This is a genomic window from Mesorhizobium waitakense, assembly GCF_056431085.1.
In genome coordinates this window covers 114,413-172,083 of the sequence record NZ_JBWKME010000016.1, presented here as the reverse complement: position 1 = coordinate 172,083, position 57,671 = coordinate 114,413, and the positions used below count along the sequence as shown (strand labels likewise).

The window sequence follows — 57,671 nt, the reverse complement described above, 5'->3', positions numbered from 1 at the left end:
CTTCGCAAATTTGGAGATCCGCGGTGGCCTTCACCGAATATTTACGCTGATCGGTAACCATAACAGAGAGTAAAACTGTAACGCGTGCCTCGGGTGTCAGAATGTCTGCCGTGCGTCTTCTCGACGAGCTATCCCACGCCCCCCAGCAATCCGAATGGCTGGACACGATCCTCAAGGGTGACTGCGTTGCCGCGCTCGATCGGCTGCCGGAAAAGTCGATCGACGTCATTTTCGCCGATCCGCCCTACAATCTTCAGCTCGATGGTGACCTGCACCGGCCCGACCAGTCGAAGGTCGATGCCGTCGACGACGATTGGGACCAGTTCGAGAGCTTCGAGGCCTACGACGCCTTCACCCGCGCCTGGCTGCTGGCGGCGCGGCGGGTGCTGAAGCCCAATGGCACCATCTGGGTCATCGGCTCCTATCACAACATCTTCCGGGTCGGCGCCAAGATGCAGGACCTGGGCTTCTGGATCCTCAACGACGTCGTCTGGCGCAAGACCAATCCGATGCCGAATTTCCGTGGCCGCCGTTTCCAGAATGCGCATGAGACGATGATCTGGGCGTCGCGTGACCAGAAGGGCAAGGGCTACACCTTCAACTACGAAGCCATGAAGGCCTCGAACGACGACATCCAGATGCGCTCTGACTGGCTGTTTCCGATCTGCACCGGCGGCGAGCGGCTGAAGAACGACAATGGCGACAAGCTGCATCCGACGCAGAAGCCGGAAGCGCTGCTCGCGCGCATCATGATGGCCTCGACCAAACCCGGCGACATCGTGCTCGACCCCTTCTTTGGCTCAGGCACCACCGGCGCAGTGGCCAAAAGGCTTGGCCGCCATTTCGTCGGCATCGAGCGGGAGCAGGCCTATATCGATGCCGCCAACGAGCGCATCGACGCGGTGCGGCCGCTGGACGGCGCCGACCTGACCGTGCTCACCGGCAAGCGCGCCGAGCCGCGCGTTGCCTTCGTCAGCCTCATCGACACCGGGCTGGTGACTCCAGGTGCCACGCTCTACGACGCCAAGAAGCGCTGGGCGGCCAAGGTGCGCGCCGACGGCACCGTGGCGATCGGCGACAGCGCCGGCTCGATCCACAAGATCGGCGCCGAAGTGCAGGGCCTGGATGCCTGCAACGGCTGGACCTTCTGGCACTATGAGCGCAGCGGCGGCCTGACCCCGATCGACGAGCTTCGCCGCATTGCCCGGCTCGGCATGGAGCGGGCAGGGGCCTGAACCCCTGCCAATTGCCACCATTGTCGCTGACTCAAGGTATCAACGGATCGCCGGAAGCGATTCAAATCACGCCATGATTCCGAGGCGTTCAAGGTCTGCCTGAAGCGTCTTGGCATCGGTGAACAGCACCGCTTGCCAGCCGGCCGCCTTGGCGCCGTCGACGTTCTTCTGGCTGTCGTCGATGAACAGCGTGGCCGATGGCTCGAGCCCGAACGCGGTGACGTGATGATCGTAGATGCCGCGATCCGGCTTGATCATCCCGACTTCGCCGGAGATGGTGACGCCGCGCGGCCGTTCGAGAAAATCGAAGCGTTTGCGCGCCTCGGTCAGTGTGTCGGTGGCGAAATTGGTCAGCATGGTCACGTCGTGGCCGCTCTCGATCAGGCCGACCATGATGGCGACGCTGTCGTCATAGGCGTGCGGCACCATATCGTGCCAGTGACGGCGGAAATTGCGGATGTTTTCCGCGTGATCGGGATGCTCCGCGATCAGCAGCGCCTCGGCCTCTTGCCATGTCCGGCCGCGATCCTGCTCGATGTTCCAGTCATGCGTGCAGACATTGTCGAAGAACCACTTTCTCTCTTCGGCATCCGGAATGAGGCGGCTGAACGGGATATTCGGATCGTAGTGGATCAGCACTCTGCCGATGTCGAAAACGATGTGGCGGATTTCAGTCATGGGGCCTCTTTGCACTGGGTGGCGACGGTTTTTTCGTCGCGCCGGGTATCGCAGCCTCGATTGCCTTTTTCATGACAGTGGGCAGCGCTTCGCCTGAAATGTCTGATGGCAGCGACCAGAAATGGCCGGCCGGCGTCTCGCCGTTCGTGTGGGCGAGGAACACGTCGAGCTCGAGCGCGAAATGGGTGAAGACATGGGCGATCCGTCTCGTGGGCTTCCAGTTGCCGGGAAAGGGTGCGGCCGCTTGCGTGGTGGCGCCATCGAACCGCGCTGTCCAGGCGGTCGTCGGCACTTCGGTCATGCCGCCAAGGAGGCCTTTCTCCGCCCGTTTGCGCAACAGAATGGCACCGTCGCCGCGCACGGCGACGAAGGCCGCGCCGCGCCGCAGCGGCTTGTCGGCCTTGGGCAGCCGCACCGGGAAATGTTCGGGGTCACCTGAACCGACCGCGCTGCAATCTTCGCGCAGCGGGCACAGCATGCAGCGCGGCCGGCGTGGCGTGCAGATCGTGGCGCCGAGATCCATCATCGCCTGGGCGAAGTCGCCCGGCCTTGTCCCTGGCACCATGCGCTCGACATGGGCGCGTATCTCGGCCTTGGCTTCGCTCAGCGGCGTCGTGATCGAAAACAGCCGGGAGATGACGCGTTCGACGTTGCCGTCGACAACGGCGGCGGGGCGATCGAAGGCGATCGCCATGATCGCCGCCGATGTGTAGGCGCCGATGCCGGGCAGTTGCCTAAGGCCGGCTTCCGTGTCGGGAAACCGGCCGCCGCGCTGGGCCACCAGGTCGGCACAGGCCTTGAGATTGCGCGCGCGCGAATAGTAGCCGAGCCCGGCCCAGGCCTTCATCACGTCCTCGGTCGGTGTGGCGGCAAGCGCCTCGACATCAGGCCACTTCTCGACGAATACGCGAAAATAGGCCTTCACCGCTTCAACGGTGGTTTGTTGCAGCATGACTTCGGACAGCCAGATGCGGTAGGGCTCAGGCCGTATTCCGCGCGCGTGCTCACGCGGCGTGATGCGCCACGGCAACTCGCGATGATGCACATCGTACCAGCCGAGCAGGCGGGACGCGATGTCGTCACCAACTCTGGATGCGGTCTTGCGGGTCAGGTCTGCTGGTGCCATTGATCGAGAATTGGCCTTGGCCGATGCTGGGGAGGCTGGAGAACGTACATGGCAGGGAGAACGCCTTACAGCAATCCCGTCCCGGTCAGCGATCTTGCGACCAAAATCCTCGACCCGGTACTGCGCAAGCGGGCCGGCATTTCGATCGGCCTCGTCCAGTCGTGGGAAGAGATCGCCGGGCCACGCCTTGCCAGCCGCTCGCGTCCCGAAAAAATCCAGTGGCCGCGCCGCGTGCATGAAGACGATCCGTTCGAACCGGCGGTGCTGGTCATCGCCTGCGAAGGCATGGCGGCGCTGCATCTGCAGCACGAGACCGGCGAGATCATCAACCGGGTCAACGCCTTCCTCGGTTTCACCGCCATCAGCCGGATCAGGATCCTGCAGAAGCCGGTGACAGCGGACCAAGGAAAGCGCAAACCGACCTTCAGGCCTCTGACCGCGGCCGAGAAGACGAAACTGTCCTCGACCGTCGGCCTGGTCGACGATGATGGGCTGCGCGCCTCGCTGGAAAGGCTCGGCGCCACCATTCTGGGCGAAAGGAAGTCATAGATTTGTCGTCAATATCTCGCATTCGTGATCGCCCCTGTCAGGTTTGGCGATTGGATTGGGGATGGAGATGCCTTAATTCGCGCCAACTCTCGCCTTTTCGTGCCTTTGCATTGCAAAATCCAACTCTTGTCAGGTGATTCGTATGAACCGTCCCCCGTTTGGCCAAAGCTTGTCTCGCAGAAACGTCCTGACTTCGCTGGCCGCCATTCCGGCGGTCGCCCTGCTCGCCGCCTGCAGCGACTCTGACGAGCAAGCCAAGGCGGCGGATGTAAAGCCCGCGGACCCGGCCGCGCCTGCGAAGCCGGCCACGCCGGCCGCCGCGACTGCACCGGAAGCCCAGGGCACCGTGGATATGGCGGAACTGCTGAAGCCGGGTGCGCTGCCCGACAAGCAGCTTGGCAAGGACGACGCCAAGGTCACCATCGTCGAATACGCCTCGATGACTTGCCCGCATTGCGCGCATTTCGCCGAGACCACTTTTCCGGACCTGAAGACCAAGTACATCGACACCGGCAAGGCCCGCTACATCCTGCGCGAATTCCCGTTCGATCCAAGCGCTGAAGCCGGATTCATGCTGGCGCGTTGCGCCAAGGATAACTATTTCCCGATGGTGGACGTGCTGTTCAGGCAGCAGGCGAACTGGGTTGGAGTGCCCAATACCAAGGATGCGCTGCTGCAGATATCCAAGCTGGCCGGTTTTACACAGGAGTCCTTCGAGGCGTGCTTGACGGACCAGAAACTTCTGGACGATGTGAGATCGGTCCAAAAGCGCGGCGCCAATGAATTCAAGGTCGACTCGACACCGACCTTCTTCATCAACGGTAAGACCTACAAGGGGGCGATGTCGATTGCGGAAATGTCGGCCATCATCGACCCTCTGCTCTGACGCTCAGGCAGCGTCGAAGCGGCCGCGCCCGGCGCTGGTTGCCCATTTGCCTTGCCGTGGATTCTCCTCGCAAAACCGCGGCACATCTTTGCTGGATCCGCTTAGTGGGCGGCGCGAATGAAGTTTTCGCGCCTTCGCCTCCTTGGTTTCAAGTCCTTCGTCGAGCCCGGCGAGTTCGTCATCGAGCGCGGCCTGACGGGCATTGTCGGGCCGAATGGCTGCGGCAAGTCGAACCTGGTCGAGGCGCTGCGCTGGGTGATGGGCGAAAGCTCCTACAAGAACATGCGCGCGTCCGGCATGGACGACGTCATCTTTTCCGGCTCGGGCACGCGCCCTGCACGCAACACCGCCGAAGTCACGCTTTTCCTCGACAACAGCGACCGCAGTGCGCCTGCGGCCTTCAACGATGCCGATGAGTTGCAGGTGTCGCGCCGCATCGAGCGCGAGGCGGGCTCGCTCTATCGCATCAACGGCAAGGAAGCGCGCGCAAAAGATGTGCAGCTTCTGTTCGCCGACCAGTCGACCGGCGCGCGCTCGCCGTCGATGGTCGGACAGGGCCGTATCGGCGAACTGATCCAGGCCAAGCCGCAGGCGCGCCGCGCCTTGCTGGAAGAGGCAGCCGGCATTTCCGGCCTGCACACCCGTCGCCACGAGGCCGAGTTGCGGCTGAAGGCGGCCGAGCAGAACCTGGAGCGCCTGGACGACGTCGTCGGCGAGCTGGAAAGCCAGATCGAAAGCCTGAAGCGCCAGGCGCGCCAGGCGTCGCGCTTCAAGAACCTGTCGGCCGATATCCGCAAGGCCGAAGCGACGCTGCTGCATCTGCGCTGGACACTGGCCAAGACACAGGAAGGCGAGGCGCGCTCGGCGCTGGCTGTTGCCACCGCATTGGTCGGTGACCGCGCCGCAGCCCAGATGGCCGCCGCGAGGGAGCAAGGCATTGGCGCCCACCGCTTGCCGGAGCTGCGCGACGCGGAAGCCGCCGCTGCCGCCGCCTTCCAGCGCCTGTCGATCGCCAGGTCGCAGATCGAGGAGGAAGCCGGCCGCATCCGCGCCCGCCAGACCGAACTCGAGCGCCGGCTGCAGCAGCTCGACGGCGACATTGCGCGCGAGGAGCGCATGGTCCGCGACAATGCGGATATTCTTGAGCGACTTCGCACCGAAGAAGCCGCGCTCAATTCCGAAAATGCCGGTGCCGCCGAGCGCGAAGCCAGCACCCGCGCGGCTTTCGAACAGGCAGCATCGACGCTTTCGGCAAGCGAAGCCAAACTCGCCGCGCTGACCGCCGAGCGGGCCGAGGCTGCCGCCTCGCGCAACCAGATCGAACGGACGCTGCGCGACACCGCCGAGCGCCGCGACCGTTTCGGCCGTCAGCTTGCCGATGTCGACCGGGAACTGTCTGATATCCTCTCCAAGGTCGCCGGCCTGCCGGATCCGGCCGAGAAGCGCATGCTGGTCGAACAGGCGATGGCGCTGCTGGATGAGGCCGAGGCTGCCGTGGCGCAGGCCGAGCAATCGGTCATCGATGCCCGCGCCAGCGAAAGCGCTGCCCGGCCGCCGCTGCAGGATGCCAGAGCCGAGTTGGCACGCATCGAGACCGAAGCGCGCACGCTGGCCAAGATCCTGAATGCCGCCAGCGGCGATCTCTTCCCGGCCGTGCTGGAGCAGATCAGCGTCGAGCGTGGCTTCGAGACGGCGCTGGGTGCGGCCCTTGGCGAAGATCTCGACGTGCCGCTCGACCGCAGCGCATCGGTGCATTGGGGCGAAAGCGAGATCCAGCCCGGCGACGCGGCTCTGCCTGAAGGCGTCAGGAGCCTTGCCAGCGTCGTTCACGCGCCGGCACAGCTTGCCCGCCGCCTGGCGCAGATCGGTATCGTTGTATCCGGCGATGGCCGCCGGTTGCAGGCGCTTCTTGCTCCCGGCCAGCGGCTGGTCAGCCGCGAGGGCGCGCTTTGGCGCTGGGACGGCTTTACCGCCAGTGCCGACGCGCCGACCGCCGCCGCGCAACGGCTGGCGCAGAAGAACCGGCTGGCCGAACTCGATGCCGAAGCGGTGCAGGCGACGCTCGTCCTGCGTCAGGCCGAGGAGGCACTGGCCCAGGCCGAACAGGCGCTTCGCCTGGCGAGCGAGACCGAGCGCAACGCGCGCCAGGCTGGGCGTGACGCCCAGCATCGGCTGGACGCCGCCCGCAACGCGCTGGCCGAGGCTGAAAAGGCCGGCGGCGAATTGGCGAGCCGGCGCGCGGCCCTGGATGAGGCGCGCGCCCGTATCGTCGACAGCCATGAGGAGACTTCGGCGGCCTTCGCGGAGGCCGAAATGCTGCTGCAGGACGCGCCCGATCTCGGTGATTTGCAATTGCAGCTCGAACAGTCCGCGGCCAATGTCGCCCGCGATCGTGCCACGCTTGCCGATGCGCGTGCCGTGCATGAGGGACTGCGCCGCGAAGCCGAGGCGCGCACGCGCCGGCTCGATGCCATTGGCGCCGAGCGCAGCAACTGGCTGGAGCGGGCCGAGAACGCCTCGACGCAGATCGCATCGCTTGGCGAACGCAAGGCCGAGGCCGAGGCCGAACGCGAGCGGCTGGCCGATGCGCCCGATGAAATCGACGCCAAGCGGCGCGCCTTGCTGTCACAGCTGACGGAGGCCGAGACCTTGCGCAAGGCCGCCGCCGACCGTCTGCAGGAAGCGGAAAACCGGCAATCCGAAATGGACAAGGCGGCCACCGGCGCGATCCAGTCGCTGGCCGAGGCACGCGAGACCCGCGTCCGCGCCGAAGAGCGGCTGACCGCGGCCGACGAACGCCGGCTGGAGGTCGAGGCGCGCATCCAGGAAACGCTGAACACGCCGCCGCATCTGGTCATCCGCCATACCGGTCTGGAGGCCGACAGCCCGATGCCGGAGATGGCCGAGATCGAGCGCCAGCTCGACCGGCTGAAGATCGAGCGCGAACGGCTCGGCGCCGTCAATCTTCGTGCCGAGGAAGAGCAGAAGGAGCTTTCCGACCGGCTGGAGACGATCGTGTCGGAACGCGAGGACATCATCGAGGCGATCCGCAAGCTCAGGCAAGCGATCCAGAGCCTGAACCGCGAAGGCCGCGAGCGGTTGCTTGCCGCCTTCGACGTGGTCAACAGCCACTTCCAGCGGCTGTTCTCGCATCTGTTCGGCGGCGGCACGGCGGAATTGCAGCTGATCGAATCCGACGATCCGCTCGAGGCCGGGCTTGAAATCCTGGCCCGCCCGCCCGGCAAGAAGCCGCAGACCATGACGCTGCTGTCCGGTGGCGAGCAGGCGTTGACGGCGATGTCGCTGATCTTTGCCGTGTTTCTGACCAATCCGGCGCCGATCTGCGTGCTCGACGAAGTCGACGCACCGCTCGACGATCACAATGTCGAGCGTTTCTGCAATCTGATGGACGAGATGGCCGCTACCACCGAGACGCGTTTCGTCATCATCACCCACAACCCGATCACCATGGCGCGCATGAACCGGCTGTTCGGCGTCACGATGGCCGAGCAGGGCGTCAGCCAGCTCGTGTCGGTCGACCTGCAGGCCGCCGAAGCGATGCGCGAAGCAAGCTGAGCCGCCGCGCGACGCGCCGGCGATCTAAAGCGCGTCGCGTTGAAACGGATTCAGGCGCCGCGCTTCAAGTCTTTGTTTTTATGCATGTCGTTGCCCCAAGCTCGGGGCCGCTTTTGGGCGACATGCATCAAAAATAGGTTCTCGGCTCGACAAGGTTCTTCTGCTGGCGAAGATAGAAACAATAGAAGCCGAATGCGGCAGCGAGCCACATGAAGGCCTCGCCGATCGCCAGCCGGTTGTTCGAATTGCTGAGAACGGTGAGGGCGAAGAAGACCAGCGTTGAGATGTAGCAGGACCATACGGCCGGAGCGACAAGCTTGGCCCGCATGGCCAGAAGGACCTGCCTGGATGACCAGGTGTAGAGTAGGCCGAAGAACGCCAGTCCGACCACGCCATAGCGCACGGCTATCTCCAGATAGCCGTTGTGGAAGACGTTGAAGATCATGGGATGATAGGTTCTGTTCTGCCATTCGGTGAGCCAGCTGGAACTGGCTCCGAAGATCGGGTGGCGTTTCCAGACCTCGATCGCATCGGCCCACAGCATCAGCCGTTCCCTGGCCGCTAAGGGAACCGTATTGCTGGCGATGGCGCGGTCGAAGGCCGGGAGGACGCCATGGCTCAGGGCATCCGAAACCAGGTTCTTGACGAAGATCATGGTGTCGCCGGCGGTGGACCAGAAGATATTGTGCATGGCGAGAACGCTGGCAGCAACGATTGCCAGCACGCCGCCTCCGATCATCAGCTCGCGGCGATGGCCTCTCGCCAGCGTCATGACCGCCAGCAGGAGCAGGACGAGCGCGAGCGCAAGCCAGACGCCTTTCGACCGCAGCGCAATGATGTTGGCGAAGGCAAACAGCAGGACGGCGGTCGACAGTGCCCAGTGCAGGCTCCTGGTTACCTTGTTCAGGTCCGTTCTTTGGGCCGTGTATGCCATGAATTGCAGCGTGCAAAGGAAGATGAAACCAGCCGCCACCGACGCGTGAATGGGATTGTTGAAAAGCCACGGCTCCGGTCTGGTTCCGTGAAGGATGTCCGAATAGCCGGTGTCCGCCGCGAGGAAGACAAGACTGAGGATCATGAACCAGAGGACGAGCTGCCCAGGCTGCCTGACAAACAGCAAGAGGGCGAAGCCGGTCGTCGCATAAAACAGCGGAAACAGGTAGATGCCTTCGGCGGCACCCAGCTGGTGGGTGCCGAAATAGACGATCGCCAGCCTTATGAGGACATAAAGTGTCCAACCCAGGCAGAGACCGCCGGCCCATCCGATCAGTGGCTTGCTGTAGGTCCAAAGATCCCGTCTGAACCAGCGGATGACTGCGACAGCGGCGAGTGCCATCCCCGCGAAGCGGTAAGTGTCAGCCTCGCGCCAGACCGCGGAGGCCATCGCGAGAATGGCGAATGTCGCAAAGACCAGAAGCACGCTGTAGCGCGGCGCGTCGTCTCTGGCGTAGTCCGGGGTTTCCAGCGGCAGGGGTGGACGCAACAGGACGTGATGCAGGCGGCTTAGCAACTCCTTGGCCCGGAACGCCCCGGCGCTCAGCCGGCGCGGCCAGGGCAACCGCGCGAATTTGTAGCTGCCCGATGGGCCGGCTATGCCGGAGATCGCGCTGCTCCTGGCGAAGCCAAGCACGTTCTTGCGGACCGTATAGACCTTCAGGCCGGTATCCCAAAATCGTTCGATGGCGACGTCCCACGGCATTTTCATCACCGCGAGCGCCGACAACAACCCCTGCGCGCCCTCCCGCGTCACCAGATAGGCGGCGGCGGAGCCTTGCGGGCCATGCAGCGCGCGACCGATCTCGTCGCCCTCCGTCGTCTCGACGGCGCGCAGGAACAGGCTGATACGGTGGTTGGCCAGCTTGATGACGTCGAAATCCGGCACCGCGGCGATGATGGCCTCGATGCGCTTTGTGGTGTCTTCGCTGAAGAGGATGTCGTCCTCGACAATCAGGCCATAGGCGCCGCCACCGGCCAGGAACGTTTCCAGCGCGTGGATATGGCTGCGGTAACAGGCATATTCGCCGGGCAGAATGTCGCGCCCGCTCAACTTGCGCGCGGTTGGAAGATCGATCTCCGTCCAGTCCGCCCTGGCAAGCGCGCGGCCGTCGATGGCCGCAACGCGCTGCAAGGTCAGGCCGGCCGCTTCAGCGCTGGCGCGCAGTTCGCTCCAGCGACCGGTCTCGCGATCGAGGTTGATGGCGAAGATGGGAAGGTTCATTGAAGTTCCATTTTGACCGCCACCCGTCTTGGTGGAATCTTCGATGACCTTGTATGGAAAAGAGAGAGATGTTCAAGGCTATACTGTTGAGGCTATGTGCATGCTTTCGGACGGCCAGCTTGAAGAGATCGTCCGAGTTCGCGCGATCTTGGCCATTGGCCAATCGCTGCTGCCCTATCCGAGAGGGGGTGATGTTCCAGGATGGACCAGTATGGCTGGGGCGCCAGGATTCGAACCTGGGAATGTCGGTACCAAAAACCGATGCCTTACCACTTGGCGACGCCCCAATTGCCGTCAGAGTCGCTTGTGCGGCGCGTTCTTAGCAGAGCAGCCGAAAAGCACAATCCTTATGAGCGACGATCAGAACGCCCAAAATGGGCAGGCAACGCGGTTCTGCCAGATGACATGCGGTGGCTATTCAGACCACACCGCCATCTCGTTTCCGGCCGGATCGACAAAGTGGAAGCGCCGGCCGCCGGGGAACGGGAAGATCGGCTTGACGATCGTGCCGCCGGCGCTTTCGACAGCGTCGAGGGTCGCTTCCAGATCCCTGCTGTAGAGCACCGGCAACGGCTTGGCGGGCGCTTCCGCCGCGTCGGCCTGGAAGCCCCCGTCCAGCCCCTCGGCAAAGGCCGAATAGGTCGGTCCATAGTCGGTGAACGACCAGGCAAAGGCAGCGCTGTAGAAGGCCTTCAGCCGGTCCAGCGTTCCGCCGGTCGCCGGCATTTCCAGATAGTCGAGTTTTCCGGGCAGTTTCATGGAAGCACCTTTGTTCCTGTTATGTTCTACCCCAAAAGCCTCGGAATGGCAAGTCTTTTTGCCGCATCCTTGGACAGAGCTTTTGCTTAATCGATTGTAGCGGCCGGACAACTTTGCCGACGCCTTGCCTTTCGCACTGCAGCATCATATCGCTCCACAGTCGGACACGGTGGAACTTTCCGTTTCGCCAATCTTTCCAATCTCCTGCAACCGGAGAGCAAAGCATGACCAAATGGGTTTTCACCTTTGGCGATGGTGCGGCGGAAGGCCGTGCCGGCGACAGGAATCTGCTGGGTGGCAAGGGCGCCAATCTGGCCGAGATGTGCAGTCTGGGCCTCCCGGTGCCGCCGGGCTTCACCATCACCACCGAGGTCTGCAACGCTTACTACGCCAATGGCCGCACCTATCCGGCAGGGTTGGAAACGGATGTCGCGGTCGCGCTCGATCACATCGGACGGCTGACCGGCCGCCGGTTCGGCGATCCGTCAAAACTGCTGCTGGTCTCGGTGCGTTCCGGTGCCCGCGCCTCGATGCCCGGCATGATGGATACCGTGCTCAATCTCGGGCTGAACGACGAGACGGTCGAGGCGCTGGCCGCCGATTCGGGCGATGCGCGCTTTGCCTATGACAGCTACCGCCGCTTCATCCAGATGTATTCAGATGTCGTGATGGGCCTTGACCATGAGGTGTTCGAGGAAATCCTCGAGGACCAGAAGGGCGGGCTCGGCTATGAGCTCGACACCGAACTGACGGCTCTCGAATGGCAAGGCGTCATCGCGCTCTATAAGGCCAAGGTCGAGGAAGAACTCGGCAAGCCGTTTCCGCAGGATCCGCATGAGCAGCTCTGGGGCGCCATCGGCGCGGTGTTTTCGAGCTGGATGAACAACCGCGCCATCACTTACCGGCGCCTGCACGACATCCCCGAAAGCTGGGGCACGGCGGTCAACGTCCAGGCCATGGTGTTCGGCAATATGGGCGAAACCTCGGCCACCGGCGTTGCCTTCACCCGCAATCCTTCGACCGGCGAAAAGATGCTCTATGGCGAGTTCCTGGTCAACGCGCAGGGCGAGGACGTCGTTGCCGGCATCCGCACGCCGCAGAACATCACCGAGGCGGCGCGCATTGCCGCCGGATCGGATAAGCCGTCCTTGCAGAAGCTGATGCCGGACGCGTTCCAATCCTTCGTCACCATCTCCGATAGTCTGGAGAAGCACTACCGCGACATGCAGGACCTCGAATTCACCATCGAGCGCGGCAAATTGTGGATGCTGCAGACCCGCTCCGGCAAGCGCACCGCCAAGGCGGCGTTGAAGATCGCCGTCGAAATGGCAAGGGACAAGCTGATTACCAAGGAAGAGGCGGTCGCCCGCATCGATCCGGCCTCGCTAGACCAGCTGCTGCACCCGACCATCGATCCCAAGGCAGCGCGCGACGTCATCGGCGTCGGGCTGCCTGCCTCTCCCGGTGCTGCCACCGGCGAGATCGTCTTCTCCTCTGCTGACGCCGAGGAGCTGAAGACGCAAGGCCGCAAGGCGATCCTGGTGCGCATCGAAACCAGTCCTGAAGACATTCACGGCATGCATGCGGCCGAAGGCATCCTGACCACGCGCGGCGGCATGACCAGCCACGCCGCGGTCGTCGCCCGCGGCATGGGCAAACCCTGTGTGTCTGGCGCAGGCTCACTGCGCGTCGACTACAAGGCCGGCACGCTGATGGCGATGGGGGCGACCTTTCGCAAGGGCGACATCGTCACTATCGACGGCGGCAATGGCCAGGTGCTGAAGGGTGCCGTGCCGATGCTGCAGCCGGAACTGTCCGGCGATTTCGCCGCCATCATGGAGTGGGCGGACGCCGTTCGCCGCATGAAGGTGCGCACCAATGCCGAAACGCCGCTCGATGCGCGCATGGCGCGCTCCTTCGGCGCCGAAGGCATTGGGCTTTGCCGTACCGAGCACATGTTCTTCGATGGCGACCGCATTGTTGCCATGCGCGAGATGATCCTGGCCGACACCGAGAAGGACCGGCGCACGGCACTCGCCAAGCTGCTGCCGATGCAGCGCTCGGATTTCCTCGAACTGTTCGAGATCATGGCCGGCCTGCCGGTGACGATCCGCCTGCTCGATCCGCCGCTGCACGAATTCCTGCCGAAGACCGAGGAGGAGGTGGCCGAGGTTGCCGCCGCCATGAAGGTGTCGCCCGACAAGCTCCGCCAGCGCACTGATGCGCTGCATGAATTCAACCCGATGCTCGGCCATCGCGGCTGCCGGCTTGCGGTTTCGTACCCTGAGATCGCCGAGATGCAGGCGCGCGCCATTTTCGAGGCCGCCGTCGAGGCCGGCAAGAAGGCCGGCGCACTTGTCGTTCCCGAAATCATGGTGCCGTTGGTCGGCCTGGTCAAGGAACTCGACTACGTCAAGGCGCGTATCGATGCCGTCGCCAAAAGCGTCATGCAGGAAACCGGCGTCAAGATCGACTATCTGACTGGAACCATGATTGAACTCCCCCGCGCGGCGATCCGCGCCCATGTCATCGCCGCAACGGCCGAATTCTTCTCCTTCGGCACCAATGACCTGACCCAGACCACATTCGGCATCTCGCGCGACGATGCGGCCTCGTTCCTGGAGACCTACCGCCAGAAAGGCATCATCGATCAGGATCCGTTCGTCTCCCTCGACATCGACGGGGTTGGCGAACTGGTGCGCATGGCCGCCGAAAAGGGCAGGGCGACACGGCCCGACATCAAGCTCGGCATCTGTGGTGAACATGGCGGCGATCCGGCCTCGATTCGGTTTTGCGAAGAGGTCGGCCTCGACTACGTGTCCTGCTCGCCCTATCGCGTGCCGATTGCGAGGTTAGCGGCCGCGCAGGCGGCGGTGCTGGTTGCGAAAGCAATTCCCGGAAAAGTGTGAAGCAGTTTCCGTCCCGAATTGCGTCAAAGCAAAGAGCTGGAGCAATTCCAGGAAAAGTGTGATACGCTTTTGCTTCCGGAATTGCGTCAAAGCAAAGGGTTAGAGATTCGCCGTTTCCGTGAGCGGTGAATTGCTCTAAGGCCGGCCGCGGATAGGATCCATCCGGTCGAGCTTACCGTTTTGTAAAGCAATTCACACGAACGTGCTGACGGCATTGCGTAATCATTGCGTAATTTCGACATCCCGCCAATTGTCCTGGGAAACAGATGTTGCAGACTGCACCCGCGCCGATTCGCTCGATCCTGGTCATTCAAACGAAGTACATTGGAGATCTCGTTCTCGCCTCGGTGCTCTCAGAAAACCTGCGGCTCGAATTCCCCGATGCCAGGCTGGTGTTTCTGTGCGACGCTCGCTTCGCGAGCTTCGTAGTCGCCCATGACATTGCCTCCGAGGTGGTCACGTTCAAGCGTGCCCACCTGCGCGGCACCCCCCTGCAGCGCGGCAAAGAGCTTTACGCCGTCGTGCGGGCGCTGCGCCGTTTCCATTTCGACCTGACGATCGACCTGACCGATTCAAAGACGTCACGCATGCTCACCGGGCTGGTCAATGCAAAGACCCGTGTCGGCTACAATCCCACCGAGAGGCCATTGCGTCTGCTGGAGCGGCAGCCCGCCAACGTGTTTGCCAAGCCATTTGGCTTTGGTGGAGAACATTTCGTCTACCGCTATCTTTCGCCGCTCCAGGCGCTTGGCGTCGGTCTCCATGTGACGGTTCCAAATCTCCAACCGCTCCCGCCCGAGACGTCAAATGCGTTGGCGCTGCTGGGCAAGCATCATCTTCATCCAAACCCTTTCATCGCCGTGCACGCCGGCGCAAGCTTCGAAGGGCGACGTTGGCAGCCGGAGCGGTTTGCTGAGGCGATTGGCGAGATTGCCGGCGAAACCGGTTTGGACGTCGTTCTGGTGGGCGGCCCGGACGAGCGGGAGATTGCCGAACGCATCGTCGCCAGGACAGCGTCGCCCGTCGTCAATCTCGTTGGAGCGCTGTCGCTTGAGACGTTGCTGGCGGTGCTGAAACAGGCCCGGCTGTTTCTCGGCAATGAGAGCGGCCCGATGCACATGGCGGCTGCAGCCGGAATCCCGGTTGTCGGGCTGTTCGGCTTGACGCCGCCGTCGCAATGGGGTCCCGTTGGCGTGCCCAATATCGCGCTTCAACCGCCGATGCCTTGCGACTGCGTGGCCAGCGACCGTTGTGGCCGGCCGGATTTCGGCAGGGCCTACTGCGTCTGGCGACTGGAGGTCAAACCAGTCGTCGATGCGGTGCGCGAACTCCTTTCGCGCACCGACGTGAAGCTCGAACGCGCCATCTGAGTTCATGCGTCGCGCGGACAACGGCCATCGCTGGTCGCGGAACAAGCCGCTCACACCACGGACAGTCAAATTGTCGCGCCGGGCGCTTTTCTGCTATGCACCATCCCGATTTTCGCCTTCATGCGGGTCTTGGGATGCCTGCTTGAAAGCACCGGTCGGGAATTCGGTTTGATGCGCCTGCTGCAAAAAAATCTCTGCATGATCGCCATGTCGTTGGCCGTGGTGTCCAGCGGCCATGCCGCGCCGCTCGTCGAGCCGACATTGCACATCAGGCCGGAGGCAAGCGGAGCCGGCCGCGTTGCGCTCACGCTCGATGCCTGCGGTGGACAGACCGACAACCGGATCCTTTCGGCGCTGGTCGAAAACAAGATACCCGCCACCATTTTCGTGACCGGCATCTGGCTGAAGCGAAACGCTGCCGCGGTCGAGATCATGCGGGCGCATCCCGACCTGTTCGAGCTGGAGAATCACGGCGGCCGTCATATCCCTGCCGTCGACACGCCGCAAAAGATCTACGGCATCCGCAGCGCCGGCAGCGCTGACGCGGTGCTGGCCGAGGTCCAATCGGGTGCCGCCGCCCTTGCCAAGACCGGCGAGCCGGCGCCGAAATGGTTTCGTGGTGCGACCGCCGAATACAGCCCGTCGGCGATCGCCATGATCCGCAAGCTTGGCTTCAAGATCGCGGGATTCTCCATAAACGGCGATGGTGGCTCATTGCTCGGCGCCAGGGAAACCGCGCGGCGCATCGCGGCGGCCAAGGACGGCGACGTCATTATCTCGCACATCAACCAGCCGACCCATGCGGCCGGCGATGGCGTGGTGCAGGGGCTTCTGGCGCTCAAGGCCAGGGGCCTGACCTTCGTGCGGCTCGACGATGCCGACGGCTTCGGCAATCACGGCACCACGGACTAGGTGCGTTGATATCCGGGTGATGTCGGCCCGACCTGACTCTCGATGGACCTGAGAGACAAGTCGAAGTGCTCAGCCCGCTTTTGCTTCGATGCTGACCTTGCTGGCGTAGAATGCGCCGTGGTCGCGGATTTCAGCCATTTCGTCGAAAGGCTGCTCGTAAGCCCACATCGCGTTCTGGCCGGTCTCGCCCGCAGGCAGCACGCTCCAATAACTGGCATCGCCCTTGTAGGGACAATGGGTCGAATGTTCCGTGCTGCTGAGCTTACCGAAATCGATGTCGGCGAACGGAATGTAGAAGGCTGCGGGATAGGGAGGCTCGGTCAGCACCTTGGCCTTCGTCGATGACGCTATCACCGTGTCTCCGACACGCACCGTAACGGTGCCGACATAAGGCTCGATGGTGATGACCTTGTCGGGATTGCGTTGGAACCCGGGTGCCGGGTTGACGATCTGATCCATGCGGGTTCTCCTTGCCTCGGCTTTAAGGTGTGTCGCGCAAACGCCTTGCGCAAGGCCTGCTGCCGCCACGCAACACGCAAACCATTAGCCCAGGCCGGGTGCAGGCCCGATCACGGTTTCGAAGATTGCCTGTCGATAGTCAGGCGGCGGTCTTGAACGCATCCATCAGCCCGGCATAGGCGGCTGCGATACCGGCCACCGGGTTGCTGCTTCTCGATGTGGTCTCGACCTTCAGGGGGCCACCACCGGTGGGCAAGGTGAGCAGCAGCAACTGACGATTGCCACCGTCGCCGATGGATGCGGCTGCGACGTGCTGGCCTTCGCCTTCGTTCTGGACGCACATCTTGAACAGCAGTGTGCCGCCGACCGCTTCCAGCGCGCCGCCGACAACTTCAACAAATTCATCTTCGGAAACAGTCTTTGTATCAGGGCCCAGATCGGCCAGACTTTCGGCAAGCGTATTCTCAAGGGACTTGTCGTCGAGCTGCGCGTCCATGCGAACCTCTTTCAGTCGCCAATCGCCCCTTGCCCGTTAACGAACCTTAACGCCGACGATGGCCGGATTGTGGCGGTCTTGTCCGTCATGCCGATCAATGCTGGGCTTGCCGGTGCTGGTGGCTGGACAATCCGCCGGTTCGCTCCACAATGGCACGAAAAGCACGACGCAAAGCGCAGGGGAGGAACGAATGCTGGGACTGATGCAGGAATGGCCGCTGCTTTGCCATAAGCTCATCGACAATGCCGAGCGGCAGCATGGCGTGCGCGAGATCGTGTCGCGCTCGATCGAGGGGCCGATCGTGCGCACCAGCTATGCGGACATCCATCGCCGCGCCCTGAAGGTCGCCCAGCGGCTGGAACGCGACGGCTATCGCCTGGGCGACCGCATCGCCACACTCGCGTGGAACACGGCGCGCCACATCGAGGCCTGGTACGGCATCATGGGCATCGGCGCCATCTACCATACGCTCAATCCGCGCCTGTTTCCCGAGCAGATCGTCTGGATCATGAACAATGCCGAGGACAAGGCTGTCTTCGTCGACCTGACCTTCGTGCCGTTGCTCGAAAAGATCGCCGGCGCCGTCAAGTCGCTGAAACAGGTGATCGTGCTGACCGACAAGGCGCACATGCCACAGACGACCCTGCCGAATGTGGCTGCCTATGAAGAATGGCTTGATGGGGCGGATGGCGACTTCGCCTGGAAGACCTTCGACGAAGGCACGGCTGCCGGCATGTGCTACACGTCGGGGACCACGGGCGATCCGAAGGGCGTCGTCTACAGCCACCGCTCGAACGTGCTGCACGCCATGATCGCCGCCATGCCTGACGCCATGGGGCTGTCGGCACGCGATACGATCTTGCCGGTCGTGCCGATGTTCCACGCCAATGCCTGGGGCCTTGGCCAGAGCGGGCCGATGATCGGCGCCAAGCTGGTCATGCCCGGCTGCAAGATGGACGGCGCCTCGATCTATGAATTGCTCGACACCGAGAAGGTGACCTTCAGCGCTGCCGTGCCGACCGTCTGGATGATGCTGCTGCAGTATCTGGAGGAGACCGGCAAGAAGCTTCCGTACCTGAACAAGGTCGTCATCGGCGGCTCGTCCTGCCCGCGCGCGATCATGACCAAATTTCAGAAGAACTACGATGTCCAGGTCATCCACGCCTGGGGCATGACCGAAATGTCGCCGCTCGGCACACTGTGCACCTTGAAGCCGGACTATGCCGGTCTCCAGGGCGAAGCCCGGCTCGATGTCCAGCAGAAACAGGGCTATCCACCCTTCGGCGTCGAAATGAAGGTGACCGACGACGACGACAACGCGCAGCCCTGGGATGGCAAGACATTTGGCCGCTTGAAGGTGCGTGGACCTGCCGTTGCCCGCGCCTACTATGGCGGTGTTGGCTCGGAGCAGTTCGACGAGGACGGCTGGTTCGACACCGGCGACGTCGCTCACATCGACGCCGGCGGCTATATGCAGATCACCGATCGCGCCAAGGACGTCATCAAGTCCGGCGGTGAATGGATTTCGACCATCGATCTCGAGAACCTGGCTGTCGGTCATCCCGATGTCGCCGAGGCAGCAGCCATTGGCGTCCATCATTCGAAGTGGGGCGAGCGGCCGTTGCTGGTCGTTGTTCGCAAGCCGGGCATGGAACCGACCAAGGCTGACATTCTCGACTTCATGGATGGCAAGGTCGCCAAATGGTGGATGCCGGACGATGTCGCCTTCGTCGGCGAAATACCGCACACCGCCACCGGCAAGATCCAGAAGATCACCTTGCGTCAGCAATTCCGGGACTATCGCTTGCCGACGGATTGACGGGAATGTTGCGTCTTTCGGCTTCAAGCCGCCAGCAAAAGGTTCTAGAGCAATTCCGGGAATTGCGTCAAAACAAAGAGATAGAGCGGTTTGTCGTTTCCGTGAAACGACAAACCGCTCTAAGTCTCCGTTCGGGTTGGGGTGGTGCGGCAATCGATGGCAAGTATTCCTGAACGGCAGACCTCGAAGGCGGCCGGATGGTCGCGACGCACGGCCGCCTTTTCGGCGGTGCTGCTGCTGACCGCTTTCGTCGGCCATCGCTTCGACCTCGTCGAAACGCCTGTCTTCCTGTGGGTGATGGGTATTGTGGCGCTGCTGGCGGCCCTGGCGCTGTTGTTTGCCGGGTTTGCCTTTTCGCGGCTGTGGAACTTCGGCGACCTTGGCGGTCGTGACCTGACAGTCGGCGCCTTGCTGGCGCTGCTGGTGCTCGCACCCTATGGCGTTGCCGCCTACTGGGCGACGATCTATCCGCCGCTCAGGGATATCTCGACGGATTTCGACAATCCGCCCGCGCTCGACGTGAGCGACCGGACCAAAGACATGAATGTGCTCTCCCCATCCACGCCTGGCGAACAGCGGCTGCAGACCGAGAGCTATCCGCTGGTCAGCGCACGCAGCTACGACCTGCCGTTCGACACCGTCGTGGATGCCGTCGAGACCGTGCTCGACCGGCGCGATTGGGACCTTTCCGAACCCTATCCAGACCTCAGGGGGCAAACCGAGGTGACGATTACCGCGGTGGCCAAGGGCTTTGTCGTAGGTCTTCCCGCCGACGTCGCGATCCGCGTGACCGATGACGGGGACACGATCATCGTCGACATGCGGTCGGCCTCTCGCTACGGCCGCTACGATCTCGGCGACAATGCCGCGCATATCGTCGATTTCCTCGCTGAACTCGACCAGGAAGTCGCCGGTCAGGTTGGCGCGGCTCCGGCCGAATGAGCTTGGCGGCCTATCTGGCCGGCGTGAAATTGCCGTCAATGGCTGGTGCGGCGTCTGTCACGACCAGGCCGCGTTCCACCAGGTCCTCGAGATGGGCAAGCACCGACAATCCGGCAGCGCCATGCAGCCGCGGGTCGGTATCGCGATAGATCGCCTTGACCATGTCCACGATCGTCCGATCGCCGGCTCTGACCCGCTCCAGGATGGCGCGCTCGCGCATCTTGCGATGCGTCTTCAACCCGCGCATGAAACGGCGCGGTGCGGTCACCGGCCCGCCATGTCCCGGCAGCAGCAGGCGATCCCCGCGTTCGATCAGCCGGTCCAGCGAGGCCATATAGTCGGCCATCGCCCCATCCGGCGGCGCGACGATCGACGTCGCCCATGCCATGACATGATCGGCCGAAAACAGGATCCCGGTTCCTTCGAGCGCGAATGTCGCATGATTGGCGGTGTGGCCTGGGGTCAAAACCGTTCTGATCGACCAGCCGTCGCCGTCGACCACATTGTCGTCGGGCAATGCGATATCGGGAACGAAAGCAGTGTCGGCACTGGCGTCGAGCGCGTTGATCTCGCCGATATGCAGGGGTCTTGCAGGGCGATGCGGTCCTTCCGCCAGCACGGCGGCGCCGGTGCGCTCTTTCAGCCGGGCCGCCAGCGGGGAATGGTCGCGGTGCGTGTGGCTGACGAAGATATGGCTGACCGGCCGGCCTGCGATCTCATCGAGCAGGGTTTGCAGATGCGCCTCGTCGTCCGGCCCAGGATCGATCACCGCCAGCGTATCGCGGCCAACGATGTAGCTGTTGGTGCCGTGAAAGGTGAAGGGGCTTGGATTGCGGGCCGTGATGCGCTGGATATCAGGCGCGACGCTCACTGCCTTGCCATAGGCGGGATCGAAGCCGGTTTCGAATTTGAGAGCCATGGCAGGTGCATCGGTGCCTTGTTCGAGGAGACGGCAAAACCGATTGCCGCATAACACACAAGCCAATATAGGAGAACGCGAGGCCGCGAACATGAGATAGCGGCAATCGGATTGGGGAAATACGATGGCAATTGCAACAACGATGCGTCCGCTTGTGTCTCTGGCTTTGCCGCAAGAGGGCGCGGCGCGGCTGGCAACGCAGCTTTTCCTGGCGATCGCCGGAACGCTGCTGCTGACCCTGTCGGCCAAGACCAAGGTGATGCTCGGGCCGGTCGACATTTCGATGCAGACGCTGGCCGTGTTGCTGATCGCCGCCGCCTTCGGCATGCGTCTGGGCGTCGCCACCTTGCTGCTCTACATGGCAGAGGGCGCAATGGGCTTTCCGGTCTTCCAGAGCACCCCGGAAAAGGGTATCGGCATTGCTTACATGCTCGGCTCGACCGGCGGCTATCTCTTTGGTTTCGTGGCCATGGCGGCGATTGTCGGTTGGGCCGCCGATCGGGGCTGGGACCGTCATCCGGTCAAGCTTTTCAGCGCGATGCTGGTTGCCGAAGTCGTCATGATGGCGATGGGCTTTGCCTGGCTGGCGCTGCTGATCGGTCCCGAAAAGTCGTGGCAGTTCGGCGTCGTGCCATTCATCGTCGGCGATCTGATCAAGGTTGCCCTGGCGGCAAGCCTGGTGCCGGCCGTGTGGTCGCTGCTGAAGCGCTCCTGAACCCCGGGAGAGATCGAGGACTGGACGGGCGCTTCTGATGAAGGTCCTGGTCACCGGCGCCGCCGGCTTTATCGGCTGTCACGTATCGAAGCGCCTGCTGGAGCGCGGCGACGAGGTTGTCGGCATCGACAGCGTCAACAGCTACTATGATCCGCAGATCAAGGAGGCGAGGCTGCGGCTGCTGGAGGAAGCCAGCCGCAAGACCAATGCGAGCTATCATTTCATCCGCGGCAATCTCGCCGACAAAGGCGTGGTCGATGGTTGCTTTGCCAACCACACGTTTGACCGGGTGATCCATCTCGCCGCCCAGCCAGGGGTTCGCTACAGCCTGGAAAACCCGCATGCCTATGTCGAAAGCAACATCATCGCCTACACCAACATGCTCGAGGCCTGCCGCAGCAGCGCCGTTGCGCATTTGACCTATGCCAGCACCTCGAGTGTCTACGGCGCCAACACCGACATGCCGTTTTCCGAGCATCGGCCGGCCGATCATCCGCTGCAGTTCTACGCCGCGACCAAGCGCGCCAATGAGCTGATGGCGCATAGCTACAGCCATTTGTTCGGGCTGCCGACCACCGGGCTTCGCTTCTTTACGGTGTATGGTCCGTGGGGGCGTCCGGACATGGCGCTTTTCCTGTTCACCAGAAGCATTCTTGCCGGCGAGCCGATCAAGCTGTTCAACAACGGCAACCACACGCGCGACTTCACCTATGTCGATGACATCGCCGAAGGCGTCGTCCGGGCCAGCGATAGCCCGGCTGTCGGCAATGCAGCCTGGGACTCCAGCCGTCCGGATCCGGCCACCAGCAGCGCCCCCTGGCGCATCTTCAACATCGGCAACAGCAAACCGGTGAAGCTCACCGCCTATGTCGAGGCGCTGGAAAGCGCACTTGGCAGGAAAGCCATCATCGAACTGCTGCCGCTGCAGGCCGGCGACGTGCCCGATACCTTTGCCGACACATCGGCGCTGGAGCAGGCGGTCGGCTACCGCCCGGTGACGACGGTTGCCGACGGGGTCGGGCGGTTTGTGGACTGGTACCGGGCGTATTTTGGACTGACCTAGCGGAGGGCGCGCCTGGCGCGCCAATAGTCCGGCTGTTTGTCGATCGCCGAGATTGACAAGCCATTGCATGGAACCTAAGCACGAGCGCGGTTTATGTCAGGGCTGGGGGTTTAGGCATGTCAAGGAGAACTTCTTGAAAGGAATTATCCTTGCTGGAGGCAGCGGAACGCGGCTCTATCCGCTAACGTTGGCAGTCTCCAAGCAAATCCTCCCGATATACGACAAGCCGATGATCTATTATCCGCTGAGCGTTTTGATGCTCGCGGGTATCCGCGAGATCCTAGTGATTTCAACGCCGCGTGATCTGCCGGTTTTCCGCGAGTTGCTTGGCGACGGATCGGAGTTCGGGCTGGAGCTGTCCTACGCCGAGCAACCGCAACCCAACGGACTTGCGGAAGCCTTCATCATCGGCCGGAATTTCATCGGCAAGGACAGCGTGTCGATGATCCTCGGCGACAACATCTATTTCGGCGAAGGCCTGTCGCAGCTCTGCCGTGCAGCGGCATCGCGCGAGAGGGGGGCTTCCGTGTTCGCCTATCATGTCGAAGATCCCGAGCGTTACGGTGTCGTTTCCTTCGACAAGGTGACCGGAACCGCGCTGACGATCGAGGAAAAGCCAGACCATCCGAAATCCAACTGGGCCGTCACCGGCCTCTATTTCTATGACAACGATGTCGTTGACATAGCCCCGGCGATCCGGCCTTCGGCGCGTGGCGAACTTGAGATCACGGCGGTCAACAATGTCTATCTCGAGCGAGGCCAGTTGCATGTGCATCGATTGGGGCGTGGTTATGCCTGGCTCGACACCGGCACGCATGACAGCTTGCACGAAGCGTCTTCGTTCGTACGCACGATCGAACATCGCCAGGGCATAAAGGTTGCCTGCCCGGAGGAAATCGCCTTCGAACAGGGCTGGCTGGCGGCGGACGATGTCCTCCAGCGCGCCACACGCCTGGGAAAAAACGAGTATGCCGCTTATCTGCGCCGGCGCGTCGTCGAGCGGTTGGAGGAGTAAATGCTGGAGGTCAGGTCCCTTGGCATCGAAGGCGTGCTGGAAATCATTCCGAAACGACATGGCGATGCGCGTGGTTTCTTCGTCGAAACATATCATGCCGAGCGCTTTTCGCAGGCCGGCATAGGCTTGAGTTTCGTCCAGGACAATCAGTCCTGTTCCGCCGCGGCAGGCGTTCTGCGCGGGCTGCACTACCAGCTTGCGCCGCGAGCCCAGGACAAGCTGCTGCGTGTCGTCCGGGGTGCGCTGCTGGACGTGGCGGTCGACATTCGTCGCAGCTCGCCAACGTTCGGAAAATGGGTTGCGCTCGAAATTACCGCCGAAAAGGGCAACCAGATTTTGGTGCCGAAGGGCTTTGCGCATGGCTTCGTGACGCTCGTGCCGGATACCGAAGTCTTGTACAAGGTGACCGATACCTATTCGCCCGAGCACGACCGCTCGATCCGTTTCGACGATCCTGCCATCGGCATTGAATGGCCGTCATTGGCTGGCGGATTCCAGCTTTCGGACAAGGACCTCAAGGCGCCGGTGTTGGCCGCCGCCGAAGTGTTCTCCTGATGGGTTGCATGAGGACAGCAACATGAATTTTCTAGTGACAGGCGGTGCCGGCTTCATCGGTTCTGCGGTGTGCCGGCATCTGTGCGCCAACCCGGCCTATCGCGTGATCAATCTCGACAAGCTTACCTACGCGGGCAATCTGGCTTCGCTGCGGCCGATTGAGAATGCCCACAACTACCGCTTCGCTCATGCCGATATCTGTGACGAGAGGGCGGTGCTGGACATTCTGCATCGGGACGAAATCGACATCGTCATGAACCTTGCTGCCGAAAGCCATGTCGACCGATCGATCGACGGACCCGGCGCCTTCATCGAGACCAACATCGTCGGCACCTACAAGGTGCTGAATGCCACGCTGGAATATTGGCGCGGCCTTCCTGACGATAGGAAAAGCCGCTTCCGCTTCCATCATGTCTCGACCGACGAAGTGTTCGGCGATCTTCCCTTTGACGGCGGTCTATTCGTCGAGGAAACGCCCTATGCGCCGTCTTCGCCCTATTCCGCTTCGAAGGCGGCGTCGGACCATCTGGTGCGGGCCTGGCACGAAACCTATGGCCTGCCGGTCGTGCTTTCCAATTGTTCGAACAATTACGGACCCTACCACTTTCCCGAGAAGCTGATCCCGCTGGTCATCCTCAATGCGCTCGACGAAAAAACGCTGCCGGTCTATGGCGCCGGCGCCAATGTGCGCGACTGGCTGTTCGTCGAGGACCACGCTCGTGCGCTGGAGCTGGTTGCCACCAAGGGCACGCCAGGCGAGAGCTACAATGTCGGTGGCAATTCGGAGCGGACCAACCTGGGCGTCGTCGAGGCGATCTGCGATCTGCTCGACATCAGGCGTCCTCGGGCCGGCGGCAAGAGCTATCGCGATCTGATCTCTTTCGTCACCGATCGTCCGGGCCATGACCGCCGCTATGCCATCGATGCCTCCAAGATCGGTCGCGAGCTTGGCTGGGTGCCGAAGGAGAATTTCGACAGTGGCCTGGCGAGAACCGTGGACTGGTTTCTCGAAAACAAATGGTGGTGGGGGCCGATCCGCGAAGAGCGCTATGCCGGTGAGCGATTGGGCGAAGCGCGCAAGGGGGCCGCGTGAGGCTCGTTGTCACCGGGCGCGAAGGCCAGGTCGCGTTAAGCCTTCTGGAGGCCGGCCAGAGGCACGCCGGCGTGGAAGTCATCGCAATTGGCCGCCCGGAGCTCGACCTGGCAAAGCCCGACCCCGTCATCGACACCATTGCGGCCGCGAAGCCGGATATCATCGTTTCGGCTGCCGCATACACCGCCGTGGATCAGGCCGAGGATGAGCCCGATCTGGCATTTGCGGTGAACGCTGTCGGCGCCGGCAAGGTGGCCGAAGCCGCAGCGCAGCTTGGCATTCCCGTCATTCATCTTTCGACCGACTATGTCTTCGATGGCAGCGCTTCCGGTGCCTATGTCGAAACCGACGCAACCGCACCGCGCAGCGTCTATGGTGCCTCCAAGCTCGCCGGCGAACAGGCGGTGGCAGCCGCCAATCCGCGCCATCTGATCCTGCGCACGGCTTGGGTCTACAGCCCGTTCGGCAAGAATTTCGTCAAGACCATGCTGCGGCTTGCCGCCGACCGGGATGAGATCTCGGTGGTCGCCGATCAGTGGGGAAATCCCACCTCCGCGCTCGATATCGCCGACGCAGTCCTGCATGCGGCGGCGACGCTGCATGGCAACAAGAGCTTCGCTGCGTTCGGTGTTTATCATCTGGCCGGCACGGGCGAGGCCAACTGGAGCGGCTTTGCCCGCCATATCCTGGACACAAGCCGAGTGTCTGGTGGCCCTTGGGCGCGGGTACGGGACATTGCTACGAAGGACTACCCGACCAAGGCGCGACGCCCCGCCAATTCCCGGCTATCAAGCGCGAAATTCGCCTCCGTCTTCGGATGGAATGCGCCTGACTGGCGGCAATCGACTGAAGCGGTGGCGCGTCGTGTCCTGGTCTGAAAGACGGGATGGGCTTGAGGCATGAAGAAGGACCTATCGCCCAAAGACATGCGCGATGCAGAGGCCGCCTCACAGGCGGTCGACCCAGACGCGGTCGGCCCGGAGGCGGTCGGAGACGTGCCGCAGGGCGTTCAGACCGAGCGCCATGCCGCGGCGGTTAAGGCGCACGCCCCTTCACTTCACGACCTGTACAATGCCCATAGCAGCAAAGTGTCGGACAAATGGTCAAGCTATCTGGATGCATATGACCGCGTTTTTCTGGACTATCGGAAGAAGCCGGTTCGACTCCTGGAAATTGGCGTCCAAAACGGTGGTTCTCTCGAAATCTGGCCGCGATATTTCCCGAATTCGGAACTCATTCTTGGCTGCGATATCGACACGGCCTGCAGCGGTCTGGTCTTCGACGATCAAAAGATTGCTTTGGTCATCGGTGATGCCAATACTGATGAGATAGAAAGAAAAATTGTTGCGAAATCCGCGACATTCGACATCATAATCGATGACGGATCGCATACTTCATCAGACATAGTGCGCTCTTTCGCCCGTTATTTCCCTCATCTTTCTGATGGTGGGGTTTTTATAGCGGAAGATTTGCATTGCAGCTACTGGCAGGAATTCGAGGGTGGTCTCTATGATCCTCTTTCATCGATGTCGTTCTTCAAGCGCCTGCTCGATGTGGTCAACCATGAGCATTGGGGACTGCCCCGCTTTCGGGCGGATGCCCTAGCCACGTTCTCCGACAGGTATAAGACCGTATTCGGGGAAGCCTCGCTGGCCTCCATTCATTCCGTCGAGTTTTTGAACTCGCTCTGCATTGTGACCAAGCGTCCAAGTCCGGAAAATGTTCTTGGGACTCGCAATGTGCAAGGCCGGATCGCGCTCGCCGAAAGGGAAATGATTTCTCATGCCGGCACGACAAGCAAAGCGTTCGATCAAGCCGGAAATCCATGGTCTCTAGTGTCGACGACCATGGAAGAGGAAATCGAGACCAACAGGGCGTTGGTGACGAGCCGCGGGGCGCGGATAGAGGAACTCACCCGCGAGGTAGCCGAGATACGCGAACAGCTCCAGAGCGGTCACGCCCAGATCGCACGGATGGAGTCGGATCTCGTCGAGAGGGCTGAAGAGATTTCAGCCGCGCACGCGACTGTTAGTGCGCTGCAGACCGAGCGCGACAACGAGATCGCACGTGCGCAAGCGCTCCAGGAAAGAATGGAGCAAAGTGAACGGGTCGTTCAAGAGTTCAAGGACTCAACGAGCTGGCGAATTACCAGCCCCCTGCGAGCGCTCTCTGCGATTGTCACGCGGTTGCTGAAAAGGATCGCCGCAGTTTTTCGTTGAAAGCGAAATTCAATTGGAGAGAGGCGGCTCTGCTCTTGGCCTCTCCATCGGAAATCCGTTTCTTCAGAACAGGGGCAACATCAAGCCACCGGATGTGCTTTCTCATTCATGCGACGGCTGAACGTTCCAGTCGCGCCAACTTGTGGCGTTTGAGACGCACACCGGACCTATCCGGCGGTCCGCTTGCCAAGTCGTCGAATTTTTGTTGCGCAGTCTGGCGGTGTGTGCGAGGTGCCACCTACGCCAACGCAAGGGCAATACGCAGCAAACGCAGGACTAATGTCGGCCACCGTTCGCACCCTCTCTGTCAGCCGTTCAACCCCCGCTTTCGCAATTGCGTTTGTTGGTCCGATCGCTGTGTTCGTGGTTGCGCTCCTCCTGACGGTGCAGGCGAGAGGTGTTCCGGATTACGATTACTGGGACATTTTCTCTTCACTGGTCGCGTCGCTGGACGGGCTGCCAACGCTGTCGGACCTGTACGCAAGGTCGAATGAGCACGTCGTTGCCGGCGCGAAACTGTTTTATCTGCTGAATTTCCATCTTACAGGCGGGGATAATTTAGGCCTCTCGGCTATCGCTGCCACGTTCTCCCTTCTCATAGCGTTGGTTTTTTCAGGCGCGCTCTCGCTCTTTGCGCGGTCCTGGTTTGAAGCATTCGTCGTCGGGGTAGCCGTATCGGTATTTGTGTTCAGTCCACTCGCCGCACACAATTTTTTTCTCGGGATGAGTGGGGTAGCCTGGATCGGCGCAAATCTCTTCACCGTGCTGGCTGTGTTGGCTTTTTGGCAGTCGGCCGAAAAGGATATGCCGCTAGGTTATCTGGCTGCGATTGCATTGGCTGTTATAGCCGCGCAATTCTACAGCACGGGCCTGACCGCATTGTGTGTGGTCGGCGTCCAAGGTATCTGCGCCGACAAAACACGGCGGCTTGGGATCGCGGTGTTCGCGATCGGCATGGCCTATGTGATCTTCATCTTGCTGAATATCACCGTTCAACAGGCGGAACACAGTTTCGATCCGATACAAATTGCGCTGTTCTGTTTGACATTCATCGGCGGCGGCCTCGTGACGTCCGAAATAGCCGCGATTAGGTTTGGCGTAATCGGAACCGCGGCAGCCGTCCTGATCGTGGGGTTCTGTATTTTGCGGCCTAACGAAAGCAGGTTTCGGTTATCCTTTTGGATTGCTTTGATGGCCTATGCTGTCATGTCCGCCGGGTTGGCGGCAATTGGTAGATCAAATTATGCAGGAGGAGGAGGAGGCTTCGGGTTAGCCTTGGCCAGTAGGTATGCTACCATCCCGGCACTTTTTTGGGTTGGGCTGTTTGGAGCAGTCTCTTGTCAAGTCTGGCATGCAGCTTTCTATCGTCGTTTGTCGATCGCCGTGTTCGCTGCCGCTGCCGCGCTAGTTGTGGAGAACGGCACGCCGCGGTTGACGGATGCCCTTACCAGGTCTGAAGGGAAAGATCTTGCAACATTGGCGCTGTCGCTCGGCGTCAAAGATCCTGACCTCATGCAATACGTTACACCCGTTGGGTCTCAGTATTATGCTCTCGAGGACAATCTGAAGAAATTCAATCATGTCCCGTTCGACGGCAGGGATTTTGGCTGCCCCGCGCTCGGCGCCGAGCTGGCAATCCCCACCCAGCCGAACAGCTTGACGGGCTACATTGATGCCGTGTCCAAAATAGAAGATCCGCAGTGGGGACGCGTCTTCGGCTGGGTCGCGGATACGTCGAACAGATGGCCGCCACTGCTGAGCAGCGATATTCTTTCCACCTACCGCTGCATCGCCTTCGTTGACGGCACGGGAACGGTCGTGGGGTTGGGGTTGGGAGGAGGGCATCGGCCGGACGTGGCAAAGTTCCTCGGGCGCGGACGTGACGACTATGGCTGGAGTGGCTACGTCGATCTTCGACGCGTACCGGCTAGCCCCGCCTCTCGATCGATATATGCGGTTTTGCTCACGCCGTCCGGGTGGACGAGATTGCAGGCACCCGGGGTTGGATTCCAGTTTTGAAAAGCACCTATGTAAGCGTGGTAAGATTCGCCCGGAAAATAGCTGAGCGCTGCGGATTGCTTGCGGCGTTGGAGCGGTCGAACAACCGCTTTGCCCTCTGGATCAGAAGTCTGTTCGGCATATACGACAGCGCTGACCTGGTTCGGCTTGACATGCCGTGGTGGACATTCTCCGCGATTGATGCCGTGAACAGTTTTCTGGCCTCGCGCAATCACAAGGCTCGCGTTTACGAATTTGGTGCCGGCGCCAGCACAGTTTGGTTGGCGAAACGAAGCGGCTCTGTCGATTCCGTCGAGCATGACGCTCCGTTCGCGCAAACCATGGGTGGCATTTTTGGCGCCTATCCCAACATCGCCGTGCGGGTTGTGGAGCCGGTAGCCGCTTCCGCCTCCAGCAAGGCCAGGTCCAATCGAAAGGGATATACGCAATGTTCGTTCGATCAATACGTGTCATCGATTGACCGGGTCGACGGCACCTTCGACCTCATTGTGATCGACGGCCGGGCCAGGGTTTCCTGCTTGGCGAAGTCGGTTCGCCGCCTGTCTCCGGGCGGCATGATTCTGTTCGACAACAGCAACAGGCCCGAATATCGCCAGGCCATCAATTCCTGCGGCCTGCAGGAGCGCGTGACACGGGGGCTTGCGCCTGCATTGCCATTCCCCAGCCAGACCTCCATTTTGACGCAGAGGGCCTGACGTGCAGACAGTCTCGATACTGGTGCCTGTAAAGGACGAGCAAGACACTGTTCAGGCTTTGATCGGCCAGATCGAGGCGGCCTTCGAGCAGATCGATGCCGCCTCGCTCAAGGAGGTCATCTTTGTTGACGACGGGAGCCGGGACAATACCTGGAAGGAGATTCTGGCCGCCACCAGGGCTTACCCCCATGTAAAGGGCGTTCGGCTTCGGAGGAATTTCGGCAAGGCCGCCGCGCTCCAGGCAGGGATCTCCAATGCGTCGGGCAATATCATCGTCACGATGGATGGAGACCTGCAAGACGACCCGAAGGAAATTTCACGTTTTCTGGACGAAATCCGAGCCGGCTCAGATGTCGTTTCGGGATGGAAGCAGGTGCGCCACGATCCGCTCGGCAAGACGCTGCCTTCAAAGCTGTTCAATCGAGTGACGGCCAAGGTCACCGGCGTCAGCCTGCACGATTTCAACTGCGGCTTCAAAGCCTATCGCTCCGAGGTCTTTGACAACATTCGCCTCTATGGCGAGCTTCATCGCTTCGTTCCAGCCTTGGCCTACGCGACTGGTTTCAAGGTCAGTGAGATCGTCGTCCAGCACCACCCGCGCCGATTTGGAAAATCCAAATATGGGGTTGGTCGCCTGCTGAAGGGCTTCCTGGACTTGCTCACAGTCGTGACCATCACGAAGTTCAACTCGCGCCCCGGCCATCTTTTCGGTGGCTTGGGTGTGGCCGTCTTCTCGATTGGCTTCCTGATTTTCCTGTTTCTCTGTGCGCGGTGGTTTGGCGGTGAAGCCATTGGCGGCCGTCCGTTGCTGCTAGTTTCGACGCTCTTGATGATCGTCGGGGTGCAGTTCACGCTGTTTGGCATGGTCGCCGAGTTGATTGTTGCGACTCGTGGCAATCGCGACCCGGGCATTGTCGCCGAAATTGCGAGTTCCGACGGCAGGCTGCCTGTGAAGCCGATCGGCGCTCGTGCCGAACTCTAGGATCATTCGTGCCGGCGGTGCCGTCATTGCCATTGCGGCAATGTATTTTGTCATACGCTCCGTCTACGGATACGCCGATCAGCTCGCCGAGATGCTGCAGCGTCCTCGGTTCGTTGTCGTGGTCGTGTCCTGTGCGCTTCTCTATGCGCTCGCGCTGCAGCTTGTGGGGCTCGCCTGGTTCACCCTGTTGGTTTCGGTCGGAGAAAGGGCAATCTCCGCGGTCCGTGCAATGCGCGTCTTCGCGCGCACCCAAGTCTACAAGTATCTGCCGACCAACGTCATCCATCTCGTCGGACGCTTCGTCCTGGCGGCCCGATATGGTGCCGCAAAGGATGCGCTTTCTTACGCGCAGGTGATGGAGATCGTTTTGATGGTCCTCGCTTCCGGAAGCGTGGCCCTGCTTTTCTCCTTCTCCTTCCTGCTCAAGATCGGCGAGGACTACGGAATAAGCCGCTATCTGGCATCAGCAGTCTATATTGGCGCCGGCTTGGCGGCCCTTATGCTGGGCCCCCTCGTTGCGGGCCGATATTTCAAGCAGAGCCGAAAACACCTCGCATTTTCGATGGCTGCGATCAGCGTCGCCTGCTACGGCCTGTTTTTCCTTGCCAATGGCTTGATCGTGGTCCTCCTTGTCCATGTGCTGTACGGACCCACGATCGAGTGGCAGATGGTCATCGGGGTCTCAGCCGCCGGCTGGTTGCTTGGTTTTGTTGTGCCCGGGGCTCCCGGCGGTTTGGGTGTGAGAGAAGCGGTTTTCATCGCGGGCCTTTCGTCGATCGGCATACCGGCGGCTGCGGCCACCGCCGTTGCGGTTACGCATCGGATTATCACCCTTCTGGGCGATGTTCTGTTGTCGGCTGGCGAGTTTGGCTATCGAAAATGGACCGCGGAACCGGACTAGCGCTTGGCATTTGGGCGTGGCTGCCCGAATGCGACACCTCAAATCCAATTCCACCGGAGAGATGCTCTGTGCCTGTTCAAATGAGGTTGACGCTGATAACGAACAGCCTGGTTAATGGAACACGGAATGCTGCTTGAATGTCCAAGACATGTATGGTTACCGGTGGGGCCGGATTCATTGGATGCGCGTTGTCCACCAAATTGGCAGATCGCTTCGATCGCGTAGTTGTCATCGACAGTTTGCATCCGCAGATTCACGCTGAGCGAAAGCGCCCTGCCGAACTTGATCCTCGCGTTGAGCTCATGGTTGCCGATGTGACGGAGGCTTCCACCTGGGCGCAGGCATTGGAAACCGCCCGACCTGAAGTTGTGGTGCATCTGGCCGCTGAAACCGGCACGGGACAGTCGCTCACAGAGGCCTCTCGCCACGCGATAGCAAATGTCCTCGGCACAACCCGCATGTTGGATGCCTTCGCCACGGTATCGCATGTTCCCGAGCGCTTTGTCCTGGCTTCGAGCCGCGCCGTCTACGGAGAAGGGGCATGGCGGTCGAGAAATCCAGGAGAGGTAACCTATCCGGGTCAGAGATCGAAGCAGCAGCTTGAACGCGCGGAGTGGGATTTCCCTGGGCTCGAGCCTCTGCCGATGGACGCGGAAAAAACGATACCGAATCCAACCAGCATCTACGGAGCCACCAAACTAACCCAGGAACAGATATTGCGAGCCTGGGCGCTTTCGTTCGGTACAACCGTCAACGTGCTCCGCCTCCAGAACGTATACGGCCCTGGCCAGTCCTTGACGAACAGCTACACGGGAATTGTGTCGTTGTTCATCAGGATGGCCAAGGAAGGCAAGAGCATCCCGATCTACGAAGACGGGGATATCGGAAGGGATTTCGTCTTCATCGACGATGTCGCCTCGGCGATCGACAAGGCCACGAGAACAGATCTGTCGCAATCCTTCGCCTATGATGTCGGAACTGGCTACAAGACGACGGTTCTCGAACTGGCGAGGATCATCGCAAAGCGGTATGGGGCGCCGGAGCCGCATGTCAACGGCATGTTCCGCAACGGCGACGTGCGGTGCGCTGTCGCCAACATCGACAGGACGGTCCGCGAACTGGATTGGCGACCTTTGAAAAGTGTGGGCGAGGGGATCGACCAGCTTTCCGAATGGATAGATTCGCGGCTCGGTTAGAATTGGGGCCCTACATCCAGAACGGGCTTGGCAAATCTGGATTTCTTGAGGGGACGAGGAATGAGCTCTGTATTGCGCCGTGTTGCTGTGTTTTCGCTGTATAATGAACGCGGCATCGCGGACGACTATGTCATATTTTTACTGACGAAGCTGGGAGAATTGGTTGAGAGAATTGTTGTTGTCTCCAACGGCAATCTTTCAAAACATTCTGAAGTCGCGGTGGCAAAAGTATGTGATCAGCTCCTGATCCGTGAGAACGAGGGATTTGATGTCGGTGGGTACAAGGCCGGAATGGAAGCCATCGGCTTTGATGAGCTTTCCAAGTATGACGAACTTATCCTGCTGAACGACACTTGCTACGGCCCTCTTTTCCCCTTTTCAGAAATGTTTTCGGAAATGGAAGGGCGGAATTGTGATTTCTGGGGCAGTGCTGCCCACAAGGAAATGACCCCAAACCCATTTACCGGAACGGGCTACCTACCTTGGCATCTCCAAACGTACTTTGTCGCTATTCGGAAAGTTATGCTGAAATCACGCGCCTTCAAAAGATACTGGGAGAATCTACCAGAGATAAAAACTTACGTCGATGCCGTTATGCTTCATGAGTCGCAGTTTACCAAGCATTTTACAGATCTAGGCTATTCGGCTGAAGCTTATGTTGATCCAGATGATTATGGTTCACACTACCCAGCATTTATTGATGTGGATGAAACAATCATCAATCGCTTTCCTCTGCTAAAGCGACGTCTGTTTTTTCATGATCCGATTTTCTTGGAGCACAATGCCGTCGATCTGCCGCGTGCCTTGCGGATACTTAAAGAGACATCCGACTACGACGTCAATTTGATTTGGCGCAATGTTCTGCGCGCTTCGGAATTGAGGAACCTCAACACCAATGCGGCGTTGATGAGCGTCCTGCCCGACAAGCGGATCAAGGATGACGACGCTGCTGCCGACTACGGCAAGGTGGCCGTCTGCGCGCATATTTACTACACCGATATGCTTGACGAGATGCTGGCTCTGACCGGGAACATTCCGGTTCCCTATGACTTCATTGCCACCACGGATACGCCGGAAAAGAAGGCCGAGATCGAAGCCGCCTTGGCAAAGCGCCCTGGCGTGAAGAAGGCCATCGTCCGCGTTGTCGAACAGAACCGCGGTCGCGACATGTCGGCGTTTTTCATTTCCTCGCGCGATCTGTTCGTCGACGATCGCTATGATCTCGTCTGCCGTTTGCATAGCAAAAAAACGCCTCAGGTGCAGGCGTCGAAGGGCAACCTTTTCAAGCGGCATATGTTTGACAATCTGCTGAATACAAGCGGCTACGTGCACAATGTATTGGACATGTTTCACGACAACCCGTCGATTGGGTTCGCCATTCCGCCGATGATCCATATCTCATTTCCAACCATGGGGCACTCATGGTTTGGCAACAAGGCCAGGGTTGAGGAAACCGCGCGCCTGTTGAAGATCGACGTCAAGTTCGATGACACCACCCCGGTGGCTGCCTATGGCGGCATGTTCTGGTTCCGGCCGCTCGCCTTGCGCAAATTGTTCGAACACAAGTGGAAATGGGAAGAGTTCGATCCCGAACCGTACTTTGACGACGGCGATTTGGCTCATGCGCTGGAGCGGTTGATGGCCTACGCGGCCCAGGATGCGGGTTACACAACGCAGCACATTGTGTGCGCGCATCAAGCGGCGCACGATTACACGATGCTGGAGTTCAAGCTGCAAAAGCTTGCAAGCATGATGCCATCGGCCGAGTTCCTGAATCAGTGCTATATGTTGTCTGAATGGAAGAAGGCCGGTTATCTCTTGTCGGCGCCGCCGCCAGTGCGGCCGTCATCAGTAAAACAATCTCTGGCTAAACTAAATCTAGCGCTAAAAAACTCTCTGAAGTTTAGAATGCCTATCTTTTTTACAATAATAAGGCCATTTTATCGCGGTGCGAGGGTAATATTAAAACAAAAAATATCAGTATAATGAATAGAGAATTTGAGGTATTAACTATGGATATCAAGTTACGGTATAGATTGTAGGAGCGTCAAGGTGCATCGTATTGCCGTATTTCATCTTAACGCCGAACGCGGAATTGTGGATGACTATGTCATCTTTCTGCTCGAAAAGTTGCGAGAGTTCGTGGAGAGGATTGTTGTCGTTTCCAACGGAGACCTCTCCAAGGATTCTGAAGTCGCGGTGGAGAAAGTATGTGATCAGCTCCTGATCCGTGAGAACGAGGGATTTGATGTCGGTGGATACACGGCCGGAATGGAAGCCATCGGCTTTGATGAGCTTTCCAAGTATGACGAACTTATCCTGCTGAACGACACTTGCTACGGCCCTCTTTTCCCCTTTTCAGAAATGTTTTCGGAAATGGAAGGGCGGAATTGTGATTTCTGGGGCAGTGCTGCCCACAAGGAAATGACCCCAAACCCATTTACCGGAACGGGCTACCTACCTTGGCATCTCCAAACGTACTTCGTCGCTATTCGGAAAGATATGCTGGAATCACCCGCTTTTAAAAGATACTGGGAGAATCTACCAGAGATAAAAACTTACGTCGATGCCGTTATGCTTCACGAGTCACAGTTTACCAAGCATTTTACAGATCTAGGCTATTCGGCTGAAGCTTATGTTGATCCGGATGATTATGGTTCACACTACCCAGCATTTATTAACGTGGACGAAACAATCGTCAATCGCTTTCCTCTGTTAAAGCGAGATCTGTTTTTTCATGATCCGACTTTCTTGGAGCATAACCCAGTCGATTTGCCGCGTGCTTTGCGGATACTTAAAGAGGTATCCGAATACGACGTCAATTTGATTTGGCGCAATGTTCTGCGCGCTTCGGAATTGAGGAACCTCAACACCAATGCGGCGCTGATGAGCGTCCTGCCCGACAAGCGGACCAAAGACGATGATGCCGCTGCCGATTACGGCAAGGTGGCCGTCTGCGCGCATATTTACTACACCGATATGCTTGACGAGTTGCTGGCTCTTACCGGGAACATTCCGGTTCCCTATGATTTCATTGCCACCACGAACACTCCGGAAAAGAAGGCCGAGATCGAAGCCGCCTTGGCAAAGCGCCCTGGCGTGAAGAAGGCCATCGTCCGTGTTGTCGAACAGAACCGCGGTCGCGACATGTCGTCGCTTTTCATCTCCTTCCGCGATCTGTTCATTGACGATCGCTATGATCTCGTCTGCCGTTTGCATACAAAGAAGTCGCCTCAAGTGCAGTCGTCAAGGGGCAACCTGTTCAAGCGGCACGTGCTCGACAACTTGCTGAATACAAGCGGCTACGTGCACAATGTATTGGACATGTTTCACGACAACCCGTCGATTGGGGTCGCCGTTCCGCCGATGATCCATATTTCGTATCCGACCATGGGGCATGTCTGGTTCGCCAACAGACCTAAGGTTGAGGAAATCGCGCGCCTGTTGAAAATCGACGTCAAGTTCGATGACACCACTCCGGTGGCTGCCTATGGAACCATGTTCTGGTTCCGCCCGCGCGCCTTGCGCAAACTGTTCGAACACAAATGGAAATGGGAAGACTTTAATGCTGAACCGGATCATGTCGATGGCGGTTTGGCCCATGCGCTGGAGCGGTTGATCGCCTATACAGCCCAGGATGCGGGTTACACAACGCAGCACATTGTATGCGCGCACCAGGCGGCGCACAACTATGCGATGCTCGAGTTCAAGATGCAAAAGCTTGTCGGCGCTTTGCCGTTTAACGACTTTCAGCGGCACTATGAACTATTGTCTGCGTGGAAGAACGCCGGTTATCCCTTGGGTGCGTCAGCGATGCAGATGCGAGACACGCCGACCACAGTGAAACACTCTCTGGCTGAACTCAATTTTGCCATTAAAAGCTCTCTGAAGTTCAGAGTGCCTATCCTGTTCAAAATTCTGAGGCCGGTCTATCGCGGCATGAAGGCGGTGCTAGGACCAAATTCTCGGCGCAAAGGCCGATAGCCGGAAAAGAATAGCGCTTTTCTGGAATCATCCGTCTCAGGCGCCAATCCACTAATCCATCAGTGGAATTTCAGCCTCACGCGCGGCCGCTACAGCGAATCCCAAGCGTGCCACATGAAGTCGAACTTACCGAGGAATTCAACATGGACGCCGCTCCGCCAGAGTTCAGCCGAAATGAGCTTGCTTCTCTTGTTGGTCGCGAATCGTCCCTCGAACTGGGGCCTTTCACGAATCCAACCCTGCGTGGTCGAAATGTAAAATATTTCGACGTCATGGACAAACAGGGACTGATCAAGAGGGCGGATGCGATCGGCTATCCTTCCTCTAGCCCAGTCGATATTCACTATGTCTCCAGCAATGGCGACTTGAGTATCGTGGGGGAGAAGTTTGATTTTTGCCTGAGCTGTCACTGCATCGAGCATCAACCGGATCTGATCTACCATCTGAACCAGGTGACGAGGATCCTAGTGCCGACGGGCAGATATCTTCTGATTATTCCGGACAAGCGCTACTGCTTCGATCATTTCATTCCAGAGAGCTCAATTGCCGATTTCATCGGTGCTCGGGGCAACAGAGTTCACAGTGCAAAGAGCGTCATCGAACACATAGCTCTAACCACGCATAATGACCCGGTACGCCATTGGGCCGGAGATCACGGGGTAGCAAAATTTCGACATGATCTGACTACCGTCTCCCAGGCAATGAGCGGGTACGACAATTCCGGCGGGGCCTACATCGACGTGCACGCTTGGCAATTCACCCCCCAGAGTTTCCGCTCGGGAATAGAGGTACTTGCCAATCTCGGCCTCATTGGGCTGGACGTGGAGCAGGTCTATGCCACGCCGCACAACACTTTTGAATTCTGCGCTGTTTTGAAGCGAAGGCTAGGGGCAGCGCTTGAGAGTGCCGGAGAATGAGCCCGGGAGAGACTGATCATCTCAACGACGGCTTGCCTCCCGTCCAATGATGTCTAGGCCGCCTCGGTCTTCAGGTTTGCGACCACCATTGGGGCAACAGGCAGTTTCCTTTTTTGTACACCAGCCAGCCGACCCACCCACGCTGCTTTGTTGATGGGGCGCTCGATCAGATAGAAGCTGGCGAGGCCGAACGCGACGGCTGTCGGAACCGATAAAGGCCAGACATGGCGAGGATCATGCACTATCGCCGCGAGGCCCGAATTCACGAATAAGGCAGCCAGCACCGCGTAGGCTGACGCGGCAACAGCCGGCCCCCTGGTGTGGTTGATTGAATTCTCGTGACGCGCCGTCTATGGTTCGCCGCTCAAATGGACCAGGGGGAAATTGCATCTTGGGTAGACACGAAGCTCTTTTGTCGATGCTCAACTCGGACGGCTTTGGTCTGGAGGTCGGGCCGAGCTATTCGCCCCTCTTGCCGAAGTCCAAAGGCTACAATGTCGAGATATTTGACCATGCTGATGGCCCGGCACTTCGCAAGAAGTATCACGACAATGCCTCGCAGATCGAGGAAGTTGATTACGTTTCAGACGGTCGCGGACTACTGGATATCATCGGCAAACCTAGCCGATATGACTACATTGTAGCTTCACACGTCATCGAGCATATTCCTGACATCGTGCGCTTCATCCAGGATTGTGAAACGCTTCTGAAGCCGGACGGCGTGCTGGTTCTGGCTGTCCCCGACAAGCGGTATTGCTTTGACACTCTGCGGCCCGTCTCGACCGTTGGGCAGGCGCTTCAAGCCTACGCGGAGAAGAGGACGCGTCATACTGCCGGCGTGGTATTCGATCACATGAATTCCATCTGCACCAAGGCTGACGCGATCGTATGGGTTGAGCCAACGCTTGACGATCTAAAGTTCCTGTACTCACCTGACGCTGCCCTCGATAAGTACCAAGAAGCCCAAACGACGCCTGATTATCTTGACACGCACGGATGGCAGTTCACGCCGGCCTTTTTTGAATACCTCATCAAGACGCTGCGTGGCCTGAATTTCATCAAATCAGGTGTTCAGTCTCTTCAAACGAATGTATTCACCGGTCTTCATGAGTTCTACGTCAGTCTCTCGAAGAGTGCACCGATTTGCTTGACTTCCGACTTCGATCTTTTGAAGAAGGCAGAGCGCGAGTTGCGAAACATCTATGTCGCTAGGATCGACGCGCCGCGGGAGACAGAGGAGCTTGTGCGCCTTCGCTCCGAGGCGGAACGGCGGACAGAGGAGCTTGTGCGTCTTCGCTCTGAGGCGGAACGTCTCCGCTCCGAAAACGCACGCTTTCAATATGAAAATGCGGCACTGAAGGCTTCGACGTCGTGGAGGGTGACATCGCCGCTTCGATACATTCGGACCTTATTGGGTTAGTGGCGCCGGCCTGAACGGAGCGCCGTAGCCGGAATGATGCCATCTCAAAGCCGACAGGTTGCGTAGCCGCCTTGTTCCAAGTAGGGGTGCTGCTAATTTTCCGTGAGGTCCTAAATTGGCAGGCAGGTACAACGCAGCTCCGAATCGGGTGCCCTTCCTGGACGCCTTGCGTGGGCTGGCAGCCATTTGGGTCGTCGTTGTGCACGTAGCGATGCTTCCATCGCCGCGTCTTCAAGTTGCACCGTTTCTCGATCTGTTTGTCGTAAACGGCACCATGGGAGTGGAGCTGTTTTTCGTGGTGAGTGCGTTTTCACTCTGCCTCAGTATGCCGGTTCATGATCGGGAAGTTCGCCCGATTCTGGGGTTCGCACTTCGTCGGTTTTTCAGGATAGCTCCCCTATTTTACTTGATTATCCTGGTCATGTGCATTCACAATTTCAGCGGCGTAAAGATCGATGGCAAATCGATCTTATTGAATATGACATTTCTGTTTAATCTGGTTCCAGGCTACCAGACGTCCATTGTTCCGGCGGGTTGGACGGTTGGAGTGGAGATGGTATTTTACATGATATTCCCCTTGTTGTATCGATTTTCTAAAGGTGTAATTCTGTCGGTTTCTGTATTTTTTGTTTCTATATGCATAGCGACTCTTTTCTTTATGAATATAAATTTATTTGTTGCTGATCCATTCAATTACTACCTGTATTCAATTCTTTATCGCGCTCCGATTTTTACGTTCGGGCTTATCGCTTTCTATCTGTTGCCGATATTGGAAAAGCGTCCGGAAAGGAAGCAGATTGGGTTGGCGCTTCTGACGTTTGTGCCTGTGATGTTTTTTGCAATCACCGCAAATAAGGTTGCGATATTCGACAAGTATTATTGGGAAGGGGTGATGTTTGGTGCGTTGGTGATCGGGCTCGGCCTTCTCCCCGTTGCTGTGATCGTCAATCCTGTTTCGGCATGGCTGGGGAGAATCAGTTACTCGGTCTATCTGCTTCACAGCATTTTTATCGTCGTGCTCATTCCGACCATGAGGTCGATCCAAAGGATGGTCGAGAGTCCAACGATTGCTTTCATACTCAGTCTGACGATGACTTTAGCCTTGGTGATCCCGTCTGCCTTCCTGCTCAATTATTTCGTTGAAGATCCAGTCAACAAATGGGGCAAGCGCTTTTCGTCTCGGGTCGCCGGCCGCAAAAACGTCGGCGTGCTTGCAACGGGGGAGCCGGTTCTCGCTGAGTCTTCAAGGGGGTAGGCCGCTTGTCCATTCCCAAGGCTTCTTTGAAGGTAACTCCGGTTACCTTCTGCATGGCTGATGTGAGGGGTCATTTGGCACGCCGCATGTCTGCGCCGGACAGGATCGCGTCCCTCCGGCCTTTTTTATCGGCATCGAATGGTCTAATGCGTGCACCTGATGTCCTCTGCAGGATAGCGCCCATATCACGGACTTCGACGAGACGACCCGGAGACATCATCCCTCGATGACGCCTGGGTGGCAGGATGCGGCCAACGCCTCTTTCGATCCGGTATCGGGGCGCTCCAATTTCAAGTGCTATATGCACCAAAGAGAGATACGTCGATGAGGCGTCTGGCTATCGCATTTTACTACGACCAGCACGGCAAGATAGATGAGTATTATTTTCACCTGATTGCATCGATCAAACCTTTTGTTGAGAAGGTTTTGGTGGTTTGCAACGGTCCGGTGGACGAAGAGGCCGAATCTCGCCTTTCCGAGGCCGCCGACAGCTTCCTGATCAGGGAGAACAAAGGGTTCGATGTATGGGCCTATCGCACTGCGCTCGAACATATCGGGTGGGACGAGCTTTCGCACTTCGATGAGATCTTGCTTTTCAACCACACCTTCTACGGGCCGATTTTCCCTTTCTCGGAAATGTTCTCGGAGATGGACCAGCGTCAGTGTGATTTCTGGGGGATCTCCGCTCACGGGGCGATGAGGCCTAATCCGATCGACGTCAGAAAAGCGGAGCTGCCCTTCCATCTCAACTCCCATTTCATCGCGGTGCGGCGGTCCCTGCATCAGTCAAAGGCGTTTCGGGATTATTGGACCCAGATGGGGCCCATCAACTCCTACATGGACTCAATCGCGAAACATGAGACGGTGTTCACAGGGCATTTCCAGGCCTTGGGCTATACCTGTTCGGTTTTGCTCGATCCCGCACGATACAAGACGTCATATCCAGTGCTGATGGAGCCGGACAAAACGCTGGAGGATCGCAGCCCGATCCTGAAGAAGCGGCTGTTTTTTCATGACACGCTGTTCCTCGAGCGCGAGGCCATCAATCTGCCGCGCGCGCTGGAGATCATAGAGAACCAATCCGATTACGATCTGTCGCTGATATGGAAGAGCGTTGGCCGCCTGGGCTCGCCTCGTACGCTAAATGGCAACGCCGCGTTGCTCTCCGTCCTGCCGGATGTACAGGTCGGTCCGCAAAGGAACTGGGACGATTATCGGATAGCGGTTCTCGCGCACGTATATCACGTCGACATGATCGACGAGATTCTAGGCTACACCGAAAACGTGCCGAAGGGTTACGACCTGATCATCACGACCGACAATGCAAACAAGCAGGCGTTGATCCAGCAAGCAATCGCAAAGGCGCAGAACGTCGGAAATGCCGTCGTTCTGGTTGTCGAGAACGACGGCAGGGATACCTCCGCTCTCCTCATCGGGTGCCGCGATTATGTGCTCGAGGACCGTTACGACCTGATCTGCCGGATACATTCCAAGCAATCTTCCCAAGACGGCGCCAAGGGGGAGCTGTTCAAGCTTCACACCCTTGAAAACCTTCTTCATACGCCTGGGTATGTCTCGAATTTGCTCGAGCTTTTTGCCAACAACCCGGCGCTTGGCCTTGTCATGCCGCCGATGATTCATATCGGGTACCCGACCCTGGGAAACTCATGGTTTGGCAACAAGGATAACGTTCAAAAGATAGCCAAACAGCTGAATCTGATCGTGCATCTGGATGCCAATTCGCCGGTGGCGCCTTACGGTGGAATGTACTGGTTTCGTCCTGCCGCTCTCAGGAAGCTTTTCGAACATAAGTGGGCCTGGGACGACTTCGCCAAGATGGATTATCGGGATGGGAGTTTGGTCCACGCCATAGAGCGGATCATTGCCTATGTCGCAATCGACGCCGGATACACCTTCCGGCACGTGGTGACCGCGAGGAATGCGGCTCACAACTACGTCATGTTGGAAGCCAAATTGCAGGCATTGTTAGCGGACGGAGCGCCAGCGGAATTCGGAAACTTGGGAGTGGCAAGGTCCTTTCGTGGCCTCCTCTTCTCGATCAAGAGATCGATCGTGACCACATCGCCAACAGCGTTCAGGATCCTCAGGCCGATCTACCGCGGTCTGCAAAGGATAATCACGCTTGGTCGCGGCGCGACAAACTAAGCTCACCCCATGGCCAATTCGCTCGGGAAAGGCTCCAGGCGACCTAAGGCGAATTTCGCTCAGGCGAGGATAGGAGGCCGATCAATCACGAGGCGCTGTTAAGTCAGCGACTCTACCCGGCCAGCTCGAAGCGTCATCTTCTTCGTGCAAACGCGCTGGATGAGCGACTCGTCGTGGCTGGCCAGCACGATGATGCCGGCCTTTTCCGCCAATTCGTCCATGCGTCGTTTGGCTTTTTCCTGGAATGACGCGTCGCCGGCGCCAATCCATTCATCCATCAGCAGAATTTCAGGTTCGAGCGCGGTCGCCGCTGCAAACGCCAGCCGTGCCGCCATGCCCTGGCTGTAAGCCTTGAACGGCAGGTCGATGAAATCGCCCAGCTCGCTGAAATCGATGATTTCTTCCATCTTCTCTTCGATTTCGGCCAGCGTCCAACCGCTGATCAGCCCCCTCAGCACGATGTTTCTGCGCCCGGTGGCCTCGGGCCGAAAACCTATGCTGATGTTGAACAAGGCATCGACCTTGCCCGCGATCGATATCGTGCCGCCCGATGGCTGGTAGATTCCGTAGAGAACCTTGAGCAGGGTGGTCTTGCCGGCGCCATTCGGGCCGACGAGCCCCAGCCGGTCGCCCGCCTTGAGTTCGAAACTGACATCGTCGAGCGCCTGCACGACCTGCTTGGTGCCCGACTTCGATATGTTGCCGCCGAGAGCGCTCCGACGCCGGCCAGGCGCCGAAAGCGTCAACTTTTCGAACAGGCGATAAACGAGGCTGACATTGTTCAGTTTGATGGAGGTCATGGAACTCAGATCAGGAAAACGATGCGCTTGCGATAAAGGCCCAGCAGCAGCAACGCAAGGGCCCAAACGCCGAGACAAACGTAGCCTGTCACCGTCAACGCATGCGCCGGAAAGATGCCCGTCGTGATCGGCTCACGCACGCCCTCCAGGAAGTAGGTGAACGGGTTCCAATGATAGGCATATTTTTGAACGCCCTCTTGCCCGCTGTAGACCCAGAAGACCGGCGTTAGGAACATGCCCACCCGCATCAGGTTCCCAACGATGAACTCACTATCGGGAAAGAAGGCGCCCAAGAACGCAAAAACCGTGACAAGTGCAGGAGTTGCCACGATGATGAGCAACAGACCCAGCAACGACAGCAGCCAGTTTGTGTTGATCCCGTAACCGGCCAGCAGCAGAATAAGAACGCAACCCGCCAACGAATAACCAGCCCGGATGATGCATTGCATCGTCAATCGCATCACATACACGAACAACGGCAGCGTCGTGCCTTGAATGAAGCTCGCTTCGCGCTGGAAGAGTGACACGCTCATGGTGATGGTTTCGGTGAGGTAGAACCACACCAGCATGCCGATGGCTACATAGGCTATGTAGCTTGGGTCGCTGGCGTCCTTGGTCACGAAAACGAAGACAAATGTGCCGACGAAAGCAAAATAATTGACCAGCATCCAAAGCGGACCCAGGGTCGTGCGCCTGTGCTGGTCGCCGATGTCCTCATGGGCGAGCGCGACCCAGACCCGGTGCAACCGCACGGCCTTGGAGATATCGTCAAAAGCGCCGTTTAGTGCCGCAATCATCGTTGGGAGTATCGCAATCTGCTTTTTTCCAGCGCTTGGTTTTTCCGGCGCTTCATCGCTTCAAGGCCCGTGACGAACCACCACGGAGCTCTTAATAGCCATTGCGACGTGCCTATGGCAACGCACTGCGTTTTAATGTCGCGAGTTGGGCGTCGGGTCCGATCGCTTGCCCTCGCGCTCTCTGAAAAAACATCTAGCTATGACTTCGAGCCCGCAGTATGCGATACAACAGGGCAGGGGCCAGGGATAGCACTTTGAAAGAGCGATCGGCCACGAAGCATATTCGTGCTCGCGCCTTGGTGAAGTTCATGTCCGTGAGCCTGGAGTCTAGTGCAGTCCAATGAATTCTTACCTCGAAGCTGTATTCGGACTCAGGCCGGAAATGCGGCGCGCCTTCATCATGGCCCAGGACGTGGTCATGGTCCTGGTCGCCGTGGCACTCAGCCTTGTGCTTTCGCGGTCGAATCTTTCGTTCGATCCGCTCTCCAACCAGGGTTTGGGAACCTGGGGGGGCATTGTCGTCATCAGCCATCTCCTGTTTAGATATTGTGGTCTCTACAAGACCGTTTGGCGCTTCGCTTCGACGCCCGACTTTTTCAATATCCTAAAGAGCTGCGCGATTTTGACGTTGGCTCTGTACGCCACGTCCATGCTGGCTCGTTCTTTCCAGCCTGTGCAGGGGCTCAACGAGCGTCAGTTCATCGTCTTCTTCCTCGTCTCCTTCACGATCATATCGGCGCCCCGGCTGTTCTACCGCTTCCTGCGTGACGGCGCGAGCTGGGGCATTCTGAGCACCAAGACCGGCAAGACGCAGGCCAAGCAGGCGTTGTTCGTTGGCCGACTCGGCGAAGCCGACCTGATCATTCGCTTCACGCGCACGGCGGAGCCGGCGGACTATTCCATCGCCGGGATCATGGCGACCGAGCGCGGCGTACAATTGGGCACGCGGATTCAAGGCGTTCCCGTGGTGGCGACCCGGCCGCGGCTGATCGACGTCCTGGAAGACTATGCGACAGGCACCGAAAGCCTGGACTTGCTGATTTTCGGCAGTGGCGCCGAGCACGAGATCGAGGAGTATTCGGAACTCGTCCGCGTCGCCCGGCATGGCGACATAAGTGTGGTGCAGTTCTCCGGTCTTTCGGAACTGGAACAGCAGGGAAAACTGGTTCTCGACGCGGTCGAGATGGAAACGATCCTACGCCGCCCGACTGTGCCTTCCGATGTCGAGCGTATCGGGACCTTTGTTGGCGGCAAGCGCGTTCTGGTGACGGGCGGTGCCGGGTCGATCGGCCGAACATTGGTCAAACGGTCGTTGGAACTGGGGGCGGAGGCGGTGCTCGTCGCCGACAACTCCGAGTTCGGCATCTTCCAGTTGAGCCAGTACATTGACGAGAAGGACCACGACCGCCTCAAGGTCCGCATCGTCGATGTCGCGGATCGGCGCCAGATAACGCGTGTCGTCACGGAATTCAGACCGGACATCGTCTTTCACGCCGCGGCGCTCAAGCATGTTCCGCTGCTCGAGGAAAACTGGGATTCGGCCATCCAGACCAATGTCTTCGGCACGCTTGTCTGTGCCGAAGTCGCCGCCAAATGCGGGGTTGCCCAGTTTGTCCTGATATCGAGCGACAAGGCGGTGGATCCCTCATCGGTGCTCGGCGTGACAAAGCGGGCTGCCGAACAGATCATCAGCGCCTTGCATGGGCCCCCCGCCAGCGGGCCGGGCGCGCGTCGATCGGTCACCAAGTTCGTGGCCGTTCGCTTCGGCAATGTCTTCGGCAGCAACGGTTCGGTGGCGACCATATTCCAGGCGCAGATCGAGGCCGGAGGGCCGGTCACCATCACGGACCGGCGCATGACACGCTATTTCATGACAGTGGCCGAAGCCGTCGATCTCGTAATCATGTCGGCCGCCGATGCCGCATCGCGGCAAAGCGGGGACGATTATGCCGTCTATATGCTCGACATGGGCAAGCCGGTGCCGATCCTTGAAGTGGCCGAAACAATGATCCGCCTGTCCGGGAAGAGCCCCTACACGGACATCCCGATCCGGTTCACCGGTATAAGGCCGGGCGAGAAACTTCACGAAATGCTGCATGGCGAGGATGAGGAACTCGTCGAACTCGGCATTTCGAAGATCTTTGGCCTGAGCACGGATGTCGTGGAATGGTCGGATGTCCAGGCCGCGCTGACGGCGCTGCAGCAGTCGGTCAAGAATCAGGACAAAGATGGTGCGCTGGCCGTGCTGGCAGGCCTTGACCAGGCCAAGAAGGCCAGGGGGAGCATCCATCAGGCCGTGATCTCGAAAACGGCCCGCCAAGCGACCTAACCCGATCCAGAAGCGATCGTGATCGTGGTTTGGACAAACCTAGAGCAATTCCAGGAAAAGTGTGAAACGGTTTTCCGTCCGGAATTGCGTCGAAACAAGGAAATTGAGCGGTTCTGCGTTTCCGTGAAACGATGAGCCGCTCTAGCCATTCCAGGCATTTGCAGGGTGTTTGAAGCTCGTGAGCAAAGAAGATCCGCGCATCGCAGTCCTGATGGGCACGAAAGACGGCGCCGCCTTCATCGACGAGCAACTGCAATCCGTGCTCGCGCAGTCGCACCCTCTGATCGACCTGTGGATCTCCGACGATGGCTCCGTCGATGACACGATTGCCATCATCGAGGCGTGGAAATCCCGCTGGACCAAGGGTCGAGTGACCCTGGTGGAGGGGCCGCGGCAAGGGTTCGCTCCCAATTTCCGGTCGATGATCCTTGACCGGCGCATCGATGCGGACTGCTATGCCTTCTGCGACCAGGACGATATCTGGGAGCCCGACAGGCTGGAGAGCGCTGTCAGCTGGATGCGGGCCCATGACGCAAAAATCCCGTTGATGTTTTGCTCGCGAACCGCGACCATGACCGAATCCGGAAGCCTTGTCGGCCATTCGCCGCTGTTTCGCCGGACGCCATCCTTTCGCAACGCGCTTGTGCAAAGCATCGCCGGCGGCAACACCATCCTGCTCAACGCCGCGGCCCGCGACCTGCTGGCCAGGGCCTCAGCGCAAACCGAGTTCGTCAGCCACGACTGGTGGGCCTATCTCATCGTGACCGCCGCCGGCGGCATCGTCCGCTACGATCCACGGCCGCTGGTGCGCTACCGCCAGCATGCGGCAAACCTGGTTGGCGCCAACGTGTCGTGGAGGGCGAGGATTTCCCGGCTTGGCCGTCTGTTCAAGGGCGACTTTGCCGGCTGGACGAATCGCAATCTTGACGGACTTGCCGTCAACCGCGACCTGCTGACCGAGGATGCAGCGGCGTGCGTCGATCTGTTTACAAAAGGGCGGCAGGGCAATCTTTTCCAGCGTTTGGGCGGCTTGCGCAAAAGCGGTGTCTATCGGCAGACACTTGCCGGCACCCTGGGGCTCTATCTCGCATTCATCCTGGGTCGCATCTGAGCATCGAACGGCTGCATGGTGTGCTTGGCCAGGAGATGACCTCATGCTACGTCGACCGTATTGACGGGCTTCGTCTGCGGCGTTGTCTCGGGGCTTTGGCAGGGAGCGCTATCGGCCGTTCATGAAGGCAACCAAGCAATTCTTCGATCTTGCCGGCGCGGCTCTGCTGCTGGTGGTCACATCGCCTGTTCTGGTGCTCGCCTTCCTTGCTGTTCGCGCATCATCACCCGGTCCGGCCATTTTTTCGCAGACGCGGGTCGGTCGCGACGGCCTGCTTTTTCGCTGTCACAAATTGCGGACGATGTATGTTGGAACGCCGTCATTGCCCACGCACGAGGCGCCTACGAATTCCGTCACCTCGGTTGGCAAGGTCTTGCGGAAATTCAAGCTCGACGAGTTGCCCCAGTTCTGGAACGTTCTGAAGGGCGAGATGAGCCTGGTTGGGCCGCGTCCCTGTCTGCCGACGCAAACGGAATTGATCGAGTGTCGAAGGCGACTAGGGGTCTTGGCGGCACTTCCAGGCATAACGGGTCTGGCCCAGATCAAGGGCATCGACATGTCGAACCCCGAGCTTTTGGCCAAAACCGATGCCGCCTATCTCAGGACGGCATCGTTCTGGCTCGACCTTCGGATCCTGTTTGGGACGCTCTATCGAAGCTGAGCAGGCCATGATCTCAAAAACCGAAGCCGGTTTTGGGAAGAGGTCATGGTCAAGCGAGAGGTCGACGTTCACGGAGCCGCGCCAGGTCGGCCAGCCGCTCCAGCGTACCGGTTTCCGGTGCCCAGCCCTGCGATATCAGCAGCGAAGGATCGCATATCTGCGTCGCGGTCATGCTGTCCCAAAACGCCCGCTTGCCCAGTACGACCGCGGCCGGCCGCATCAGGCCGGCCGGCACCATGATCAGGCGCGTCGGCCGTCCGAAACCCCTGCGAAAGGCGGCAATGACGGCAGCGACTGTGACCGGTGGCACATCGGCGCCGACATAGATCGGGCGAAGCGGTTCCGAATGGCTCAGCAGGTGCGACACCGCGCGCGCCGCGGCTTCGGAGGACATCAGCGAGCGGATTCCCGCCAAGGCGCCTGTCGGCAGCGGCAGCGCCATATCGGCCAGGCGCATCAGCGTCGCCAGGTTTCCCCTCATGCCGCTTCCATAGACCGGAGGCAGGCGCAACACAGCGGCATCGGAACGGCCGTGCGACGCATAGGCGCTCAGAACCTTGATCTCGGCTTCGCGCTTCGAGCGCCCATAGACGCATTGCGGGGCAGGAAGCGTGGTCTCGTCGATCGTTGCGCTGACGCGAGCGCCGATCACGGCCCGGATCGAGGAGAGGTGGATGAAACGTCCGCTGACCTGCGCGGCCGCTGCCTGCGCCAGCCGCGCGCTCAATTCCACATTGGCCGCCCGAAAATCGGCTTCGGTGGCGTCGCCCTGGTCATTGTTGAGGCCGGCACAATGAACGACATGGGTCACATCCCTGGTCAGCGCCAGGAAGGCCGCGGCAGGCGCATCGAAACCGGGCATCGCCACAGCTTCGCTTCCCGAACCCAGCCTCTCCGGGTGACGGGAGGCGAGGCGAAGCTCGGCGCCGGCGTCGCGAAGGTGGTGCACGACAAGACGTCCGATGAAACCCGTCGCACCTGTCACCAAGACTTTCATTGCCTTGCTCGCGACAGCTCTTGGCTGGCTGGTGGAAGCGCCTGCCCTTCCATCTCCGGTGGAAGTGCTTGCCCTTCCGCCAACGGAGCCTGACGTCCGGAGGCAAGATATGTCCCGCACACCAGGAAGACCATCAGCACCGAGTCCAGAATGTCATGGCCGATCAGGATCCCTGTCATCCCGGCTGTGAGATAGGTGGTCACGACGATGACAATCATGGTGGCGCCGAACCGCTCGACCGGATCGCGGCTGTTTCGCAAGACCCGGACGGCATTTCCAGCAGCAAAGACAAAGATCGCCGCCAGCGTCATGGCGCCCAGAATTCCTGCTTGCACCAAGGCGGTCAGAAAGCCGTTGTGGAAATGGTTGAAGCCTGTGTCCATTGCGAACTGGTCGTGAAAGCCCTGCTTGATCAGAAGCTGGCTCGCGCCCACACCATGTCCGAACACCGGCATGTCATGGAATGCCTTGAGGCCGATGTCCCAAAGGGCAACACGTATTCCCAACGAGGTGTCGTAGTTGTCGTGGGTCCCAAGCGCATCCCAATCGGAGCGCAGAAAGTCGACGCGCCCGGATATCGCCTGGGAGCCGAAAGCCGCGATCACGACACCGACTGCCGTGAGCAGCAGCAGCACGCGAACGGCATTCCTGCCTCTGAGCCTCTGATGGTTGATCAAAAGAACGGCGATGCCGGCAATCAGCAGCGCCAGCCAGACAATACGCGAACCGGAATAGATGATGGCGATCGTCCCGGCCAGTGCGGCGTAGAAGAGGGGGTTCCGGGCTCGTTCTATGCCTGACAAGGCACCGGCCACGCAGACCGCCACGGCAAGGCAGACGACGGTTGCGAAGACGATCGGATTGCCGGCCCCGCCCTCGGCCCTGACCCCAATCCAGTATTGCTGGATGACGGCCATCAGCAGCGCGACAAAACAGGCGGCCATGCTGCTGAGCACGACGGTACGGGCAAGCGTGGCTTTCTGCGTGATGCTCCAGGTCGAATAGGAGATTGGGAAAAACAGGAAGGTAACGAGCGGGATCAGGTGTGGCGCATCTCTGACCAAAGCGTTGTTGACGATGGAAGCCATGAGATTGGCCGCGCAATAGGCATAGATCGCGACCGTCAGCCAGATCATGGGCCGGTCGATGTTGAAGCGCCTTTTCCCGGCGGCAATCAGCGCGAGGGAGGCGAGGGCTCCGCCATTGAACACAAAACTGACCAACGATCCCAGAACCGGTGGAAAAAAGAAGCAAAGGATGGAGAAGTAGACATTCACCCGCGAGGCAGTGAATTGCTGTCTTATCGATGAAAACCGGTTCAATGCTCTAGGTCACAATTCTCTGGGAGCGATAGGTGTCGTCGGCGGCAACGGATATCGCCTCGAAATTGCACGTGTTCCATCATGCGTCGTGCTCGTCTTCAGCAGCCGGTATAGCGGCTTGGCCCTTTTTTCGATAGTGCGGCAGGTGGGATTGCCGCCAGAAATCGATGGCCACCGATGGTGGCCTGGCTGAGGCTCTCACGTAGCAATTTGCATGTTCAGCCAGGCAATATTTTCCCTCGCTTTTCCTAGCGGCTCGCCCTGTGAGCAGAAATTTCCGGGTTTTGCCGCGCCCATGGAAAATTCATTCCCGAACCGTGCGCCGCGGGGCCAGTCCAGCATTGTTCTCTCCGACGGCTATCTGCTAGAACGCCGGCACGAGAGAGATTGTCCAGAAGCAAGGCTTGAACCGGGCGCAAAAAGCCCGATGATTTGAGGCAAGGTCTTCTGTCGGAAGGCACGAAAGAACGCTTACAGTCCATGACCATTGCGCTTACGCATCTTCAACGGCTTGAAGCCGAGTCCGTCCATATCTTCCGCGAGGTTGCGGCCGCCTTTGCCAAGCCGGTCATGCTCTATTCCGTCGGCAAGGACTCTTCGGTGCTGATGCATCTGGCGATGAAGGCATTTTATCCCGCCAAGCCGCCGTTCCCTTTCCTTCACGTTGACACGACGTGGAAATTCCGCGAGATGATCGCCTTTCGCGATCAGATGGCGCAGAAACTCGGTTTCGATCTGCTGGTTCATGTCAATGAAGACGGCGTGCGCGACAACATCAATCCATTCGATCACGGTTCGAACACGCATACCCATGTGATGAAGACCGTGGCGTTGCGCCAGGCGCTCGACAAATACGGTTTCGACGCTGCCTTTGGCGGCGCCCGCCGCGACGAGGAGAAATCGCGCGCCAAGGAGCGCATATTCTCCTTCCGCAATGCGCAGCATGTGTGGGACCCGAAGAACCAGCGGCCCGAGATGTGGAAGATATTCAACACCCGCATCGCATCGGGTGAATCGATCCGCGTCTTCCCGCTGTCGAATTGGACCGAGCTCGACATCTGGCAGTATATTCTGCAGGAAAACATCCCGATCGTGCCGCTCTATTTCGCCAAGCAGCGGCCGGTGGTCGAGCGCGACGGCATGCTGATCCTGCGGGACGACGAGCGCATGAAACTGCGTCCCGGCGAGACGGTGGAGAACCGGCTTGTGCGGTTCCGCACGCTCGGCTGCTATCCGCTGACCGGCGCCATCGAATCGGATGCCGACACGCTGGAAGCTATCGTCGGCGAAATGCTGACCGCGCGCACCTCCGAACGGCAGGGTCGCCTGATAGACCGCGATGAAGCCGGCTCTATGGAAAAGAAGAAGCGCGAGGGGTATTTCTGACCATGCGCCACATCATGGCAAAGAGCCTCGCACCCACCGACGGCGTCCGCGACTACCTGGCGGCGCAGGAGAAGAAGTCGCTGCTGCGTTTCCTGACCTGCGGTTCGGTCGATGACGGCAAGTCGACGCTGATCGGGCGCCTGCTTTCGGACACCAAGCAGATTTTCGAGGACCAGCTCGCCGCGCTCGAACGCGATTCGCGCAAACACGGCACGACCGGCGACGACATCGATTTCGCGCTCCTGGTCGATGGTCTCGAGGCCGAGCGCGAGCAAGGCATCACCATCGACGTCGCCTACCGCTTCTTCGCCACGCCGAAGCGCAAGTTCATCGTTGCCGACACGCCCGGCCACGAACAATACACCCGCAACATGGCGACCGGCGCCTCGACCGCCGACCTGGCGATCGTGCTGATCGATGCCCGGCAAGGGGTATTGCCGCAGACGAGACGTCACTCGATCATCGCCTCGCTGCTCGGCATCCGGCACATCGTGCTGGCGGTCAACAAGATCGATCTCGTCGGCTTCGACCAGGCGGTCTTCGAACGCATCACCGAGGCCTACGGGCAATTCTCGCGCGATCTCGGCTTCCAGACCATCGTGCCGATCCCGATGTCAGCCCGCTACGGCGACAACGTCACCAGCCGCTCGGACAGCATGGCATGGTATTCTGGTCCGACGCTGATCGAGCATCTCGAAACCGTCTCGGTTGAGGAAGCAGTGGTCGAACTGCCGTTCCGTTTCCCGGTCCAGTATGTCAACCGCCCCAATCTCGACTTTCGCGGCTTTGCCGGCACGATCGCGTCCGGTTCGGTTGCACCCGGTGACGAGGTCGTCGTCGCCAAGTCCGGCAAATCCTCGCGCGTCAAGCGGATCGTCTCCTATGGCGGCGACCTGGCCCAGGCGGCTGCCGGCCAGGCCATTACGCTCGTCCTTGACGACGAGGTCGAGATCTCGCGCGGCAACATGCTGGTTTCGCCGGCCGCACGGCCGCAGGTCGCCGACCAGTTCGCCGCCAACATCGTCTGGTTCGACGAGCATGCGTTGCTGCCAGGCCGTTCCTACATCCTGCGCACCGAGACCGATCAGACCAGCGCCACCGTCACCGACCTGAAGTACCGGATCAACGTCAATGACTTCGCCCATGAAGCGGCCAAGTCGCTTGACATGAACGAAGTCGGCATTTGCAACATCTCGACACGGACGCCGATCGCCTTCGATACCTTCGCCGAGAACCGCACCACCGGCGCCTTCATCCTGATCGACCGCGTCAGCAACGCCACGGTCGGCGCAGGCATGATCCTGCACTCGCTGCGCAGGGCCGAGAACATCCATTGGCAATCGCTCGATGTCGGCAAGCGCGTGCGTGCCGACATGAAGAACCAGCGGCCCGCCGTGTTCTGGTTCACCGGACTGTCGGGCTCCGGCAAGTCGACCATCGCCAACCTGTTCGAAAAGAAGCTGTTCGCCACCGGCCGCCACACCTACATCCTGGACGGCGACAACGTCCGTCACGGTCTCAACCGCGATCTTGGTTTCACCGACGCCGATCGAGTCGAGAACATCCGCCGCGTCGCCGAAGTGGCGCGTTTGATGGCCGATGCCGGATTGATTGTCATTGTCTCGTTCATTTCGCCGTTCAGCGCCGAGCGGCGCATGGCGCGCGAATTGATGGCCGACGGCGAATTCATCGAGGTGTTTGTCGACACGCCCTTCGAGGAATGCGCCAGGCGCGACCCGAAGGGCCTCTACGCCCGCGCGCTGAATGGCGAGATCAAGAATTTCACTGGCGTGGATTCACCCTACGAAGCGCCGGAAAAACCGGAAATCCATCTGCAGACGCTCGGCAAATCGGCCGAACAGATGGTAGACGCCCTGGAACACTGGCTGAACGAGCGCGACATTGCCGAAGACCAATATGACAACGGCGGCGGCATCTGACGACAGGCTGATGCTCGAAATCTTCGAGCGGCTGGCCCTGGCCGCCGGCCGCGAGGTCATGCGTGTCTTCCATGCCGGCTGCGCGGTCGACCGCAAGTCCGACGCCTCGCCGGTGACCGAGGCGGACCGTGAGAGCGAGAAGATCATTCTCGCCGGGCTGCGCGCCGCGTTTCCCGACATCCCCTGCGTAGCCGAGGAGGAAGCATCCGCCGGCATCGTGCCGCCGGACCTGCATCGCGCCTTCTTTCTCATCGATCCGCTCGACGGCACCAAGGAATTCGTCAACCGCCGTACAGATTTCACCGTCAACATCGCGCTGGTCCGCCATGGCGTACCGGAAGTCGGTGTCGTCTTCGCTCCATGCAGCGGCCGTTTTTTTTCGGGCCGGCCTGGCAGGGCGGAAGCCATCGAGGTCGACAACGACTACCGAATCACAGGCCGCCGGCCGATCTCGGTGCGGACGGCCGTGGAACCATTGGCCGTCGTCGCCAGCCGCTCCCACAACACGCCGGAAACCGAGGCCTATATTCGCGACCTCGGTGCTGCCGAGATCGTCTCGGTCGGCTCGTCCTTGAAGTTCTGCCTTCTCGCCAGCGCCGAAGCGGATGTCTATCCGCGCTTCGGCCGCACCATGGAATGGGACACGGCGGCGGGCGATGCCGTGCTGCGCGCGGCCGGCGGCATGACGCGCACGCTGGACGGCCAGCCCCTGGTCTACGGCAAGCGCAAACAGAGCGATGACGCGGATTTCGCCAATCCGCATTTCATTGCCAGCGGCAAGGTTGGCGCCAGCAGCAGGGCAGGCGAGGCCAGCCTCAGCTGAGGCGGGCCGGCAGCTTACTCGGCTGCGGCCTGCGCCGAATTCGAGCCGATGTAGTTGCGGATCGACTCGATGATCCGGTCCTGGTCGGCTTCGCTGAGATAGGGGTGCATCGGCAGGCACAGGATCCGCTTCGGCAGGTCCTCCGACACGGCAAGGCCGGTCGGCGTGCGCGGGTAGTCGCGATAAGCGACTTGGGTATGCAGCGGCTTCACATAGTAGATGACCGATGGAATGCCCTTTTCGCCGAGATGCGCCTTCAGCCCGTCGCGCTTGGGCGTCTCGATCGCATACTGTGCCCAGGCCGACCGGCTGCCGTCCAGATTGCGGGCCGCGGTAACGATATCGCCAAGCCCTTCGGCGTAGCGGTTGGCCGCCACCTGGCGGGCCACCATCTCGTCTTCGAGGATGGCCAGCTTCTCGATCAGGATCGCCGCCTGTAGGGTGTCGAGCCGCGAATTGATGCCGACACGGACATTGTCGTACTGCGTCTCGCCCTTGCCGTGGAAGGCGAACGACCTGAGCTGCTCGGCCAGTGCATCGTCATTGGTGAACATCGCACCGCCGTCGCCATAGCAGCCGAGCGGCTTTGCCGGGTAGAAGCTGGTCGAGCCGACCGCGCCGAACGAGCCGCACATCTTGCCGTCGCTCGAGCCGCCCATCGACTGGGCGGCATCCTCGATCACCATCAGCCCTTCGCGGTTGGCGATCGCCATGATGGCATCGTAGTCGGCGGCAAGGCCGAACAGGTCGACGGGAATGATCGCCTTAGGCTTCAGCCGGCCTTCCTTCTTGATCATGGCGATGGCTGCCTCGAGGCTGGCAATGTCGATGTTGTAGCTATGCGGGTCGACATCGACGAACACCGGCTCCGCCTTGGCCAAGGCCACCACTTCGGCGGTGGCGGCGAAAGTGAAGCTTGGCACGAACACCGCATCACCCGGGCCGACGCCGGCCGCAAACAGCGGCAACAGCAGCGCATCGGTGCCGTTGGCGCAGGCCACGACATGCTTGGTGCCGACATAGGCCGCGAGCTTGTTCTCGAATTCGGTGACTTGCGGGCCGAGTATATAGCGGCCTTCTTCGACGACACGGTCGATCGCGGCCTTCAGCCGGTCGCGGATTCGTTCGCGCTGCGCGCCAAGATCGATGAACTGCATGTCGGCCTCAAAACGGGTTAGCCAGATAACCGGCCGCTGGTATCAGAGTTGTGCCGGGCGAGAAAGCCGCAGGAGCAAAACCGCGAATTGCGCAAGTGTCGCAGTCTGTTACCTGTATTTTCCGGCGTGTTCTTCGCGATATGCCGGAAATCCGGCTTTCGTCGGGCCCGATCCCACCTTGATAATCCCTGAGATCGGCCTTGCGAAACATAAAGTGATCGAGAAGCCCGATCTGTCTTGAGCCCTTCGAGACCTGGTCAGGCGATCTCATGCCGCCAGGGCGGATTGGCGCCAGCCCGCGAGACGGTCACGGCCGCCGCCTTGTTGCCAAGCGCCAGTGCCTTGCCGATGGCGTCCTGCGAAAGGCCGGCGATTGCCGTCTTTGTCAGCAGGCCTTGTTCCTGCAGCGAAGCGAGGATGCCGGCATTGAACGTGTCGCCGGCGCCGACCGTGTCGACCACCTTGACCTTCTCCGTCATCACCGTGACGGCGTGTTCCTTGGTGTAGCCGATGGCGCCTTCGCTGCCATGCGTGACGACGATCAGCTTCGGGCCGCGGTCGAGCCAGTTGCGGATGACATCCTCGTGCGAGCCGGCTTCGCCGAACCAGTTCAGGTCTTCATCCGACAGTTTCACGATATCGGCCATCGCCATCATGGCGCGGATGCGCCTGAGGTGCTTGGCCTTGTCAGGGATGAAGTTCGGCCGAATGTTGGGGTCGAGCATCATGACGCGGCTTTCATGCTCGCGCTTCATAAACTCCTCATAGGCACTGCCGGCTGGCTCTGAGATCAGGCTGATGGCGCCAAACAGCATGGCCTCGATCTCGTTGCCTAGCTGCGGCAGGTCGTCGACGGTCAGCATGCGGCCGGCGGTGTTTTCATCATAGAACGTGTAGGTCGCCTGGCCGTTGTCCAGCTTCACGAAAGCAAGCGTCGTTGGCCGTGGTGACGTGTGCGCATAGGTGGAACTGACCTTGCTCGCCCCAAGCGCATCCCTGAACTGACCGCCGAACAGATCCGACGACAGGCCGGAAAAGAACCCGGTCGGCGCGCCCAGCCGCCCGAGCGCGATGGCCGTGTTGAAGACGGCGCCGCCGACATAGGGCGCAAAGGCCGGCTCGCCGTTGGTCGTCGTGCGCGGCAGCATATCGATGAGGGCTTCGCCGCAGCAGAGGATCATGGCTTCCTGGTCTCCGGCGGATAGATCACGCCCTTGCGGATGATGATGTTGGCGTAGAGCCGCGGCTCGCTAGTCGCGACGATGGCATGCGCCGATTTGACCCGTGCATAGAAGTCGGC

Annotated in this window: 49 protein-coding genes and 1 tRNA gene (1 of these 50 cut by a window edge); 33 read left to right on the top strand and 17 right to left on the bottom strand. The window is 59.9% G+C overall.

Going from position 1 to position 57,671, the window contains the following annotated elements; translation table 11 throughout:
* Window positions 1-101 precede the first annotated feature (101 nt).
* Entirely contained in the window at window positions 102-1,235 is a 1,134-nt protein-coding gene (locus tag AC07FD_RS03350) for a DNA methyltransferase (RefSeq protein ID WP_478348642.1), read from the top strand.
* Window positions 1,236-1,301: 66 nt separating this feature from the next.
* On the opposite strand, the gene AC07FD_RS03345 is transcribed toward AC07FD_RS03350, so the two are convergent.
* Complete coding sequence (locus AC07FD_RS03345; RefSeq protein WP_478348641.1) at window positions 1,302-1,913, bottom strand: HAD family hydrolase; 612 nt, start codon at window positions 1,911-1,913, stop codon at window positions 1,302-1,304.
* A complete protein-coding gene (mutY, locus tag AC07FD_RS03340) occupies window positions 1,906-3,039 on the bottom strand; it encodes an A/G-specific adenine glycosylase (protein ID WP_478348640.1) in 1,134 nt (377 codons plus the stop codon). Before mutY ends, AC07FD_RS03345 begins: the two co-directional genes overlap by 8 nt.
* A 48-nt stretch (window positions 3,040-3,087) precedes the next feature.
* On the opposite strand from mutY, the gene AC07FD_RS03335 reads away from it, so the two are divergent.
* The 3 genes from AC07FD_RS03335 (at window position 3,088) to smc (ending at window position 8,050) form a co-directional block, all read left to right on the top strand.
* Entirely contained in the window at window positions 3,088-3,588 is a 501-nt protein-coding gene (locus AC07FD_RS03335) for a DUF721 domain-containing protein (RefSeq protein ID WP_478348639.1), read from the top strand.
* 142 nt (window positions 3,589-3,730) lie between these two features.
* Window positions 3,731-4,474, top strand: coding sequence for a DsbA family protein (locus tag AC07FD_RS03330; RefSeq protein ID WP_095091955.1), 744 nt, complete (start codon window positions 3,731-3,733; stop codon window positions 4,472-4,474).
* A gap of 117 nt (window positions 4,475-4,591) precedes the next feature.
* Window positions 4,592-8,050: a chromosome segregation protein SMC gene (gene smc / locus AC07FD_RS03325; protein ID WP_478348638.1), complete on the top strand. Its 3,459-nt coding sequence runs from the start codon at window positions 4,592-4,594 to the stop codon at window positions 8,048-8,050.
* A 127-nt stretch (window positions 8,051-8,177) separates the two neighbouring features.
* Here the strand turns inward: smc and AC07FD_RS03320 are convergent, their stop codons facing one another.
* The 3 genes from AC07FD_RS03320 to AC07FD_RS03310 form a co-directional block, all read right to left on the bottom strand.
* On the bottom strand, window positions 8,178-10,268 hold the full coding sequence (locus AC07FD_RS03320) for an O-antigen ligase family protein (RefSeq protein WP_478348637.1): 2,091 nt from the start codon (window positions 10,266-10,268) through the stop codon (window positions 8,178-8,180).
* A 212-nt stretch (window positions 10,269-10,480) separates the two neighbouring features.
* Window positions 10,481-10,555 (bottom strand) — tRNA-Gln (locus tag AC07FD_RS03315).
* 127 nt (window positions 10,556-10,682) lie between these two features.
* On the bottom strand, window positions 10,683-11,027 hold the full coding sequence (locus AC07FD_RS03310) for a VOC family protein (RefSeq protein WP_478348636.1): 345 nt from the start codon (window positions 11,025-11,027) through the stop codon (window positions 10,683-10,685).
* A gap of 224 nt (window positions 11,028-11,251) precedes the next feature.
* On the opposite strand from AC07FD_RS03310, the gene ppdK reads away from it, so the two are divergent.
* The 3 genes from ppdK to AC07FD_RS03295 all read left to right on the top strand — a co-directional run bounded on the left by ppdK (window position 11,252) and on the right by AC07FD_RS03295 (window position 16,218).
* Window positions 11,252-13,936 (top strand): pyruvate, phosphate dikinase, encoded by a 2,685-nt coding sequence (gene ppdK, locus AC07FD_RS03305; protein ID WP_478348635.1) that lies wholly within the window; start codon window positions 11,252-11,254, stop codon window positions 13,934-13,936.
* Window positions 13,937-14,202: 266 nt separating this feature from the next.
* The gene (locus tag AC07FD_RS03300; RefSeq protein WP_478348634.1) at window positions 14,203-15,306 is read left to right on the top strand and encodes a glycosyltransferase family 9 protein; all 1,104 of its coding nucleotides are present in this window, start codon (window positions 14,203-14,205) and stop codon (window positions 15,304-15,306) included.
* A gap of 171 nt (window positions 15,307-15,477) precedes the next feature.
* Complete coding sequence (locus AC07FD_RS03295) at window positions 15,478-16,218, top strand: polysaccharide deacetylase family protein (protein WP_478348633.1); 741 nt, start codon at window positions 15,478-15,480, stop codon at window positions 16,216-16,218.
* A 69-nt stretch (window positions 16,219-16,287) separates the two neighbouring features.
* Here AC07FD_RS03295 and AC07FD_RS03290 read toward each other — a convergent pair whose 3' ends face one another.
* Both AC07FD_RS03290 and AC07FD_RS03285 read right to left on the bottom strand, forming a co-directional pair.
* A complete protein-coding gene (locus AC07FD_RS03290) occupies window positions 16,288-16,677 on the bottom strand; it encodes a DUF427 domain-containing protein (RefSeq protein WP_457154219.1) in 390 nt (129 codons plus the stop codon).
* A 139-nt stretch (window positions 16,678-16,816) separates the two neighbouring features.
* The gene (locus AC07FD_RS03285; RefSeq protein WP_095091963.1) at window positions 16,817-17,173 is read right to left on the bottom strand and encodes a hypothetical protein; all 357 of its coding nucleotides are present in this window, start codon (window positions 17,171-17,173) and stop codon (window positions 16,817-16,819) included.
* A gap of 190 nt (window positions 17,174-17,363) precedes the next feature.
* On the opposite strand from AC07FD_RS03285, the gene AC07FD_RS03280 reads away from it, so the two are divergent.
* Both AC07FD_RS03280 and AC07FD_RS03275 read left to right on the top strand, forming a co-directional pair.
* Window positions 17,364-18,992 (top strand): fatty-acid--CoA ligase, encoded by a 1,629-nt coding sequence (locus AC07FD_RS03280; RefSeq protein ID WP_478348632.1) that lies wholly within the window; start codon window positions 17,364-17,366, stop codon window positions 18,990-18,992.
* A gap of 156 nt (window positions 18,993-19,148) precedes the next feature.
* Window positions 19,149-19,934: a DUF1499 domain-containing protein gene (locus AC07FD_RS03275; protein WP_478348631.1), complete on the top strand. Its 786-nt coding sequence runs from the start codon at window positions 19,149-19,151 to the stop codon at window positions 19,932-19,934.
* 10 nt (window positions 19,935-19,944) lie between these two features.
* Here the strand turns inward: AC07FD_RS03275 and AC07FD_RS03270 are convergent, their stop codons facing one another.
* Window positions 19,945-20,853 carry an MBL fold metallo-hydrolase gene (locus AC07FD_RS03270; protein ID WP_478348630.1) on the bottom strand — a complete coding sequence of 303 codons (909 nt, stop codon included), beginning with the start codon at window positions 20,851-20,853 and terminating at the stop codon, window positions 19,945-19,947.
* A 124-nt stretch (window positions 20,854-20,977) separates the two neighbouring features.
* Here AC07FD_RS03270 and AC07FD_RS03265 point away from each other — a divergent pair, with 124 nt between their 5' ends.
* The 15 genes from AC07FD_RS03265 (at window position 20,978) to AC07FD_RS03195 (ending at window position 38,207) form a co-directional block, all read left to right on the top strand.
* Window positions 20,978-21,568, top strand: coding sequence for a biotin transporter BioY (locus AC07FD_RS03265; protein WP_478348629.1), 591 nt, complete (start codon window positions 20,978-20,980; stop codon window positions 21,566-21,568).
* A 37-nt stretch (window positions 21,569-21,605) separates the two neighbouring features.
* Window positions 21,606-22,631 carry an NAD-dependent epimerase gene (locus AC07FD_RS03260; RefSeq protein WP_478348628.1) on the top strand — a complete coding sequence of 342 codons (1,026 nt, stop codon included), beginning with the start codon at window positions 21,606-21,608 and terminating at the stop codon, window positions 22,629-22,631.
* A gap of 133 nt (window positions 22,632-22,764) precedes the next feature.
* The gene (gene rfbA / locus AC07FD_RS03255) at window positions 22,765-23,646 is read left to right on the top strand and encodes a glucose-1-phosphate thymidylyltransferase RfbA (protein WP_478348627.1); all 882 of its coding nucleotides are present in this window, start codon (window positions 22,765-22,767) and stop codon (window positions 23,644-23,646) included.
* A complete protein-coding gene (gene rfbC / locus AC07FD_RS03250) occupies window positions 23,647-24,201 on the top strand; it encodes a dTDP-4-dehydrorhamnose 3,5-epimerase (protein ID WP_478348626.1) in 555 nt (184 codons plus the stop codon). It begins immediately after the preceding gene.
* Window positions 24,202-24,223: 22 nt separating this feature from the next.
* Entirely contained in the window at window positions 24,224-25,294 is a 1,071-nt protein-coding gene (gene rfbB / locus AC07FD_RS03245; RefSeq protein ID WP_478348625.1) for a dTDP-glucose 4,6-dehydratase, read from the top strand.
* A complete protein-coding gene (gene rfbD, locus AC07FD_RS03240) occupies window positions 25,291-26,172 on the top strand; it encodes a dTDP-4-dehydrorhamnose reductase (protein ID WP_478348624.1) in 882 nt (293 codons plus the stop codon). The genes rfbB and rfbD overlap by 4 nt, the downstream gene beginning before the upstream one ends.
* A 21-nt stretch (window positions 26,173-26,193) precedes the next feature.
* Window positions 26,194-27,513 carry a class I SAM-dependent methyltransferase gene (locus AC07FD_RS03235; protein WP_478348623.1) on the top strand — a complete coding sequence of 440 codons (1,320 nt, stop codon included), beginning with the start codon at window positions 26,194-26,196 and terminating at the stop codon, window positions 27,511-27,513.
* Between the two features lie 279 nt (window positions 27,514-27,792).
* A complete protein-coding gene (locus AC07FD_RS03230) occupies window positions 27,793-29,532 on the top strand; it encodes a hypothetical protein (protein WP_478348622.1) in 1,740 nt (579 codons plus the stop codon).
* Window positions 29,529-30,227, top strand: a complete 699-nt coding sequence (locus tag AC07FD_RS03225) for a class I SAM-dependent methyltransferase (RefSeq protein WP_478348621.1) — start codon at window positions 29,529-29,531, stop codon at window positions 30,225-30,227. The genes AC07FD_RS03230 and AC07FD_RS03225 overlap by 4 nt, the downstream gene beginning before the upstream one ends.
* A gap of 1 nt (window position 30,228) precedes the next feature.
* Window positions 30,229-31,209 carry a glycosyltransferase family 2 protein gene (locus AC07FD_RS03220; protein ID WP_478348620.1) on the top strand — a complete coding sequence of 327 codons (981 nt, stop codon included), beginning with the start codon at window positions 30,229-30,231 and terminating at the stop codon, window positions 31,207-31,209.
* Complete coding sequence (locus AC07FD_RS03215; protein ID WP_478348619.1) at window positions 31,196-32,110, top strand: lysylphosphatidylglycerol synthase domain-containing protein; 915 nt, start codon at window positions 31,196-31,198, stop codon at window positions 32,108-32,110. The genes AC07FD_RS03220 and AC07FD_RS03215 overlap by 14 nt, the downstream gene beginning before the upstream one ends.
* A gap of 137 nt (window positions 32,111-32,247) precedes the next feature.
* Window positions 32,248-33,306, top strand: a complete 1,059-nt coding sequence (locus AC07FD_RS03210; RefSeq protein WP_478348618.1) for an NAD-dependent epimerase/dehydratase family protein — start codon at window positions 32,248-32,250, stop codon at window positions 33,304-33,306.
* Window positions 33,307-33,366: 60 nt separating this feature from the next.
* Window positions 33,367-35,292: a rhamnan synthesis F family protein gene (locus AC07FD_RS03205; protein ID WP_478348617.1), complete on the top strand. Its 1,926-nt coding sequence runs from the start codon at window positions 33,367-33,369 to the stop codon at window positions 35,290-35,292.
* Window positions 35,293-35,358: 66 nt separating this feature from the next.
* Window positions 35,359-37,290: a rhamnan synthesis F family protein gene (locus AC07FD_RS03200; RefSeq protein ID WP_478348616.1), complete on the top strand. Its 1,932-nt coding sequence runs from the start codon at window positions 35,359-35,361 to the stop codon at window positions 37,288-37,290.
* Between the two features lie 143 nt (window positions 37,291-37,433).
* Window positions 37,434-38,207, top strand: a complete 774-nt coding sequence (locus AC07FD_RS03195; protein WP_478348615.1) for a class I SAM-dependent methyltransferase — start codon at window positions 37,434-37,436, stop codon at window positions 38,205-38,207.
* A gap of 53 nt (window positions 38,208-38,260) precedes the next feature.
* Here AC07FD_RS03195 and AC07FD_RS03190 read toward each other — a convergent pair whose 3' ends face one another.
* Window positions 38,261-38,473: a hypothetical protein gene (locus AC07FD_RS03190; RefSeq protein WP_478348614.1), complete on the bottom strand. Its 213-nt coding sequence runs from the start codon at window positions 38,471-38,473 to the stop codon at window positions 38,261-38,263.
* A gap of 125 nt (window positions 38,474-38,598) precedes the next feature.
* Here AC07FD_RS03190 and AC07FD_RS03185 point away from each other — a divergent pair, with 125 nt between their 5' ends.
* The 3 genes from AC07FD_RS03185 to AC07FD_RS03175 all read left to right on the top strand — a co-directional run bounded on the left by AC07FD_RS03185 (window position 38,599) and on the right by AC07FD_RS03175 (window position 43,048).
* Complete coding sequence (locus AC07FD_RS03185) at window positions 38,599-39,627, top strand: class I SAM-dependent methyltransferase (protein ID WP_478348613.1); 1,029 nt, start codon at window positions 38,599-38,601, stop codon at window positions 39,625-39,627.
* Between the two features lie 115 nt (window positions 39,628-39,742).
* Entirely contained in the window at window positions 39,743-40,882 is a 1,140-nt protein-coding gene (locus tag AC07FD_RS03180; protein WP_478348612.1) for an acyltransferase family protein, read from the top strand.
* A gap of 324 nt (window positions 40,883-41,206) precedes the next feature.
* Window positions 41,207-43,048 (top strand): rhamnan synthesis F family protein, encoded by a 1,842-nt coding sequence (locus AC07FD_RS03175; RefSeq protein ID WP_478348611.1) that lies wholly within the window; start codon window positions 41,207-41,209, stop codon window positions 43,046-43,048.
* A gap of 98 nt (window positions 43,049-43,146) precedes the next feature.
* Here the strand turns inward: AC07FD_RS03175 and AC07FD_RS03170 are convergent, their stop codons facing one another.
* Window positions 43,147-43,719, bottom strand: coding sequence for an ABC transporter ATP-binding protein (locus tag AC07FD_RS03170; protein WP_477226139.1), 573 nt, complete (start codon window positions 43,717-43,719; stop codon window positions 43,147-43,149).
* A 134-nt stretch (window positions 43,720-43,853) separates the two neighbouring features.
* A complete protein-coding gene (locus AC07FD_RS03165; RefSeq protein ID WP_478348610.1) occupies window positions 43,854-44,645 on the bottom strand; it encodes an ABC transporter permease in 792 nt (263 codons plus the stop codon).
* Between the two features lie 340 nt (window positions 44,646-44,985).
* Between AC07FD_RS03165 and AC07FD_RS03160 the strand changes: the two genes are divergently transcribed.
* The 3 genes from AC07FD_RS03160 (at window position 44,986) to AC07FD_RS03150 (ending at window position 48,746) form a co-directional block, all read left to right on the top strand.
* A complete protein-coding gene (locus tag AC07FD_RS03160; RefSeq protein WP_478348609.1) occupies window positions 44,986-46,974 on the top strand; it encodes an SDR family NAD(P)-dependent oxidoreductase in 1,989 nt (662 codons plus the stop codon).
* Between the two features lie 178 nt (window positions 46,975-47,152).
* Window positions 47,153-48,085 carry a glycosyltransferase family 2 protein gene (locus AC07FD_RS03155; protein ID WP_478348608.1) on the top strand — a complete coding sequence of 311 codons (933 nt, stop codon included), beginning with the start codon at window positions 47,153-47,155 and terminating at the stop codon, window positions 48,083-48,085.
* Between the two features lie 121 nt (window positions 48,086-48,206).
* Window positions 48,207-48,746, top strand: a complete 540-nt coding sequence (locus AC07FD_RS03150; RefSeq protein WP_478348607.1) for a sugar transferase — start codon at window positions 48,207-48,209, stop codon at window positions 48,744-48,746.
* Window positions 48,747-48,795: 49 nt separating this feature from the next.
* Here the strand turns inward: AC07FD_RS03150 and AC07FD_RS03145 are convergent, their stop codons facing one another.
* From AC07FD_RS03145 to AC07FD_RS03135, 3 genes are all read right to left on the bottom strand, one after another.
* A complete protein-coding gene (locus AC07FD_RS03145) occupies window positions 48,796-49,743 on the bottom strand; it encodes an NAD-dependent epimerase/dehydratase family protein (protein ID WP_478348606.1) in 948 nt (315 codons plus the stop codon).
* Window positions 49,740-51,065, bottom strand: a complete 1,326-nt coding sequence (locus AC07FD_RS03140) for an O-antigen ligase family protein (RefSeq protein WP_478348605.1) — start codon at window positions 51,063-51,065, stop codon at window positions 49,740-49,742. Before AC07FD_RS03140 ends, AC07FD_RS03145 begins: the two co-directional genes overlap by 4 nt.
* Window positions 51,066-51,263: 198 nt before the next feature.
* On the bottom strand, window positions 51,264-51,407 hold the full coding sequence (locus AC07FD_RS03135) for a hypothetical protein (RefSeq protein WP_478348604.1): 144 nt from the start codon (window positions 51,405-51,407) through the stop codon (window positions 51,264-51,266).
* A 138-nt stretch (window positions 51,408-51,545) separates the two neighbouring features.
* On the opposite strand from AC07FD_RS03135, the gene cysD reads away from it, so the two are divergent.
* Genes cysD through cysQ form a run of 3 tightly spaced genes read left to right on the top strand, consistent with a single transcriptional unit; the run spans window position 51,546 to window position 55,214 of the window.
* Entirely contained in the window at window positions 51,546-52,451 is a 906-nt protein-coding gene (gene cysD / locus AC07FD_RS03130) for a sulfate adenylyltransferase subunit CysD (RefSeq protein WP_478348603.1), read from the top strand.
* A 2-nt stretch (window positions 52,452-52,453) separates the two neighbouring features.
* Complete coding sequence (gene cysN, locus AC07FD_RS03125) at window positions 52,454-54,391, top strand: sulfate adenylyltransferase subunit CysN (RefSeq protein ID WP_478348602.1); 1,938 nt, start codon at window positions 52,454-52,456, stop codon at window positions 54,389-54,391.
* Between the two features lie 10 nt (window positions 54,392-54,401).
* A complete protein-coding gene (cysQ, locus tag AC07FD_RS03120; RefSeq protein WP_478348927.1) occupies window positions 54,402-55,214 on the top strand; it encodes a 3'(2'),5'-bisphosphate nucleotidase CysQ in 813 nt (270 codons plus the stop codon).
* 14 nt (window positions 55,215-55,228) lie between these two features.
* Here cysQ and AC07FD_RS03115 read toward each other — a convergent pair whose 3' ends face one another.
* The 3 genes from AC07FD_RS03115 to AC07FD_RS03105 all read right to left on the bottom strand — a co-directional run.
* Window positions 55,229-56,371: a DegT/DnrJ/EryC1/StrS family aminotransferase gene (locus AC07FD_RS03115; RefSeq protein ID WP_478348601.1), complete on the bottom strand. Its 1,143-nt coding sequence runs from the start codon at window positions 56,369-56,371 to the stop codon at window positions 55,229-55,231.
* A gap of 257 nt (window positions 56,372-56,628) precedes the next feature.
* Window positions 56,629-57,552 carry a carbohydrate kinase family protein gene (locus tag AC07FD_RS03110; protein WP_478348600.1) on the bottom strand — a complete coding sequence of 308 codons (924 nt, stop codon included), beginning with the start codon at window positions 57,550-57,552 and terminating at the stop codon, window positions 56,629-56,631.
* Window positions 57,549-57,671, bottom strand: the 3' portion of a protein-coding gene (locus tag AC07FD_RS03105) for an RbsD/FucU family protein (protein ID WP_095089731.1). 324 nt of this gene lie beyond the right edge of the window; 123 of the gene's 447 nt are visible here — the last part of the coding sequence; its start codon lies beyond the right edge, outside the window — the gene reads right to left on this strand; its stop codon occupies window positions 57,549-57,551. The genes AC07FD_RS03110 and AC07FD_RS03105 overlap by 4 nt, the downstream gene beginning before the upstream one ends.

What these genes read in the sequence shown, in the direction of transcription:
- AC07FD_RS03265 (WP_478348629.1), top strand. Translation starts at nt 20,978, where the DNA reads ATGGCAATTGCAACAACGATGCGTCCGCTTGTGTCTCTGGCTTTGCCG.
- AC07FD_RS03110 (WP_478348600.1), bottom strand. Translation starts at nt 57,552, where the DNA reads ATGATCCTCTGCTGCGGCGAAGCCCTCATCGATATGCTGCCGCGCACG.
- AC07FD_RS03210 (WP_478348618.1), top strand. Translation starts at nt 32,248, where the DNA reads ATGTCCAAGACATGTATGGTTACCGGTGGGGCCGGATTCATTGGATGC.
- smc (WP_478348638.1), top strand. Translation starts at nt 4,592, where the DNA reads ATGAAGTTTTCGCGCCTTCGCCTCCTTGGTTTCAAGTCCTTCGTCGAG.
- AC07FD_RS03270 (WP_478348630.1), bottom strand. Translation starts at nt 20,853, where the DNA reads ATGGCTCTCAAATTCGAAACCGGCTTCGATCCCGCCTATGGCAAGGCA.
- mutY (WP_478348640.1), bottom strand. Translation starts at nt 3,039, where the DNA reads ATGGCACCAGCAGACCTGACCCGCAAGACCGCATCCAGAGTTGGTGAC.
- AC07FD_RS03300 (WP_478348634.1), top strand. Translation starts at nt 14,203, where the DNA reads ATGTTGCAGACTGCACCCGCGCCGATTCGCTCGATCCTGGTCATTCAA.
- AC07FD_RS03175 (WP_478348611.1), top strand. Translation starts at nt 41,207, where the DNA reads ATGAGGCGTCTGGCTATCGCATTTTACTACGACCAGCACGGCAAGATA.
- AC07FD_RS03230 (WP_478348622.1), top strand. Translation starts at nt 27,793, where the DNA reads ATGTCGGCCACCGTTCGCACCCTCTCTGTCAGCCGTTCAACCCCCGCT.
- AC07FD_RS03295 (WP_478348633.1), top strand. Translation starts at nt 15,478, where the DNA reads ATGCGCCTGCTGCAAAAAAATCTCTGCATGATCGCCATGTCGTTGGCC.
- AC07FD_RS03145 (WP_478348606.1), bottom strand. Translation starts at nt 49,743, where the DNA reads ATGAAAGTCTTGGTGACAGGTGCGACGGGTTTCATCGGACGTCTTGTC.
- AC07FD_RS03165 (WP_478348610.1), bottom strand. Translation starts at nt 44,645, where the DNA reads ATGATTGCGGCACTAAACGGCGCTTTTGACGATATCTCCAAGGCCGTG.
- rfbB (WP_478348625.1), top strand. Translation starts at nt 24,224, where the DNA reads ATGAATTTTCTAGTGACAGGCGGTGCCGGCTTCATCGGTTCTGCGGTG.
- AC07FD_RS03150 (WP_478348607.1), top strand. Translation starts at nt 48,207, where the DNA reads ATGAAGGCAACCAAGCAATTCTTCGATCTTGCCGGCGCGGCTCTGCTG.
- cysN (WP_478348602.1), top strand. Translation starts at nt 52,454, where the DNA reads ATGCGCCACATCATGGCAAAGAGCCTCGCACCCACCGACGGCGTCCGC.
- rfbC (WP_478348626.1), top strand. Translation starts at nt 23,647, where the DNA reads ATGCTGGAGGTCAGGTCCCTTGGCATCGAAGGCGTGCTGGAAATCATT.
- AC07FD_RS03280 (WP_478348632.1), top strand. Translation starts at nt 17,364, where the DNA reads ATGCTGGGACTGATGCAGGAATGGCCGCTGCTTTGCCATAAGCTCATC.
- AC07FD_RS03135 (WP_478348604.1), bottom strand. Translation starts at nt 51,407, where the DNA reads ATGCTGGACTGGCCCCGCGGCGCACGGTTCGGGAATGAATTTTCCATG.
- AC07FD_RS03275 (WP_478348631.1), top strand. Translation starts at nt 19,149, where the DNA reads ATGGCAAGTATTCCTGAACGGCAGACCTCGAAGGCGGCCGGATGGTCG.
- AC07FD_RS03290 (WP_457154219.1), bottom strand. Translation starts at nt 16,677, where the DNA reads ATGGATCAGATCGTCAACCCGGCACCCGGGTTCCAACGCAATCCCGAC.
- AC07FD_RS03160 (WP_478348609.1), top strand. Translation starts at nt 44,986, where the DNA reads ATGAATTCTTACCTCGAAGCTGTATTCGGACTCAGGCCGGAAATGCGG.
- AC07FD_RS03115 (WP_478348601.1), bottom strand. Translation starts at nt 56,371, where the DNA reads ATGCAGTTCATCGATCTTGGCGCGCAGCGCGAACGAATCCGCGACCGG.
- AC07FD_RS03195 (WP_478348615.1), top strand. Translation starts at nt 37,434, where the DNA reads ATGGACGCCGCTCCGCCAGAGTTCAGCCGAAATGAGCTTGCTTCTCTT.
- ppdK (WP_478348635.1), top strand. Translation starts at nt 11,252, where the DNA reads ATGACCAAATGGGTTTTCACCTTTGGCGATGGTGCGGCGGAAGGCCGT.
- AC07FD_RS03310 (WP_478348636.1), bottom strand. Translation starts at nt 11,027, where the DNA reads ATGAAACTGCCCGGAAAACTCGACTATCTGGAAATGCCGGCGACCGGC.
- AC07FD_RS03285 (WP_095091963.1), bottom strand. Translation starts at nt 17,173, where the DNA reads ATGGACGCGCAGCTCGACGACAAGTCCCTTGAGAATACGCTTGCCGAA.
- AC07FD_RS03345 (WP_478348641.1), bottom strand. Translation starts at nt 1,913, where the DNA reads ATGACTGAAATCCGCCACATCGTTTTCGACATCGGCAGAGTGCTGATC.
- AC07FD_RS03235 (WP_478348623.1), top strand. Translation starts at nt 26,194, where the DNA reads ATGAAGAAGGACCTATCGCCCAAAGACATGCGCGATGCAGAGGCCGCC.
- AC07FD_RS03330 (WP_095091955.1), top strand. Translation starts at nt 3,731, where the DNA reads ATGAACCGTCCCCCGTTTGGCCAAAGCTTGTCTCGCAGAAACGTCCTG.
- AC07FD_RS03350 (WP_478348642.1), top strand. Translation starts at nt 102, where the DNA reads ATGTCTGCCGTGCGTCTTCTCGACGAGCTATCCCACGCCCCCCAGCAA.
- AC07FD_RS03260 (WP_478348628.1), top strand. Translation starts at nt 21,606, where the DNA reads ATGAAGGTCCTGGTCACCGGCGCCGCCGGCTTTATCGGCTGTCACGTA.
- cysD (WP_478348603.1), top strand. Translation starts at nt 51,546, where the DNA reads ATGACCATTGCGCTTACGCATCTTCAACGGCTTGAAGCCGAGTCCGTC.
- AC07FD_RS03320 (WP_478348637.1), bottom strand. Translation starts at nt 10,268, where the DNA reads ATGAACCTTCCCATCTTCGCCATCAACCTCGATCGCGAGACCGGTCGC.
- AC07FD_RS03205 (WP_478348617.1), top strand. Translation starts at nt 33,367, where the DNA reads ATGAGCTCTGTATTGCGCCGTGTTGCTGTGTTTTCGCTGTATAATGAA.
- cysQ (WP_478348927.1), top strand. Translation starts at nt 54,402, where the DNA reads ATGCTCGAAATCTTCGAGCGGCTGGCCCTGGCCGCCGGCCGCGAGGTC.
- AC07FD_RS03335 (WP_478348639.1), top strand. Translation starts at nt 3,088, where the DNA reads ATGGCAGGGAGAACGCCTTACAGCAATCCCGTCCCGGTCAGCGATCTT.